The organism is Kineosporia succinea (assembly GCF_030811555.1).
Taxonomy (GTDB): domain Bacteria; phylum Actinomycetota; class Actinomycetes; order Actinomycetales; family Kineosporiaceae; genus Kineosporia; species Kineosporia succinea.
In genome coordinates this window covers 5,111,501-5,168,383 of sequence record NZ_JAUSQZ010000001.1, presented here as the reverse complement: position 1 = coordinate 5,168,383, position 56,883 = coordinate 5,111,501, and the positions used below count along the sequence as shown (strand labels likewise).

The window sequence follows — 56,883 nt, the reverse complement described above, 5'->3', positions numbered from 1 at the left end:
ACCAGGTTGGAGGTGGCGGTCGCGGCCAGCAGCAGGCGCGCCACGCTGCCGTGCGGGGCGGCGTCGACGAACTGGTGCGCGGTGAACGCGATCAGGACGTTGGACAGCGGGCCCACGACGGCCACCACCACGGCGCGCCAGGGCTGCGGCGAGGGGGTGTCGAACGCGGTGTGCCCGCCCCACAGGTCGAGGACGATCGCGGTGGCCGGGGTGCCGGTGGCCGCGGCGGCGACGGCGTGGGCGGCCTCGTGCACGAACACCGACAGCAGCAGGATCAGGGCGAAGACGAAGCTGATCAGGTAGACCCCGGCGCCGGTGACGTCGACCCAGGCGCGCACGGTGGGCGCGAACAGCAGGGTCATCGCGACGGCGATGAGGAACCACGAGGGACGCAGGTACACCGGTACCGGGCCGACGCGGCCCAGGCGGATGCCGGACTCGGTGCTCTGCTCGCCGCTCTGCTCGGTGCTCTGCTCGCCCTGGCTCATCGGGCCCGGCCGCTCGTGCGGCGGGAGATCTGTCCGCCTGGCCCGGGGTTGGTCACGTGCAGGATGTTAAGGCAGGTCGATCACCGTGTCGGGCGGACATTCCGGGCTTCCCCAGAACTGTCGGACCCCGCGTCTAGGGTTTTCGGTATGGCAGCAGCGCTCAGCCCGTCCCGGGCCTCCGACTTCATGCAGTGCCCGCTGCTGTTCCGCTTCCGCGTGATCGACCGGCTGCCCGAGGCGCCGAGCCCGGCCGCGGTGCGCGGCACGCTGGTGCACGCCGTGCTCGAGAAGCTGTTCGACCGGCCCGCCGGGGAGCGCACCCCGCAGGCGGCGCTCGAGCTGCTGCGGCCGACCTGGGAGCAGGTCAAGCAGGAGCGCGCGGAGGCGGCGGAGCTGTTCGCCTCGGGCGAGGGGCTGGAGAAGTGGCTGGTCTCGGCGGAGCGGCTGATCGAGCGCTGGTTCGCCCTCGAAGACCCGAACCGGCTCGAGCCGGCCGACCGCGAGCTGTACGTCGAGACCACGCTCGACGACGGGCTAGTGCTGCGCGGTTACGTCGACCGGCTCGACGTGGCCGCCGACGGGCGGCTCCGGGTGGTCGACTACAAGACCGGGCGGGCGCCGTCCGAGGCGTTCGAGGCCGGGGCGCTGTTCCAGATGAAGTTCTACGCGCTGGTGCTGTGGCGCTCGCGCGACGTGCTGCCCACCATGCTGCAGCTGGTCTACCTGGGCGACGGCGAGATCCTGCGCTACGAGCCCGACGCGGCCGACCTGCTCGCGGTCGAGCGCAAGGTGAAGGCGCTGTGGGAGGCCATCACCCTGGCCGCCCGCACCGGCGACTGGCGCCCGTCCCCCGGCCGCCTGTGCTCCTGGTGCGACCACCGGGCGATCTGCCCGGCCCAGGGCGGCACCGCGCCGCCGGTGCCGGCCGACGCGCTCGAGCGGTTGCTGACCCGGGCCTCACCGGGCGTGCCGCCGGCCGGGCCCGTCCTCGTGGAGCCCGCATGAGCCGTATCTGACGCCGCGTCCCGCGGCTCGTTACTCACGTGGCACTACGTGCACGCGCACGGCCCGGTCGCGGCTCGGCCGACCGCCCGGACGGCAAGATGACCAGCGGGCGGTGCACCACCCCTGGCTCCGGATCGAGCAAGATCGGGGTCAGTATCAGGGAGGCACCCGAGGTGTGGGGGCAGACACCTCGGGCGTAATGGGTCCGGACCCGGACGCGGCACCTCGGAAAGCCGTCCGGGCCGGTGCTCCGGCTCACCGTCGCGCCGGATGTTCCAGGTGATCTCAGGTGGTCTCAGGTGGGGGGACACGACCGTCCCCGCGCAGTTCCGAAGACGAAACTCAGGGGAGTTCAGGGTGGGAACCGAAGCGATCGCGAGAGCGATTGATCTGCAGAAGATCTACGGTCAGGGCGAGGCCCAGGTGGCGGCCCTGCGCGGGGTGAGCGTCGACTTCGGGCGGGGCGAGATGACCGCCATCATGGGCCCTTCCGGTTCGGGCAAGTCCACGCTCATGCACTGCATGGCCGCCCTCGACAAGCCCACCGGCGGTGACGTCGAGATCGACGGCGTGCAGGTGCGCGGGTTGAAGGACAAGGCGCTCACCCAGCTGCGGCGCGACCGCCTGGGCTTCATCTTCCAGTCGTTCAACCTGGTGCCGACGCTGACGGCCAGGGAGAACATCACGCTCCCGCTCGACATCGCGGGGCGCAAGGTCGACCAGGCCTGGTTCGACACCGTGGTCGACACCGTCGGGCTGCGCGACCGGCTCGGCCACCGGCCCACCGAGCTGTCCGGCGGTCAGCAGCAGCGCGTGGCCTGCGCCCGGGCCCTGGTCAGCCGCCCGGCCATCGTGTTCGCCGACGAGCCGACCGGCAACCTCGACTCCCGGGCCAGCGCCGAGATCCTGTCGTTCCTGCAGAACTCGGTGCGCGAGTTCGGGCAGTCCATCGTCATCGTCACGCACGACCCGGTCGCCGCCGGGTACGCCGACCGCGTGCTGTTCCTGGCCGACGGCTCGATCGTCGACGAGATGGTCGACCCGACGGCCGACAAGGTGCTCGAGCGCATGCGCGGTTTCGACGCGACCGGACGGCGCAGCTGACATGTTCAAGGTCACCGTCAAGGGAATCTTCACCCACCGGCTGCGTTTCGCGCTCACGGCACTCGCGGTCTGCCTGGGGGTGGCGCTCGTCGCCGGCACGCTGGTGCTGAGCGGCAGCATCAACCGCACGTTCGACGGCATCGTCGAGCAGACCACCGCCGGCACCGACGTTCAGGTGCGCGGGCAGCAGCTCGACACCACCTCGTTCGACGGCTCGAAACAGCGTGAGCCGCTGCCGCTCTCGCTGCGCGAGAAACTCGAGGCCGTCGACGGCGTGGCCCGGGTCGCCCCCGACATGAACGGCACGGCGATCCTGGTCGGCAGGAACGGCACCGCCGCCCGCAACGGCGGTGCGCCCAACCTCGGCTTCGGCTACTCCCCCGACGATCCGGTGGTCGACCTCACGCAGGGGCGCGCACCGCAGAAGAAGGGCGAGGTGATCGTCGAGTCGACCACGCTCGAGCTGGCCGATCTCAAGGTCGGCGACACCACCCGGGCGCTCATCCAGAACGACCCGCAGGACGTGACGATCACCGGCGCCTTCGACTTCGGCTCCGGCCTGGCCGGCGCCACCCTGGTGCTGCTCGACGAGCAGACCGCCATCGACACCTGGGCCCCCGACGGCCAGGTGCCGTCGTTCACCCTGGGCGCCGACAGCGGGGTCGGCGAGCAGGAGCTGCGCGACCGGGTGCAGGCGGTCGTGCCCTCCGGCACCGAGGTCATCACCGGAGAGCAGCTCTACGAGGAGTCGAAAGACGCTGTCGCGTCGGGCATCGGCTTCATCACCACGTTCCTGCTGATCTTCGCCTCGATCGCGGTGTTCGTCGGCGCGTTCATCATCGCCAACACGTTCTCGATGCTGGTGGCCCAGCGCACCCGGGAGCTGGCGCTGCTGCGTGCGGTGGGGGCCTCGCGCGGTCAGGTGCTGCGGGTGGTGCTCGGCGAGGCCGCGATCCTCGGCCTGGTCGGCTCGGCGATCGGTCTGGGCCTGGGGGTGCTGCTGGCGGCCGGTCTGCAGGCTCTGGTCGAGACCGTCGGCCTGGAGATCACCGGCGGCCTGCCCGTCACCCCGACCACGGTGCTGATCAGCCTGCTGGTCGGGCTCGTGGTCACGATGGCCTCGGCGGTCATGCCGGCCCTGCGGGCGGCCCGGGTCGCCCCGATCGCCGCCCTGCGCGACGACACCCAGCCCCCGCCCGGTGGGGTGCTGCGCCGCGGCATCATCGGGCTGGTCCTGGTGATCCTCGGGGCCGCCGCCATCACGCCCAGCTCGCTCGGTGACGACCCGAACTGGCCGCTCATCGGGCTGGGCGCGGCGCTGCTGCTCCTCGGCCTGCTGGTGGCCGCCCCCTGGCTGACCCGCCCGGTGGTGCGCCTGGTCGCGGCGCCCTACACCCGGATCTACGGCACCGTCGGCCGGCTGGCCCGCGAGAACGCGCTGCGCAACCCGCGGCGCACGGCCACCACGGCCAGCGCGCTGATGATCGGCCTGGCGCTGATGTCGAGCGTCGGGGTGTTCGCCTCGTCGGCCAACGCCAGCGTGTCCGAGATCGTCGACAGCGAGCTCACCGCCGACTACGTGCTGAGCACCGGTGGCGCGAGCGTCATCCCGACCACGGTCGCCGACGAGGTGGCCGGAATGCCGGGCGTCACCTCGGTGGCCCCGATCCGCTCGGCGCCGATGCGCATCGACGGGCAGGCGGCGTTCGCGCTCGCGGTGGATCCCCGGGCCATCAAGGAGAACGTCCGGGTCACGGTGAACGCCGGGTCGCTGGAGTCGATCGACTCCGGTGACGCGGTGATCAGCCAGACCGCGGCCGACGAGGAGGGCTGGAAGGTCGGGGACCGGCTGCCGCCGGCCGAGATCGGCGCCAAGAGCGGCCAGGTGCTCACGGTGGGAGGGATCTTCGAGGACTCGCAGGCGCTGAACAACCCGAAGATCATGATCCCGCTAGACCTGTACGCCGAGACCGTTCCCCCGGCCCAGCAGGGCGACTTCCTGCTCTACGTGAAGTCCGACGGCTCGGACACGGCCCAGCTGCGCTCCGCACTCGAGAAGACCGTCGAGCCGTTCCTGGTGGTCTCGGTGCAGAACGGCGAGGAGTTCGCGGAGGCCCAGGCGGCGCAGATCAACCAGCTGCTCTACCTGATCTACGCGCTGCTGGCCCTGAGCGTGCTGATCGCCGTGCTCGGCATCATCAACACGCTGGCTCTGTCGGTCTTCGAGCGCACCCGGGAGATCGGCCTGCTACGGGCGGTCGGCATGAGCCGGCGTCAGCTGCGGCGGATGATCAGCGCGGAATCGGTCAGCACGGCGGTGTTCGGGGCGGTGCTGGGCATGGCTCTGGGCCTGGTGCTCGGGCTCGTGTTGCAGCGGGCACTGGTGTCGCAGGGGCTGGAGATCCTCTCCATCCCGTGGATGACGCTGTTCATCGTGCTGGTCTCGTCGGCCGTGGCCGGGATGATCGCGGCCATCCTGCCCGCCTGGCGCGCGGTGCGCCTGGACGTGCTGAGGGCCATCACCGCCGACTGATCCTGCGGGCTGGCCGGCGGACTGGCGGGCTGGCGGGCCGAAGCTGTCGGCAGTCCGAACCTGACGGCAGTCTGGACCTATTGGCAGTCCGAAACCTCACGGCGGGCGGCGCTGGTCGGTGAGCGGCCCTGGTCGGTGAGCGGCGCTGGTCGGTGAGCGGCGCTGGTCGGTGAGCAGGGGCTTCTCCGGCGGACTGAGCCGGGGGTGGGGCGGTGCACGGCTGACCGCCCCACCTCCGGCGATCTCGTTCTCGGCACCGGATGAGGCACCTTGCGCCGGGGAGCAGCAACACCCGTTATACCTTTTCGGCATAGGGGGTGTCGCTGCTCCCACCAGAGAGAGGCGCCGCCTCCGTCATCTGCGAACAAGGCCGCCGAACTGGTCGGGCTCCACGGGTGTGAGCGCCTGGCTCGGGTCAGGGCACCACGTGGGCAGCGCGCCCGCTTCGGTCGAGGCGCGCCGGCCGGGGCGCCTTTTGAATCGCGGCACTCCTTGAATCGGGGCGCTGCTTGAATCGCGGCACCGCTCGAGGCGGGGGACTGCTTGGATCGGGGGACCGCTTGGATCGGGGCACCGCTCGAGGCGGGGGACCGCTTGGATCGGGGGACCGCTCGAGGCGGGGCACCGCTCGAGGCGGGCGCCCCTCGGTCAAGTCGGCGGCCGCCTCAATGGCCTGGGTCGGTTCCGGACGCGGTTGGGTCCGGGGCTTCGACCACCAGGGCCTGGCAGCCGGTGTCGTGGTGAAAACCGATGAGCTCCAGCGGGTTCGAGAGCCGGCCGGGTTCGGCCCGCATCGTCGTGGTGATCAGCGCGACGGCGATGGCGAACGCGACGGTGAGACGGAGGAACGGGGACGAGGATCGGCGTTGCATGAAGACGGTCTCCTGACTCAGATCATGTCGAACTGCTCGGTGTGGATCAGGTGGGCCGGCACCCGCAGACGCCGCAGCCCGGCGAGCGCGCCGCCCACCATCGGCGGGGAACCACAGATGTAGACGTCGGTCTCGGTGCGTTCACGGCGTGAGGGCAGTGCGGTGTGGAGCACGCCGGCGTCGACGCGTCCGCGCTGGCCGGTCCAGTGCTCGGGCGGCGCCGACAGCACCTCGATCACCCGCAGCGGCAGGTGCGCCGACAGTTCGCGGAGCTCGGCACGGAACAGCAGGTCGCGTTCGTGGCGGGCGGCCATGATGAGCACGGCGGGCCGGAAGTCGTCGCGGTGGGCCAGGGTTCGCAGGATGCTCATCATCGGCGTGACCCCGACGCCTCCGGCGATCAGGAGCAGCGGACGCTTCTGGCGGATGTCCACGGTGAAGTCGCCGTAGGGTCCGTCGAGACGCACCACGGCCCCTACCCGCAGCCGTCCCACGCCCCGGGTGAAGTCGCCGACGTGCCGGATCGTGAACTCGATCTCGCGCGGCCGGTCGGCACTGGAGGCGATGGTGAACGGGTGCTCCTCCCAGGGCCGGCGGAAGCTGTCGAAGCGGATCCAGGCGAACTGGCCCGGCAGGAAACGCAGTCCGGGCTGCCAGTTGTGGCGCGGCGCCAGCACCAGCGTGCTGACGACGGGCGACTCCTGAACGACCTGCTGCACCACGTAACGCCGGTCGTGGTGCAGCAGGGGCCGCACGATCCAGCGCCGGGTCAGCGTCATCAGCACCACGGCGGCGATGCCGACGAACCAGGCCCGCATCACCGGGTTCCGGATCAGGTGGTTCAGCAGGTAGACGTGGAACCCGGCGGTGACCAGGGCGAGCACCGCCAGCGTGATGTGGATCCAGCGCCAGACCTCGTACGGCCACCTGAGTTTGCGGCGGAACATCGCGAACAGGCAGATGGCCACGATCGCCAGCGTGGAGACGGTGGCGTTGCGCGCGCGGGGCGGCGCGTGCACCCAGGTGACGAGGGCGAGGTTCTCCCCCGGGTCGTCGAGGATGACCAGAGCGGTGTGCACGAGCACCATCACCATGGTCAGGATCCCGAACCAGCGGTGCGAGACGATCAGCTGCTCGATGCCGAACGCCTTGGTCAGCGAGCGGCTGCGGCTGATCGACACGGTCACGATCACCAGGAACGACGCCGCGAGAAGGCCCGTGGCCAGCGACATCTCGAGCACGAAGTCACCGGTGTAGCCGGCCGACGAGCTGAGCAGCAGCGGCAGCACGATCACCAGCGGCACGGCCGCGGCCCAGGCCAGGCGGGAGAAGCGCACCCGGGCGCGGCCACCCACGAGCGGGCGGGGCTCCGTGGTGAGACGCGACCGGCGCCGGGCCGCAGCCGGCGGGCGGGCCCGGCGCACCGTGCTGTGGGATCGGACGGAACGCCGCTGCACGAGCGGCATCTCCTGGGTGAGCACGTCGTCGGCACTGACGGGCACGGGAGCAGGAGAGGAGAGTTCACGGACGACCGGGTCGGGTGAGGACGGGGGGACCCAGACCGGCCGGGGGTGGCGTTGGGGTGTCGGCATGATGCGCCACAGATTCCTGCCCGCTCGCCTAAAGACTTCTCACGCGTCCGTCAAGGTCATAAGTCCTACGCAGGACGCATTTGTGCTGTCACAGCATGTCCCTATCAAGCGAAATGAGGCATCGCTTAGGCAAGCGAAACACGATCGCAACCTGGCCCCGGGCAACGGGCGCCCCGCTCGACAGGCGTCGATCAGGGCGGATGACCCCGAGGGACGCGCGGTGGTCACCGAGAACGTCACCCTCGTGTTCGGAGGGTGTCCGCCTGGCCGGAAAGCGCGTCAGGGCCCACGTTCCTGGGCCTTGTTGAGCTGACGTCAAATCTGTGAACACCGGCCAAAAGCGGAAAACCGGCCCGGAAGGGAACCAGGAACGGGCTCCGACCATCAGATGATCGGAGCCCGTCCCCTGAGCGGTGGGAGATCAGCGAGAGACGAGGCGCCCCAAGTCTTTCGCGGTCCAGCCCTCGAGGCTGCGCGTGACCGTGCGGGTCTCGCGCTCGGGCACCGGCACCAGGTGCTCGACGGCCAGCAGCGGCACCCCGGCGGCCTCGGCCGAGGCGACCCCGGTGAGGCTGTCTTCGATGGCGACACACTGCGCGGGCTCGAGCCCCAGCAGGGCCGCGCCCTTGAGGTACGGCTCGGCGTGCGGCTTGCCGTGCTCCACCTCGTCACCGGTGACCAGGAAGCGGAAGAACTCGCCGGGCAGCGTGCCGACGATCGCCTCGGCCATCTCACGGTAGGACATGGTGACGAGCGCGCACGGCACCCCCAGCTCGTGCAGCTCGAACAGCAGCTCACGCGCACCCGGGCGCCACGGCACCTCGACCGCGATGCGCCCGACCACCCCGGCGGTGAGCCGCGCGATGATCTCGTCGGCCGGGAGGGTGACCCCGCCGTGCTTCTGGATGTAGTGCGCCGAGTCGATCAGCGCGTTGCCGATCAGGTTGTGCGCGTGCTCGTCGTTCCACTCCCCGCCGAACTCGGAGACCAGCAGGTGCTCCTCGGCCATCCAGTACGGCTCGGTGTCGACGAGGGTGCCGTCCATGTCCCAGAGGACGGCGGCCGGCAGGCCCTCGGCGAGGAGGGTGGACGATGCAAGGGGGGCGGTCACGGACGTTTGGCCTCACGTTCGACGGCTGGACGGACTGGCGGCCGCGCGGGGCACCGTCGCCGCACGCTGCGCCCGGAGCGGTCACTCACCGTCGTCACCGGGGAAGATCCGGAATGACCCGGGCGGAAGCTCTCTTCAAGGAGTCTAGAGCGTCGGGGTCACCCGGGGCCGCCCCGCCCGTAGGCTGGGCAGCCGAGGGGCGGTGGCGACACCGCCCGACGACACCGAGGACCATGATGTGAGCGAGGAGAAGGCGTGACGGATCTGTCGGGAGTGCCGCCCCTGCGGGACCCCGTGATGGTGGCTGCCTTCGAGGGCTGGAACGATGCCGGCGAGGCCGCCAGCGGAGCCGTGGCGCACCTGGAGCGGGTCTGGGGGGCCGAGAACGTCGGTGAACTCGACCCCGAGGAGTACCACGACTTCCAGGTCAACCGGCCGAGCGTGGGCACGGACGACGACGGCCACCGCACCATCACCTGGCCCACCACCCGGGTCTACTGGGCCCGTCCCCCCGGCGGCAGCCGCGACATCGTGATCGTGCGGGGCATCGAGCCGTCGATGCGCTGGCGCCGGTTCATCGCCGAGCTCCTGCAGTACGCGGACGATCTCAAGGTCGGCACCATGATCACGCTGGGCGCATTGCTCGCCGACGTGCCGCACACCCGCCCGATCCCGGTGACCACCACCAGTGACGACGAGCGGCTGCTCGACAAGCTGTCGGTGGAGCCGTCGCGCTACGAGGGCCCGACCGGGATCGTCGGGGTGCTGCAGGACGCGGCGACCAAGGCCGGGCTGCCCAGCCTGTCGCTGTGGGCGGCCGTCCCGCACTACGTGGGCCAGTCGCCGTCGCCCAAGGCCACCCTGGCGCTGCTGCGCCGCATCGAAGACGTTCTCGACGTCACGGTGCCGCTGGGTGAGCTGCCGGAGGACGCGCGGGCCTGGGAACGCGGTGTGGACGAGCTGGCCGAGGAGGACACCGAGATCGGCGAGTACGTGCGCCAGCTCGAGCAGGCCAAGGACACGGCCGACCTGCCCGAGGCCAGCGGTGAGGCCATCGCCAAGGAGTTCGAGCGGTACCTGCGGCGACGGGGCAAGGACGACGACGGCGGTAAACCCGGAATGCTGTGAGACGGACGGACGCCTCCACTCAGGTGAGTGGAGGCGTCCGCCCGTTCGCGCGTCCTCTTCTCAGAAACGGACGCCCAGCAGCGCATCGATGGTGCGGGCCACCACACCCGGCGCCCCCTCGACCGGACCGCCCGAGGTGAGCACCGCGTCCACCCAGGCATCGACCGCGGCCAGAGCGGCCGGCGCGTCGAGATCGGTACCGACGGCGGCGCGCACGGCGGCCAGCACCGGCTCCGGGTCGGGCCCCTCCTGACGGGACAGAGCGTCTTTCCAGCGGTCGAGACGCGTCTGCGCCGCCGCCAGGTTCTCGTCGGTCCAGTCCCAGCTGGTGCGGTAGTGGTGCGCCAGGATGGCCAGGCGGATCACCTGCGGGTCGACGCCCGAGGCGCGCAACTTCGAGACGAACACCAGGTTGCCGCGCGACTTGCTCATCTTCTCGCCGTCGAGCCGCACCATGCCGGCGTGGGCGTAGTGCTGCGCGAACGGCTTGTCGCCGGTGATGACCTGGCCGTGCGAGGCACTCATCTCGTGGTGCGGGAACAGCAGGTCGTCACCACCGCCCTGCACGTCGAAGCCCATGCCGAGGTGCTCCAGCGCGATCGAGGCGCACTCGATGTGCCAGCCCGGACGACCCGCGCCCAGGCTCTCGCCCTCCCACGACGGCTCACCCTCGCGGGCCACGCGCCACAGCAGGGGGTCGAGCTCGTTGCGCTTGCCCGGACGGTCGGGGTCTCCCCCGCGCTCGGCGAAGACCCCCCGCGCCTCGTCGGGCGACAGCTGCGCCACGCGGCCGAAGTCCGGGTCGCTGCTCACGTCGAAGTACACGTCCTGCGCACCGGCGCTGCGCGCGTCGGGCGTGGGCACCAGGTAGGCCTTGCCCGCCTTGACCAGGTTCTGCACCGCCTCGACGACCAGCGGCACCGACTCCACGGCGGTCATGAACACGCGCGGGGCGATCACGCCGAGCGCGATCATGTCGTCCTTGAAGCGCTCGGTCTCGCGGTCGGCCAGCGCCCGCCAGTCGTCACCCGTGGCGTTCGCCCGCTCGAGCAGCGGGTCGTCGACGTCGGTGACGTTCTGCACGTAGAAGACCTCGTGGCCGGCGTCGAGCCAGGCCCGGTGCAGCAGGTCGAAGGCGACGTAGGTGGACGCGTGGCCGATGTGCGTGGCGTCGTACGGGGTGATCCCGCAGACGTACATGCGGGCCTCGCCGTCCGGCCGGGTGGTCACCAGGGCGCGCTCGGCGGAGTCGAAGAGGCGGACCGGGGCACCAGTACCGGGCAGCCGGGGAACAGCAGGAGAAGGCCAGGGGATCACGCCCGGAGCCTAACCGACGTCCCGGAGTGATGTCCGTGCAGGTGCCGGGCGGGTTTTGGGAATAATCAGGGACGCCTCAGAAGGGCGGCCAGGGAATGGCGTGCCAGTCCCCGGGCGGCTTGGGGAAACGGCGACGACGCAGCAGCTGGGCGGCCCGGCGGGCCGTGCGGTCGATCTCGTCGTCGTCGAGCAGATCGGCCAGGACACCTCGCAGCTCACCGCCGGTCAGCTCCTCGACGAGCCGCTCCAGGAGCCCGGTCTCGGCCTCGGTGAGGCGTTCGCCGGCCCAGCCCCACAGCACCGTGCGGAGCTTGTCGTCGAGGTTGAAGGTGAGACCGTGGTCGACGCCGAAGATGCGCCCGTTCGCCGCCCGCAGGATGTGCCCGCCCTTGCGGTCGGTGTTGTTGGCCACGGCGTCGAACAGGGCGATGCGGCGCAGGCCCTCGTCGTCGGCGTGCGCGAGCACGATCGGGTCGCCGTAGGAGTCCTCGGCCTCCAGGACGCGCAGCCATCCGGGCCGCAGAGCCCCGGGGGCGACCACGTCGACCACTCCGGCGCCGGGCTCGCCCAGGACCGGCTCGGCGGCGAGCGGCATGCCTCCCAGACCGATGCCGGGCTCCGGGGCGTCTTCCGTGGGCGCGTTGAGCCACAACTGCACGCTGCCCGGCCCGAAGGGCCCCTCCCGCAGCACGGTGGGCGGCACCACGTTCAGGCCGCTGTGCGCCGAGAGCTCGTAGCTGGCGGTCTCCCGCAGGCCGAGGGTGGCGGTCGGGAAGTCCCAGAGCGGCTTCTCGCCCGAGATCGGCTTGTAGACGGCGCCGGTGGCGACACCCTCGAGCGTCACCGAGACGTAGAGCGTGGCATTGCTCGCACCCGTGATCCGGCCCTGGACGTCGAGTTCGCCCTCGGCCAGGAGTTCGAGCAGCTCGGGCTCTTCCAGTGAGGCGGTCAGCGCCGGTACCCGTTCGCCCGCGGGCAGATGTGCCCGTCCGGATCCAGCGGGAACGTGCAGAACGGGCAGGGCGGGCGACCGGCCCCGACCACCGCGAGCGCCCGCTTGGCGAAGGCCCGGGCGGCGGCTCCGGCCAGGGAGACCCGCAGCACGGCTCCCTCGGCCTCCTCGTCGGTGTCGGGCAGCTCGTCCTCGTCCTCGACCGCGTTCTCGCCCTGCTCGAAGCACTCGATGACGACCCGCTCGAGCTCGCCGTCCCAGGCGAGACTCATGGTGCCGACGCGGAACTCCTCCTCGATGGGAGTGTCGAGGGGCGCTGTGTCCTCGGTGCGGCTGGGCGCGAGCGCGGGCACGGTGGCGCTGCCCTGGGTGCGTCGCAGCACCTCGTCGAGCAGCTCGTCGACCCGTTCGGCCAGCACCGAGACCTGCTGCTTCTCGAGCTGCACGGTGGTCAGCCGGTTACCGGCCCGGACCTGGAGGAAGAAGGTGCGTGATCCGGGCTGGCCCGTCGTCCCCGCGACGAACCGGTCCGGTGACTCGTACTCGTACACCTGGCGCGGCATGACGTGGAGCCTATGACGTTCCGGACGTGGCTGCCGCACCGCCCGTGCTTCCGCCGACCACCGCGTCGGAGGAGTTCACCGGCTCGTCGCCCTTGGCGGGGGGAACCGGCACCAGCGCCGACAGGTCGGTGCCCGAGTCGTTGACCCGCACCGCGAACGGCCGCAACGTGGTGAAACGCACCACCGAGACCGAGCAGGGGTCGACGACCAGGCGCTGGAACTGGTCGAGGTGCATGCCCAGGGCGTCGGCCAGGATGGCCTTGATCACGTCGCCGTGCGAGACGGCCATCCAGACCGCGTGGTCGCCGAACTCGGCGGCGACCCGGGCGTCGTACTCGCGGACGGCGGCGACGGCCCGGTGCTGCATGTCGGGCATCGACTCGCCGCCGGGGAAGGTGACGGCCGAGGGGTGCGCCTGCACCACCGGCCAGAGCTTCTCCTTGGCCAGTTCCTTGAGCGGACGACCGGTCCAGTCGCCGTAGTGGCACTCGCCGAGGCGGTCGTCGGTGGTGAGCTGCTCGTCGCGGCCGGCGAGGAGCGCCGTGGCGGTCTCCTGGCAGCGCTGCAGCGGGCTGGCGACGGCGAACCGGACCGGGACCTTCTCGAGCCGGGCGGCCAGGGTCTTCGCCTGGCTCTGCCCGGTCTCGTCGAGGCCGACGCCGGGGGTCCAGCCGGCCAGCACCCCGCTCGCGTTGGCGGCGGTGCGGCCGTGACGGACCAGGAGGACTGTGGGCACGGGGTAGAGCCTACGTGGCCGACAGCACGCCGGTTCCCAGCAGGCCCATGATCGCCAGGCCGACCACGATCCGGTACGGGTTGAACACCGCGATCGAGTGCGCGGCCACCAGTTTCAGCAGCCAGGCGATGGCGGCGTAGGCCACCAGGAACGACACGAACGTGCCGACCGCCATCGGGCCCCAGCCCACGACCTCGGTGTTCACGTCCTTCAGCGAGTAGACGCCGGCACCGGTCAGGGCGGGCACGGCCAGGAAGAACGACAGGCGGGTCGCGGCGACGCGGGTGGCGCCGACCATCAGGCCGGCCGAGATCGTGGCGCCGGAGCGGGAGACGCCGGGCACCAGGGCGACGCACTGCATCAGGCCGATGATCAGCACCTCCTTGACCCCGAGCTCGGTCTCACCGTATTTCTGCCGGGGGTTGCGCTCGGCCCACCAGATCACCGCGCTCCAGGCCACCAGCGACCCGGCGACCACCCAGAGGTTGCGCAGCGGGCCGTCGACCAGGTCCTTCGCGGCCAGGGCGACCAGCACGATCGGGGTCGAGCCGAGGATGACCAGCCAGGCGAAGCGGTAGTCGGGGTCGGGCGCGTGGTGCCGGCCGACGCTCGGGCCGATCCCCCGGATCCAGGCCAGGGCCAGGCGCAGGAAGTCGGCGCGGAAGTACAGGAAGGTCGCCACGATGGCGCCGAACTGGATGATCGCCGTGAACGACGTGACCGCCGGGTCGTCGATCTTCAGGCCGAGCAGACCCTCGGCCACGGTCAAGTGGCCGGTGCTGGACACCGGGAGGAACTCGGTGAGGCCTTCGACCACGCCCAGGATGATGGCATCGAGATATCCGACGGAGCTCATGGAGCGTACTTTGTCAGGCCGCGCGCGCTAGGTTGACACGCTATGGAGTACCGATACGTGGGCCACACCGGTCTGCGTGTCTCCCGGCTGGGACTGGGCACGATGACCTGGGGCCGGGAGACCGACCAGGACGAGGCCGCCAGCCAGCTCAAAGCCTTCGTCGACACCGGTGGAACGCTCGTCGACGCCGGCAGCCGGTACGGCGCCGGGGCCTGCGAGGAGACGCTCGGCAAACTGCTCGAGACCCTGGGCGTCCGTGACCAACTCGTGATCTCGGCCAAGGCCGTGGTGCCGCTGCACCGGCAGGGGCCCGACCTGTCGCGGCGCTCGCTGCTGGCCGCGCTCGACGCCTCGCTGGCCCGGCTGGGCACCGACCACGTCGACCTGTGGACCGCTCCGGGCTGGAGCTCGGCGGTGCCGCTGGAGGAGACGCTCTCGGCGCTGGAGATGGCGGTGCGGTCGGGGCGGGCCCGGTACGTGGGTATCGCCAACGTGGCGGCGTGGCAGGCGGCGCTGTTCTCGACCAGCGCCTCGTTCTCCCGGCCCGCCGCGGTGCACACCGAGTACTCGCTGGTGCAGCGCCAGGCCGAGAACGAACTGGTGCCCGCCGCCGAGCATCTCGGCCTGGGGGTGATCGGCTGGTCGCCGCTGGGCCGGGGTGTGCTCACCGGCAAGTACCGGCACGGCACCCCGGCCGACTCCCGGGCCGCGTCGGTGCACCTGGCCCAGTTCGTGGAGCCCTACCTGGACCGCCCCTCGCGCCGCATCACCGACGCCGTGATCGCCGCCGCCGACGGGCTGGGGTTCAACCCGATGGAGGTCGCGCTGGCCTGGGTGCGGGACCGGCCGGGCCTGAGCTCGGTGCTGCTCGGGGCCCGCACGGTGGGGCAGCTTCGCCAGGCGCTCGGCAGTGAGGACGTCGAGCTGCCGGCCGAGATCCACGGGGTGCTCGAAGAGGTCTCACTGGCCGCGCTGTAGCGGCTTCTCGTTGCTGTCAGCGGGCTTCCGGCGGCCCGCAGCCGGCTTTCACCGCTTGAGGACGACCCGGTCGCCGATCGCGGCCGGGTCGCCTCAGGCAGTGGATCAGACCCCGGCGGGCAGGCTGAACTCCCCACTCTCGGGCTGCAGCACGCGCACCCGCGCGTCACCGATGTCGAAGACCATCCCGACCAGCTCGAGTGCCCCCTCGTCGACGCGCGCCCGCACCAAGGGGTGCTCCATCAGGTGGGCGAGCTGGGTGACGACGTTGACCTCGGCGAGCCGGTCGGCGTCGTCGGGCCCACCCTGCGCCCGGAAGCGGTGCAGCGAGTCCTCGGCGTTGCTCAGCCAGCCCGGAAGAGCGCCCCGGGCATCCTGATTCGGCTCGAGCAGCGCCCGCATCGCCCCGCAGCCGGAATGGCCGCAGACCGCGATCGTGGTCACGCCCAGCACCCCCACCGCGTACTCGACGGCGGCCAGCGTGGAGTCGCCCGGGTCGGACGGCCGCACCGGCACCAGGTTGCCGACGTTGCGCACGGTGAAGAGGTCGCCGGGCCCGGAGTCGGTGATCAGGTTCGGCACCACCCGGGAGTCGGCGCAGGTGATGAAAAGCGTGCAGGGTGCCTGCTTCTCACGCAGGGCACTCAGCACCCCCCGCATCTTCGGGGCCAGCCGGTCGTGGAACGTGCCCACCCCGTCGAGCACCCGCATCCGGTGACCGCGGTGACCACGGTTCGCCGGGCCGTGCGCCAGGCCCTTCACCGTGCCGTTCGACGAGATCTCCACCATGCCGTGGTCCCACGGCGCCGCCGAGGCGGGCAGGGAGTCGTCGATCCGGCGGCCCCGGGACGGTTTTCCGCCCGCGGCCAGTTCGCTCAGCACCGGCGCGCCCTGCTCGCGCACGTTGACCGTGCCCTCGCCCCGGCGGTGTTCCTCGACCCAGTCGAGCAGGTGCTCGCTCGCGGCCTGGTCGAGGTAGTCGGCCTCCAGGTCGAGGTTGACCGCGGCCCCCTCGGGCACGGCCCCCAGCTTGCGGGCCAGCGACGGCACCGACATGAAGGTCACGGTGCCGGCCAGCACGACCCGCCAGGGCCCGGAGCCGGGCCCGTCGGCGGGCGGGATGACCTGCACCTTGGCCAGGATCGTGCGGCGGGCGGCGAACCCGAGGGCCACCACCAGCCCGAGCACCACGCCCTCGAGCAGGTTCAGCAGCAGCACGCCGGCGAGCGTGGCCACCCAGACGGCGGCCTCGCCGTGCCGGTGGGCACTGCGCAGGTGCCCCAGGTTGACCAGACCGACACCGATCGTGACGAGCAGGCCGGCCAGCACCGACAGCGGGATCTGCATGACCACCGAGACCAGCGCGACGGAGAAGACCGCGACCCAGACCGCGTGCAGCACCGCCGACCACTTCGTCTTCGCCCCGGCGCGCACGTTGGTGGCGCTGCGGACGATCACCCCGGTCACCGGCAGGCCACCGGCCAGGCCGGACAGGATGTTCGCCGAGCCCTGACCGATGAGCTCACGGTCGAGGTCGGCGCGTCTGCCGCCGTGCATCTTGTCCACGGCGACCGACGAGAGCAGGGTCTCGACGCTGGCCACGAGCGCCACGGTGAGCACCCCGACCAGGACCGAGCCCCACGCCGCCTGAGGGAGTTCCGGCAGATGCACCGCCGAGAGCAGGTTGCCCGGCAGGTCGACCCGCTCGACGGTGAACGTCAGCGAGGCGAGCGTCATCAGGGTGACGGAGGCCAGCGGCGCCGGAACCGTGCGCAGGGGGCCGAGATACGGCGTGACCCGGGGCCAGAGCAGGGTCAGGGCGATCGTGCCCAGACCCAGCAGGGCGCTGACCGTGTGCAGCTCGAGAACCTGCCCGGGCAGCTGGGTCATGCTCTCCAGCGCCGAGCTCGGCGAGTCGGCGCCGAGCAGCACGTGCAGCTGGCCGACGACGATGGTCAGGCCGATGCCGGCGAGCATGCCGTGCACGACCGCGGGTGAGATGGCCAGCGCGGCCCGGGCCACCCGGGTCAGGCCGAAGCCGATCTGCACGACCCCGGCCATCACGGTGATCAGGCAGGTGACCCGCCAGCCGTGCTCGGCCACCAGACCGGCCACGACCGCGGTGAGACCGGCCGCGGGGCCGGTGACCTGCAGAGGGGCGCCACCGATGAGACCGGTGACGATGCCACCGACGACGGCGGCGATGATGCCGGCCACCACGGGAGCTCCCGAGGCGACGGCGATACCCAGGCTCAGCGGGAGCGCGACCAGGAAGACGACCAGGGACGCCTCGATGTCGGCCCGCCAATGGGGCTGTGCGGCAGTGCTTTTACGGTCTCCGTCACGCTGTTGCGGAATGACGGGGGACGTGGACTCCTCGCTCATGGATCTCTCCTGGCGTCGTTCGGCGGCGTCGGGGAGGTGCATGGGTGTTCGGGCGTCCGTGCCCGGGTGTCCAGCCGGCGGTCTTCAGCGGAACGACAACGTAGTCGGAACGGTGATGACCCAGAGAAGCCGGGTGGGACTGACAGTGAACAGAGTGCGGGCGATCCACCCGAAGGTCAATCCGGAAAGTCCGCGAATGCCGCCGGACACCGGGCCGCCCGATCGAATTGATCACCAAAGACGCTGCCGGGGAATGTTTTAGAGATTACCCAGAAAGTTTTGCCGGGGGCGACCGGAGGGCCGCTCATTCCCCCGGATGCCAGAAGAACGGGAACCCGGGCGAATATTCACACGTTGAAAAGTGACCACAACGAACTACTGTTTAGTAATTGAAGTCTTGTGTTTTTTGTTCTCTCGAAAAGACCCACCGAAAAGGCGAGGGAACCACCCGGGCACCGCGACGTCCGCCATCGGCCCCGGAATCCGGGCAGCACGAAGTGCCGGCCCGGCGTGAGCCCGACCGGCACCGCGAACGGGAGCCTTCAGGGGCGGCGGGCCGGTTCCGGGGCGCCGTCGTCCTCTTCCGCCTCGTCCTCTTCTTCGTCGTCGTCCTCGTCGTCCTCGTCGTCGAAGTCCTCGAGGTCGTCGTCGTCGAGGTCGTCGTCGTCCTCACCGGCGAGGGCGTCCTCCGCGTCGTCGTAGAGAACGAACGGAGTCACCTCGTCGAACGCGTCGTAGAGCGACTCGTCGTAGGACTCGAAGGCGTCGGCCAGGGTCTGGTAGGCCGCCACCACCGATGGGTCGGCCTCGCCCGATCGCGCGGACGCTGCTTCGAGATGTGCCTCGAGAGCAGCAATCAGGCGGTCAAGAGCAGCTCGGGGCTCCGTCGTCATGGCATGACCGTATCGGTTCGTGATGACATGGAGGGACGTGGCACCGGCAGGGAACTGCGAGCCGACCCGAAGGAATACCGACGAAGAGAGCTGCCTTGAGCGACAACGTGCGTGATCTCGCCCCCAGGGTACGGCCGACCAAGGCCGAAGCGACCCCGTTCTCCGCCGACTACGAATACCGGATCATCACCCTGCCCCGAGGAACCAGCAGGTCAGAGGCCCGGCAGCAGCTGACCGAGCAGGCCGAGTACGGCCGCTGGGAACTGGCGCGGGTGCAGATCTCGTTCGGTGGTGCCCGGAGGGTCTGGCTGCGGCGCCGGATCATGCGGGTCGAGCGGACGTTCTAGAACTGTTAACCGGGTGGGGCCCTCGGGAGGGCCCCACCCCGATCACACCAGCTGCAGGAACCGGTCGAACGTCTTCACGCCGAAACGCAGCGACTCCAGCGGCACCCGCTCGTCGACGCTGTGGAACATCCCGGCGAAGTCCAGGTCGGCGGGCAGCTTGAGCGGCGCGAAGCCGTAGCCCCGGATGCCCAGCCGGCTGAACGCCTTGTTGTCGGTGCCGCCCGAGAGGCAGTACGGCAGCACCGCGGCGCCCGGGTCGAGCTCCAGCAGCGACTGGCGCATGGCCGACACCAGGCCGCCCTCGAAGCCGGCCTCCAGCGCGACGTCACCGTGCAGCACCTCGACCGTGACGTGCTCCCCCGCCAGCTCGGCCAGGGTGCGCATCAGCTCGTCCTTCTGGCCCGGAAGGTAGCGGCAGTCGATCAGCGCCGACGCCGAGCCGGGGATGACGTTGTGCTTGTACCCGGCCTCGAGCACGGTCGGGTTGGCGGTGTTCTGCACGGTCGCCTCGAGCCAGCGGGCGGTGGTGCCGAACAGCTCCCGCAGCTGCTCGACGTCGACGCTCTCACCGGACTCGCCGTTGAGCAGCTCGATGCCGGTCTGCTCACGCACCCCCTCGAAGAACGCCCGCACGGTCGCCGGGATCACCGTCGGCCACCGGTAGGCGCCGATCCGGGCCACCGCCTCGGCCAGGTGGGTCACCGCGTTGTCGCCGTTGACCTGGGAACCGTGCCCGGCGCGGCCCTTCGCGGTCAGGCGCACCCAGGCGATGCCCTTCTCGGCGCTCTGCAGCAGGTAGGTGCGCCGGCCCTGGAGCTCCACGGAGAACCCGCCGACCTCGCTGACCGCCTCGTCCACGCCCTCGAACAGACCCGGGTGGTTGTCGACGAGCCAGCTCGAGCCCTTGACGCCGCCGGCCTCCTCGTCGGCCATGAACGCCAGCACGATGTCGCGCGGCGGCGTGCGGCCCTCGCGGCGCATCTGGCGGACCGTCGCCAGGATCATCGCGTCCATGTCCTTCATGTCGACCGCGCCCCGGCCCCAGAGGCAGTCGTCGGCGATCTCGCCGGAGAACGGGTCGATGCGCCAGTCGTCTTTCTGCGCGGGCACCACGTCGAGGTGACCGTGCACCAGCAGAGCGGGACGGCTCGGGTCGGACCCCGGGAAACGGGCGACCACGCTGGTGCGGCCCGGCTCGCTCTCGAACACCTGCGGCTCGAGCTGCACCTCGGCCAGCAGGCCGGCCACGTACTCGGCGGCCTTGCGCTCGCCCGGGCCGCTGTTGTCGCCGTAGTTGCTGGTGTCCATCCGCAGCAGGTCCCGGCAGATCGTCACGACCTCCTCGGCGGCCGGAGGGTGGTCCCCGGCGAGCTGCGGATCCGCGCCCGCGGGAACGGGTGCCGATGGCCTTCTCATGACGTTGGACCTCCCGAGTCGTGTGGTCCGGCCACGGTACACACGAAAGTTCTCGAACTGTCATCGAGGACGGGTGGAGTCGGGTGCCTGCCCTCACCGCCCGGGGCCACCGGGGTGAACCCGTTCAAGTGCCCGGCTCCACGTCCGATCCCTTTCCGTAGGGGATGCACGACGGGGAGTCAGTGTGCCGATTTTGCCGATGACGTCGCCCGGCCCGGACGGCGGGGACGACGAGCGCACCGCGGGACCGCCGTTCGCCCGGGCCGTCGTGCTCGTCGTCGCCGCCTTCGCGTTCGGCCTGGGGGTCTCGGAGCTGGGCCTGCGCCTGCTGCGCGACCCCGCCCTGCCCGTCTCGGTCTGGTGGCCGCTCACCGGTTTCGCGGTCGCGGTGCTGGCCCGGCTGCGGCCCTCGTCCTGGCCGCCGGTGCTGCTCGGGATGGGCACCGGGCAGTTCCTGGCCAACCTCAGCACCTACTACGCCGAACCGGCGAACGCGCTCGGGGTGCTGAGCGCCGCCCTGTCCGAGGTCGTCGTCATCAGTGCCCTGCTGCGCCGTTCCTTCCCGCGCGGGGTGCTGCTCGACTCCCCGGTCGCGGCGCTGCGCTTCGCGTTCGGCGGGGCGGGCGGCGTGGTGACCGGGGCGAGCGTGTTCACCCTGGTCCAGGCGGGCGGGTTCGAGCTCTGGAACGGGTTCGTGCGCAGCCACTTCCTGGGTCTGCTGATGGTCTCGCCGCTGTTCCTGGTCTCCCCGGGCGCCCGCAGCCTGCTCACCGAGGTGCGCCGGCACCGGCTGAACCTGGAGTGGGCGGCCCAGTTCACGGTGCTCACGCTGCTGACGTCGGGGGTGTTCCTGACCGACCAGCGGGTGGTGCCGACGTTCATCTGCGCGGTGCCGCTGATCTGGGGCGGGCTGCGGCTGGGGCCGTTGCGGGCGATGGTCTCGCTGCTGGCGATGGCGCTGGTCACCACGGTCGGCACGCTGCGCGGGATCGGGCCGGTGGTGCAGGAGCCGCCCGCCGCGCAGACCCTGGCGGTGCAGGTGGTGCTGCTCTCGGCGACGCTCTGCACGCTGTTCGTGGTGCTCGCCGCCGACGAGAAGACCCGGCTGCTGCGGCTGTCCCGGGCGGGTAGCGCCGACCTGGTCGAGGCCGAGCGGATCGCCGGGATGGGCTCGTCGGCCTGGGATCTCACGACTGGCGAGATCCGCTGGACCGACGGGCTCTACGAGCACCTGGGTCGTAGCCGCGAGGACATGCCGCCGAACGCCGAGGCCTACGTCGGGACCATCCACCCGGACGACCGGGGTGTGGTGGTCTCCGCGCTGTCGAAGGTGCCGGACGGCGCCGACGTGCCGAACATGCAGTTCCGGCTGCAGCGCCCGGACGGCGGCGAGCGGATCGTGATGGTGCGCAACCGGGTCGACCGGGACAGCGCCGGGCGGGCCGTGGGCCTGCGCTCGACCGTGCTCGACGTGACCGCGATGCGCGACGCCGAGAACGCCCTGCACCGGGCCCACCAGCATCTGGAGGGGGTGCTGGACGCGGTGGAGGACGTGGCCATCTTCGGCGTCAGCGCGCAGACCGGGCTCGTGGACTCGTTCAGCCGGGGCGCCGAGACGATCCTGGGCTGGCGGGCCGACGAGGTGGTCGGTGTGCACCGGCCCACGATCTTCCACTCCCGGGCCGACCAGGAACGGTCGATGGCCGAGACCGGTATCCAGGACCCGTTGTTCGCGATCGGCGCGGCGCTGCAGCAGGGCTCCGGCTCGCACCGCTGGACCTGTGTGCGCAAGGACGGGTCGGAGTTCACGGCGCGGGTGAGCCTGAGCGCCGTCCTGGCCCCGGACGGGACCCCGCAGACCTACGTGTCGGCGGTGGTCGACCTGACCCGGGTGCTGCGGGCCGAGTCCGACCTCAAGGAGAGCGAGGACCGGTTCCGGCTGTCGTTCGACTTCGCCCCGATGGCGATGGCGATCGTGGCGCTGGACGACGGCGACCCGGGCCGGATCATGCGGGTCAACCCGGCGTTGTGCCGGTTCACCGCCCGCAACGGCCCGGACCTGCTGGGGCGTCGGCTGGCCGACCTGATGACGCCCGCGCACGCCGCCCGGGCCGCGACCGACCTGCGGGAACTGCTGGCCACCGGCGGGGACTCGACCACCACGGAGCGGGCCTTCCACCGCGGTGACGGCGGCGAGCTGTGGGGCCTGCTGTCGACGTCGGTGGTGCGCCCCGCCGACGGCCGCCCGCCCTACCTGATCACGATGATCGAGGACATCACGGCCCGCATGCAGCTCACCGAGCGGCTGCGGCACGAGGCCTCGCACGACCCGCTCACCGGTCTGCCCAACCGCCAGGTGCTGAACCGGCGGCTCGGGGACGCGCTGGGTGCGCCGGGCACGGTGGCGGTGCTCTACGTCGACCTGGACGGGTTCAAGGCCGTCAACGACCGGCTCGGTCACGCCGCCGGCGACGACCTGCTGGTGCAGGTGGCCGAGCGGATCGCGGGCTGCGTGCGCGGCAGTGACGTGGTGGCCCGGCTCGGCGGTGACGAGTTCGCGGTGCTGCTGCCCCGGGTCGGCTACCTGGAGACGGCCCGGGCCATCGGCGAGCGCATCGTGCACACCCTGGCCGAGCCGTTCACGGTCGAGGGTTCGTCGTGCCGGATCGGGGCCAGCATCGGGATCGCGTTGTCGGGCCCGCAGGACACCCCGGACGCGGTGCCGCACCTGCTGAACGCGGCCGACGAGGCGATGTACGAGGCGAAGCGGGCGGGCCGCGGCCGGGTCGAGGTGAGCGGGCGGTGAACCGGTCCGGGATGCTGCGGTTCGCCGCCTGTTTCACGATGGCGGTGGCACTCACCGAGCTCGGCCTCCATCTGTTGCGGGACACCACGCTGCACACGTCGGTCTGGTGGCCGATGGCCGGCGTCGGGCCGGTCGTGCTGGTGCGCTCGTCACCCCGGTCGTGGCCACCCACGCTGGCCGGGTTCCTCGCCGCGGGCCTGCTCGCCGGCCTCACCTCCGGCTACTCCGCCCCGGTCGCGGGCGGCATCGCCGTCGCCGGGGTGGGCGAGATGCTGGCCATGGGTCTGCTGTTGCGCCGGGCCTTCCCGGCCGGGGTCCGCCTCGACTCCCCCGGCCACGCGTTCCGGTTCGCTGTGTGCGTGGGCGGCAGCGTCGTCCTCGGTTCGACGATTTTCGCCGCCGCGCAGGCGGTCTGGGCCGACGGCCCGTTCGGGTCCCTGTGGTCCGGCTACGTCCGCACGCACGCCCTCGGCCTGCTGCTGGTGTCGCCGCTGTTCCTGGTCTCGACCCGGGAACAGGTGCGGGCCACCCTGCGCGACACCCGCGCCAACCTGGAGTGGCTGGCCCAGTTCGCCACCGTGGCCCTGGCCTCGGCGCTGGTCTTCGCGACCGGCCAGCGGCTCGTGGCCTCGGTGGTCTGCGCGTTGCCCCTGCTGTGGGGCGGGCTGCGGCTCGGGCCGTTGCGCTCGATGGTGTCGCTGCAGCTGCTCGGCCTGACCGCCACCGTCGGAACCCTGCACGGGCGGGGGCCGTTCGGGAACCTGGACGGCGCCTCGCGCACCTACGCGATCCAGATCGTGCTGATCTCGCTCAGCCTGCTGGTGCTCTTCACCGTGCTGGCCGCCCGGGCCCGGGCGCACGCGCTGCGCCTCAGCGAGGACCGGTCCTGGGCCCTGGTGAAGGCCGAGGAGATCACCGGCACCGGCTCGGCCGTGATGAACGTGCGCACCGGGGAGGTCACCTGGACGCTCGGGCTCTACCGCTGCCTCGGCCTGGACCCGGCGCGGGTGACGGCGTCGGCGGAGCGCTACCTCGAGGCCATCCACCCCGACGACCGGGCCGAGCTCGCCGACGCCGTCGTGCAGTTGACCCGCACCGGCGCCCCCGAACCGCAGCGGGAGTACCGGCTGGTGCGGCCCGACGGCTCGGTGCGCCTGGTGCTGGGCCGCACGGAGGCCGAGACGGACGCGACCGGTCAGGTGGTGCGACTGCACTCGACCGTGCACGACATCACCGAGCTGCGGGCCGGGGAGCTGGAACGGGCGCGGGCCACGAGCGAGCTGAGCACGATCCTGGACGCGCTGACCGAGACCGGCATCGTGGTCAGCTCCCGGGAGACCGGTGCCATCACCCGCTTCAACGCGGCGGCGGAGCGCCTGCTCGGATATCGGGCTGAGGAGGTGGTGGGCCGGCTCGACCCCTCGGCGTTCGAGACGCCCGAGGCCCTGCAGGAGGCGATGCGTCACACCGGGCTCAGCGATCCGTTCGCGGCCCTGACCACGGTGATGGGCGAGGAACCCGCCACCGTGCAGACCGTCTGCGTGCGCAAGGACGGCTCCCGCTTCCCCGCGCAGCTGAACCTGACGCCGTACACCTCACCGGACGGCGTCGAGGAGTTCATCGTGGTGCTCACCGACGTGAGCGAGGTGCTGACCACCCGGGCCGAGCTGGCCGAGAGCGAGGACCGGTTCCGCCTGGCCTTCGACGGCGCTCCGCTGGCCATGGTCATCACCACCATGGACCCGGCCGCCCCGGCGACGATCCTGCGGGTGAACGCGGCGATGTGCGCGTTCGCGGGCCGCAGCGAGGAGGACCTGCTGGGCACCAGTTACATCGACCTGCTCGAGGAGCCCGACGCCAGCCGGGCCGTGCACAACCTGGGCCGGCTGGCCGCCGGCGAGATCGAGTCGGTGCAGGGCGACCGCCGGTTCCGGTGCCTGAACGAGGCCGAGCTGTGGGGGCGCATGTCCACCGCCGCGGTGCGGCCCGCCGACGGCCGGGCGCCCTACCTGATCATCATGGTCGAGGACATCACCGCCCGCCGGGAGCTCACCGAGCGGCTGCGGCACGAGGCCTCGCACGACTCGCTGACCGGTCTGCCCAACCGCTCGGCGCTGCGCCGGCAGCTCGACCGGGCGCTGGGTGAGCGACGCCGGGTGGGGAACGTCGCCGTGCTCTACATCGACCTGGACGGGTTCAAGGCCGTCAACGACAACCAGGGGCACGGCGCCGGTGACGAGCTGCTCGTGCAGGTGGCCGAGCGGATCGCGGCCTGTGTGCGGGCCAGCGACGTGGTGGCGCGGATCGGCGGCGACGAGTTCGCGGTGCTCTGCCCCGGGGTGGCCGACGTGGAGACCGCCATCACGATCGGTCACGCGATCATCGCCACGCTGGCCGAGGAGTTCGAGCTCACGGACGCGCGGGCGCGGATCGGGGCGAGCGTCGGGGTCGCGGTGTCCGGGGACGGCGACGCCGCCTCCGACGGGCCGGCCCTGCTCGGGGCGGCCGACGCCGCGATGTACCGGGCCAAGCGGGACGGCAAGGGACGCGTGCGGGTGAGCCTGCGCTGAGAGCGGCCGGGGCCCGGTGAGCACGTAACGTTCTGATACGGCAGGCTTGGACGCTGTGTACTACGTCGGAGTGGACCTCGCCTGGGGCGACCGCAAGCCCACCGGACTCGCCGTGCTCGACGACGAGGGCGGGCTGGTGCACGTCAGCGCCGCCCAGAGCGACGAGGAGATCCTCGCCGCGCTCGCGCCCTACACCGCCGGTGACTGCCTGGTCGCGATCGACGCCCCGCTGATCGTCCGCAACGAGACCGGCAACCGGCCCGCCGAGGCCGCCCTCAACAAGGACTTCGCCCGGTTCCACGCCGGGGCGCACCCGGTGAACACCACCAAGCCGGAGTTCTCCGGCACCCCGCGCGGCGCCCGCATCGCGCACGCACTGAAGCTCGACCTGAACCCGCGCTCGGGCCGCGGCCGGCGCGCGATGGAGGTCTACCCGCACGCCGCCTGCATCTCGCTGTTCCGGCTCGGCCGCACGCTGAAGTACAAGGCCAAGCCCGGGCGCACCCGCGACCTGCTGCAGTCCGAGCTGCTGCGCCTGATGGGCCTGGTCGGCGGCCTGGCCGGGGCCGAGCCGCCCCTGCACCTCGACCGTCCGGGCTCACGCTGGCCCGAGCTGATCGAGGCGGCCGGCGGGGCCGTGCGCAAGAGCGAGCTGCGCGTGGTCGAAGACCAGGTCGACGCCGTGATCTGCGCCTACACCGCTCTTTTCGGGGCCCGCCACCCACAGATGATGACGACCTACGGCGATGTCGAGAACGGCTACATCGTCACCCCGACGCTGCCCGAGGGCCTGGAGCCGAGCAGCGCCGACGACCCGACCGCCGAGGACCCGGTGTCGGTGGCCGTGCGCGACTACGCGCTGCGTCAGCCCGCGCTGGTGGACGCGGCGGACACCTTCGTCGCGCTGGTCACCTCGATCCTCGACGAGGCGGGCATCAACTACCTGAGCGTCAACGGCCGGGCCAAGGCGGTGGCCTCGTTCGCCGGCAAGGCCTCCCGCCGCGGCCCGAACGGCGAGCTCGTCTACACCGACCCGCTGCGCGAGATCAACGACCAGATCGGTGTGCGGGTCATCACCTACGTGCAGGACGACGTGGCCACCGTGGCCGACGTCATCCACGACCAGCTCCTGGTCAAGAAAGACCGGGACATGGGCGAGATGGTCGCCCGGCAGGGCCGTTTCGGCTACCGCAGCCGGCACATGCTGATCGCCCTGGACGCCGCCCGCGAGGGCCACTCCGGCTACGAGCAGCTGCGCGGCCAGCACGCGTCGCTGCAGGTGCGCACCGTGCTGCAGCACGCCTGGGCCGAGTTCGAGCACGACATCCGTTACAAGGGAACAGTTCCCGCCGACCAGGCGCCCGAGCTCGACCGGCGCTTCACGCTCGCGGCCGGGCTGCTGGAGCTGGCCGACCAGGAGTTCTCGATCATCCGCGACCGGCTGCTCGAGCACAGCACGCCGGCGGTGGGCGACAACACCACCGACGACGACACCAGCGGGCGCGACACCGCCGACGACGACTCCCGCATCGGCGCCCGGGAACTGGCGGCCTTCCTGGCCGGGCAGTACCCCGGCTCGGGCTGGTCGCGCACCGAGCACTACACCTGGATCACCGGGCTGCTGGCCGAGCTCGCGATCACCTCGCTGCCCGAGCTCACCGAGGTGCTGCTGCCGGTCAACGAGCTGGACCTGAACGCCCGGATGGCCTACAAGTACCCGCCCGGTGCCGTGCGCCGCCTCGACGACGCGCTGCTGGCCGCGTTCGGCGAGAAGTACGTCGGGCTGCCCGGCAACGCCGACCGCCGTCCCCTGCTGAAGTCCCGCCTGGAGAAACTGCACCCGGACGAGACCGGCGAACCCGAGGAGTGAGATGCGCACCCCTGTCGCGATCATCGGCGCCGGCCCGGCCGGCCTCCTGCTGTCGCACCTGCTCGCCGGGCGGGGTGTGGAGTCGGTCGTGCTGGAGACCCGCACCCGCGACTACGTCGAGGCCCGCATCCGGGCCGGCATCCTCGAGCAGTCCAGCGTCGACCTGCTCACCGCGGCCGGGCTCGGCGAGCGCCTGCGGGCCGAGGGCGACCGGCACCGCGGCATCCACCTGCAGTGGCCGGGTGAGCGGCACCACCTGGACTTCGTCGACCTGATCGGGCGCACGGTCACCGTGTACGGGCAGACCGAGGTGCAGAAAGACCTGGGCCGGGCCCGGGACGAGGCCGGGCAGCCCATCCTCTACGGGGTGAGGGACGTCGCCCTGCACGACCTCGGGACCGACCGACCGTACGTCACCTTCGTGGACGCCGACGGGCACGAAGGACGCGTGGACGCGGACGTGGTGGCCGGCTGCGACGGCTCGTTCGGCCCGAGCCGGGCGGCGGTGCCGGACGCCGCGAGACAGACCTGGGAGCGCACCTACCCGTACTCCTGGCTCGGCGTGCTGGCCGACGTGGCGCCCTCGACCGACGACCTGATCTACGCCTGGCACCCCGACGGTTTCGCCCTGCACTCGATGCGCTCGGCCCGGGTCAGCCGGTTCTACCTCCAGGTCCCGGCGGGCACCGACGTCGCGGCCTGGCCGGACGACCGGATCTGGCAGGCCCTGGACGACCGGCTGGGCCTTTCCGGATGGACGCTCGGGACCGGGCCGGTGACCGAGAAGTCGGTGCTGCCGATGCGCAGCTTCGTGCAGCAGCCGATGCGGCACGGGCGGCTGTTCCTGGCCGGCGACGCCGCCCACATCGTGCCGCCGACCGGCGCCAAGGGGCTGAACCTGGCGCTGGCCGACGTGGCGCTGCTCGCCCCCGCCCTGGCCGGGCTGCTGCGGGGCGAGAACCGGCTCGCGGACACCTACTCGGACACCGCGCTGCGCCGGGTCTGGCGGTGCACGCACTTCTCCTGGTGGATGACCACGATGCTGCACACGGGTGACGACCCGTTCGACGCGCAGCTGCAGCTGTCGCAGCTGCGGTGGGTGACGGGCAGCGAGGCCGGGGCCCGGGGCCTGGCCGAGAACTACGCCGGTCTGCCCATCGACTTCGCAGAGTGACCACCGGCCCCCGCCGGGGTGACGCGTCCGGGGGCCGCTTCACCGGGCGCCCGCACGGGCCGAACGCTCGTCCATGCGCCTCGACGCCGGACGGCGTTATCTCCTGGTCGCTGCCGTGCTGCTCGGCAGCTACTGGCTGGCGCCCTCCGGGGCGCTCCGCGGCTGGCTGCAGGTGTCGATCAGCCTGAGCAGTGCCGTCGCCGTGCTGGTGGCCGCCCGTCTCGACCGGCCCCGGCGCGGGGCCTGGATCGTCTTCTCCTTCGCCTCGCTGCTGAGCGCGGCCGCCGACGGGCACACCGTCTGGCTGATCGCCCACGGGCAGACCCCCGCGTACCCGAGCTGGAGCGACGCCGGCTGGCTGAGCGGCAACCTGGTCGCGACGGCCGGGCTCCTGCTGCTGCAGCGCGGGCGCAGGATCGACGCGGCCGGGCTGCTCGACACCGGCGTGGTCACCGGCGCCGGCGGCCTGGTGCTGTGGGTGGCCCTGTTCCGGCCGCTGCAGGGCGGTCTCGACCTGACCGAGCTGGTCGGCATCCTCTACCCGGTCACCACGATCGGGATGCTGGGGGCCGCGGTCTGGCTGGTGACGAGTGTGCCGGCACCGGTCGAGGCATGGGCCACCACGGCGTTGACCGGGGCCGTGCTGACCGGTCTGGCCGGCAACGTGCTGTACGGCATGAGCGGGGGCACGCTGAACCCGGAGCACCGCTGGTTCGAGACGTTCTACCTGCTCATGTACATCGGCTGGGGTTACGGGGCGCTGCGCTCGTCGAGCCACCCGGCGCGCGGCGGCTCGACCGCGACCTGGATCGTGTCGCCGGTGCGCCTGGTCACCATGTACGGCGCGCTGCTCGTCGTGCCCGGCGTGCTCATGATCGACTACTTCTACGACCTGAACCTCAACCACCTGCCGATCGCCACCGCGTCCACCGTTCTGTCGCTGCTCGTGCCCGCCCGGCTCTGGCTGTCGATGCGCGACGTGCGGGCCTCCACCAACGAACGCGACGCCTACCGCACCGATCTGGAGCACCAGGCCGCCCACGACCCGCTCACCGACCTGCCCAACCGCACCTACGTGCGCGAGCTGCTCGCCTCCCTGATGCACCGGGCCGCCCGGGCCGGTGACGAGGTGGCCGTGGTCGTCGTCGACCTGGACTTCTTCAAGAAGGTCAACGAGCAGCTGGGCCAGGCCGCGGGCGACGAGGTGCTGCGCGTGGTCGCCGAGCGGATGAAGGGCGTCCTGCGTGGCGGCGACATCGTGGGCCGGCAGGGCGGTGACGAGTTCGTCGTGCTGATCGACCCGGTGCCGCCGCCGGCCGAGCTGATGGAGATCGCCGAGCGGCTCGTGACCGGGGTGAGCGTCCCGATCATGACCGCCGCGGGCCGGGCCTCGGTCGGGGCCAGCGTCGGGGTCGCGCTCGCCCGCGACGGGGAGACGGACGCCGAGAAGCTGCTGCAGGACGCCGATCTGGCCGCCCACCGGGCCAAGGCCAACGGCCGCGGCCGGGTCGAGATGTTCGACGCGGCGCTGCGGGCCGAGCTCGAGGCCCGGGCCCGGGTGGAGGCCGACATCCGCGCCGGACTGGCCCGGGGCGAGTTCGAGCTGCACTTCCAGCCGGTGATGACCGTGGCCGGCGGGCAGCTGCACTCCTACGAGGCCCTGATCCGCTGGCAGCACCCCGAACGCGGCCTGGTCCCGCCCAACGAGTTCATCCCGCTCGCCGAGGAGAGCCTGCTGATCTGCGAGATCGGGCGGTGGGTGCTGAACTCCGCGACGAAGCAGCTGGCGGCCTGGACCCACGCCGACCCGCGCAGCCACGGCGGGGTGACGATGGCCGTGAACATCTCGGCCCGGCACCTGGCCTCGCGCACGCTGCTCGACGAGGTGCGGCACGCGCTGGGCGAGAGCGGACTGGAACCCACCCGGCTGGTGCTCGAGATCACCGAGACCGTGGTGCTCGACGAGCCGACCGCCGACGCGCACCTGCGGGAGCTGCGGGCGCTCGGCGTGGCCGTGAGCCTCGACGACTTCGGCACCGGCTACACGAGCATCGGCCAGTTGCAGAACCTCCAGGTCGACACCCTGAAGATCGACCAGAGCTTCCTGCGCTCGAACGACGAGGCCACCCAGGCGCTGGTGCAGCTGATGGTCACGGCCGCGCACGCGTTCCGCATGGACGTGGTGGCCGAGGGCGTGGAGACGCAGGCGCAGCTCGACCGGCTCGGCGAGATCGGCTGCGAACTGGCCCAGGGCTACTTCCTGGGCCGGCCCCGCCCGGCGCGGGACATCGTGGTCGGTGGCCTCAGCGCAGCGAGCGGGTGATGCCCTCGGCCGCCACCCGCAGCGCCGTCACCAGCCGGGGCCGGTCCCGCTCGAGCGAGGGCACCACCAGCCCGATCGAGGCCACCACGTCGGCCTCCCGCCGCACCGGCACCGCCACCGAGCACCCGCCCAGGCTCATCTCCTCCACGGTCTGCGCGTAGCCCTCGCGCCGCACCCGTTCCAGCTGCGCCGCGAGCCGCCCGGGCTGGGTGATCGTGTACGGCGTGATCCGCGGCGGCCCGGCCAGCACCTGGCGCTGCACCTCGGCCGGGGCGTACGCGAGCAGCACCTTGCCCACCCCGGTCGAGTGCAGCGGCAGCCGGGAGCCGATCTCGCTGACCACCGGCACCGAGGCGTGCCCGGAGAGCCGGTCGACGTAGAGCACCTCGAGCCCGTCGCGCACGGCCAGGTGCACGGTGGCCAGCGTGGCCGCGTAGACGTCTTGCAGGAACGGCGAGGCGACCTGCCGCAGCCCGGTCTGCACCGGGGCGAGCAGCCCGAGATCCCAGATCCGGCGCCCGATCACGTAACGGCCGGAGCCGGGCAGCCGCTCCAGCGCCCGCCACCGCACCAGCTCGCCGACCAGCCGGTGCGCCGTGGGCACCGGGAGCCCGGCCCGCGACGCCAGCTCGGTCAGCGTGAGCTGCCGGTGCCGGTCGTCGAAGGCGCTCAGCAACGCCAGCGCCCGGGAGGTGACGCTCGCCGCCATGGTGCACCCCCGCGTCGTCGCATCCACCCACCGGAAGTGTGACCTGTCCGGCCCCGGAAGTGAACACCTGCCGTCGGGGGATGCCGACGGCAGCACCATCGAGAAGGCCCACCACCGGGCGGGTCTCACGCGCACCGCCCCGCCTGGACGACGCGCCGTACCACAGCGGCCTCCGGCACCACCGGTGAACGAGGTGACCGGCCGGGGACTCGCCGCCACCGACGGCACCGGTCACCACGCCCTCACCCACCGAGGGCCAGGCGGAGACCGAGCAGCCCCATCACCACCGCGATCACCCCGTCCAGCACCCGCCACGCCACCGGCCGGGCGAACACCGGCCGCAGCATCCGCGCCCCGAAACCCAGGGCGCTGAACCACAGCACGCTCGCCAGCACGGCCCCGGTCACCCACCAGGCGCGCCCCTCGTCCTGCCCGTTCGCGATCGAGCCGAGCATGACCACGGTGTCGAGGTAGACGTGCGGGTTGAGCCAGGTCAGCGCCAGCATCGTCAGCACCACGCCGCGGACCCCGGCCCCCGGCGCCAGTTCCCGCGCCGCCAGCACCTCACCGCCCGGCCGCAGCGCCCGCCGCGCGGCCATCAGCCCGTACGTCAGCAGGAACGCCGCGCCCAGCACCCGCACCACCGTCAGTGCGACCGGCGCACTCTGCACCAGCGCCCCCACCCCGAGCACACCGGCCAGGATCAGCACCGCGTCGGACGCGGCGCACACCACCACGGCGGGCAGCACCACCCGGGCGCGCTCGGCGATCCCGAGTCGCAGCAGGTACGCGTTCTGAGCGCCGATCGCGATGATCAGACTGAGGCCGGTGAGCAGGCCGAGCATGAGGTGCATGTGGGTGACGCTATGAGCTCCTCCGAGATTCAGTACAGCTCATGTTTCTGATGGTGCATAAGCTCGGCTCATGCAGTTCCAGCGCGATCACCTCGAGACGCTGCTCGCGGCCGTCGACGAGGGCACGTTCGACGCCGCCGCGGCGCGGCTCCACGTCACCGCGAGCGCCGTGAGCCAGCGGATCAAGGCGATGGAGCAGGCCGCGGGCCGGATCCTGGTGCAGCGCACCACCCCGGTGCGGCCGACCGCCGACGGTGAGGTGGTGGTGCGGCACGCCCGGCAGGCGCGACTGCTGGAGCAGGAGACCGCTCGGGCCCTGAGCGGGCCGGGCGGCACCGGAGTGCCCTCGCTGCCCCTGGCGGTGAACGCGGACTCGCTGTCGACCTGGTTCCTGGGCGCCCTGGCCGGGGTGCTCGAGCACACTGCGGTGGTGTTCGACCTGCACCGGGAGGACCAGGAGCGCACGTCCGGCCTGCTGCGCTCGGGCACGGTGATGGCGGCGGTGACGGCGGAATCAGTTCCGGTGCAGGGATGTTCGTCGGCGCGGCTGGGCACGATGCGCTATCACGCGGTGGCCTCACCGGGTTTCGCCGAGCGTCACCTCCGGGGCACGGCGAGCCTCGACACGGTTCCCCGGGTGGATTTCGACCGGCAGGACGGTCTGCAGCACGCCTTCCTCCCGTCGGGTCACGGCGCGCCGCGCCACTACGTGCCTACCTCCGACGACTTCGCGCGGGCGGTGCGGGCCGGGTTCGGCTGGGGAATGCTGCCCGAGCAGCAGTGTCTGGAAGACCTGGACGCGGGACGCCTGGTGGAACTGGCGCCCGGGCGGCCGGTCGGGGTCGAACTCTACTGGCAGCGCTGGAAACTGACCTCACCCCTGCTCGACGAGGTCACCCGGGCGGTGACGGCCGCGGCGGGGCGTGCACTGCATCAGGAGGAGAGGGCCTGATCCAGGGTTGCCACCATGCTCTGCGGCGGTATGTCGCTGACCAGGGCCCAGACCAGCTTGCGCCCTCGCTCCAGGCACCAGCCGACCTCGACGGACATCGACAGCACCAGGCGCAGGCCCAGTCCGCCGACCGCGGTGAGGTCAGGCCCGGGAGCGGTGGGAGTCCGGCCCGGAGCGGCGTCGGACACCACGAGCAGCCAGCCGCGGCTGCCGCGCGAGAGCGAGGCCGTCACCGGTGGATCACCGTGGCGCAGCCCGTTCACGGTCAGTTCACCCATGGTCATGGCCACCCGTTCACTGGCCGACGAGAACACGTGCCCCGAGGGATGAATCGTCTCCCCGGCGGCGACCGCCTCGCGGGCCTCGTCGCGGGCCTGCACCGATCCCTCGACGGAGGTGATGTCCCAGTCGATGCGCTGGGCCCAGAAGCCCACCGGCGGGCGGCCCGGCATCAGCACGGCCGCGCTCACGACTGTTCCACCTGGGCGCTGAGAAGGGCCTCGTCGGGCAGCCAGCGGGTCAGCTCGGTGGCACCCACCAGGCTGATCAGCTCGGAGACCCGGCGCGAGGGGCCCTGCAGCAGCAGTTCGGTGCCGGCGCTGCGCAGCCCGGCGGCCATGCGCACGACGAACGAGACGCCGACGGAATCCATCATCGTCACGTGGCGCACGTCCAGCACGGTGAGCCGCCCGGCGTCGATCGAGAACCGGCCCGCGTACTCCAGCTCGTCGCTGACCCGTACGTCGACGTCGCCGTACAGAATGACCAGCGTGTGGTCGTCCTGCGACAGAACGACCACGTCACCCGGAGCGCCGTCGTGCGGCGCCGAGGCCTGGGGGTCCTTCGACACCATTGCCTCCTGTCCTCCCGGCAGCGGGCGGTGAGACTCCCCGATGGTCTTCCCGTCTGCCTGCCCTCCCGCCCCCGCTCGACAATGATCACCGTGTCTTGATGGCCACAGGCCGGGGCAGCTTGCCTCGATATGCTAGCCCACCAGGGATTTCCTGCCCGGCGTGAGCACCGGGCAGGCCCGGAACACGCTGGCTGGAGGGGTTACGGTGGCCGACACGCCCGGAGATCACGGGGTCGCCGCCCTGCGCGCCGCGACCCGTCCCACGCACGAGCGCCTCGACGCCCTCGTCGACCTGAGGGCCTGGAACCACGAGACCCACCGCTGGTGGCTCGAGCGCATGCTGGGGCTGCACGAACCACTCGAGCGGGGCCTGGGCGCCTGGCGGGAGGTGTGGCCGGAGTCACGGCCTGCGCCCGACGTCGCCCGGCGGCGGCGTTCCGGGGCCATCGCGGCCGACCTGCGGCACCTCGGGCTCAGCCCGCAGGAGGTCCGGGCACTCCCACGCAGCCCTCTCCCACCTGCGGTGACCGGCCTGGGCCGGGCCCTCGGCCAGCTCTACGTGCTCGACGGCTCGGCGCTCGGCGGGGCGGTCATCGCCACCCACGCGATCGCGAGCGGGATCCCGGCCGGCGCGTGCGGCAGCCTGGCCCACTCCCGCGAGCGCGTCACCGTCTGGCACGAAACGAAGCGCCTGCTCGACGATCTCGCCCCGGCCGAGCTCGACGAGGCGGTGCGGGCCGCGGTGGAGCTGTTCGCGGTGTTCGAGGCGTGGCTGCACACGCCGACCCCTGGCAGGGTGGGTGGGTGACCTTCCCGGAAGCCGACCTCGACCAGTGCGCCCGTGAGCCGATCCAGTACCCGGGCTCGGTGCAGCCGCACGGTGTGATGATGGTCGTGCACCCCACGCGGCACACGGTGCTCACCGCGTCCGAGAACCTGCGCACCTTCCTGCCCGGAGCCCAGGGGCCGCACGCGCGGGATCTGCTGGGCCACGAGCTGTGGGCCGGGATCGAGGAGCGGGTGGCCGACGACGACCTGCTCGAACCGGTGCGCTGGCAGGGTCCTGAGGGCGGTCCGTGGGCCGGGCGGGCGGTCGACGTGCTGGTGCACCGCTCCGGGCCCGACCGGCTGGTCATCGAGCTGGAGGCGGTGAGCGACGCGTCGCTGGGCCGTTCGGTGTCCCTGTCGGCCACCCGCACCCAGATCAACCGGCTGCGCGGCGCGACCGACGTGTTCCAGCAGCTGGTGAGCGCCGTGCAGCGGGTCACCGGGTTCGACCGGGTGATGGTCTACCGCTTCGACCGCGAGTGGAACGGTGAGGTCATCGCCGAGCACCGCCGCGACTACCTGGAGCCGTTCCTGGGGCTGCGCTACCCGGAGTCCGACATCCCGGCCCAGGCCCGTCAGCTCTACACGCTCAACCGGCTGCGCTTCATCGTGGACTCGCACGCGGGCGCCGCCCGGCTGGTGCCGCAGCTGCCGGCCGACGGCCTCGGCGAGCTCGACCTGTCGTTCGCCCCGCTGCGCAGTGTCTCCCCGGTGCACCTGGAGTACCTGCGGGGCATGGGGGTGCGGGCGTCGATGTCGGTGTCGATGATGCGCGGCGGGGTGCTGTGGGGGCTGGTCGCGTGCCACCACTACGCGGGTCCGCTGCAGCCCTCGCACGACGAGCGGGCGGCGGCCGACTTCCTCACCCAGGCCGCGATGGAGATCGTCACGACCCGCGAGACCAGTGACGACGCGGCCCGTCTGGCGTCCGGGCGGCGTCAGGTCGAGGCGCTGCTGCCGTTGCTGGCGCAGCCGCAGGTCTCACCGGTGCGGGCGCTGGCGGGGGCCGACCTGGCCCGGGTCGCCGGGCTCGCCGACGCGGCCGGGGTGGTGGTGCGTACGGACGACGTGCGCACCTCGTGGGGGTCGGTGCCGGAACCGTCGGTGGCCGACGAGATCGTGAGGACGCTGGCGCGCACCGAGGGCGTCCCCGCCTTCACCGACCATCTCGCCCCCGGGCTGGGCAGTGACGCGGTGGCCGGGGCGCTGGTGCTGCCGCTGGCACCACGCACCTGGATCCTGTGGCTCAACCCCGCGGTCGACCGCACGGTGCGCTGGGCCGGTGACCCGCACGACAAGACCATCACGATCCGCACCGACGGCACGGCCCGCATCGGGCCCCGGAAGTCGTTCGCGGCGGCCGAGGAGAAGCTGCGCGGCCGCAGCGCGCCGTGGGACTCCTGGCAGGTGCAGTCGGTGCTGGCTCTGGGCACGGCGGCGATCGGGGCGCTGCGGCGCTACGAGCGCGACGCGGTGAACATCGTCGAGGACCTGCACGACTCCCTGCAGCCGGCGAGCCTGCCGCGGGTCGCGGACGTCGACCTGGAGGTGCGGTACGTGCCCGCGCCCGACGGCCGTTTCGCCGGCGACTGGTGGGACTGCTTCGAGCTGCCCGGCGGCCGGCTCGCCCTGGTCGTCGGTGACGTCACCGGCCACGGCAGCACGGTCACCGCCACGATGACCCAGCTCCGCACGGCGCTGCGGGCGTACCTGCTCGAGGGCGCTCCCCCGGCCGAGACCCTGGCCCGGCTGGACTCGCTGGCCCACCTGGTGTTCCGGCCGATCCTGGCCACGGTGGTGCTGGCGCTGTACGACCCGGCGACCGGCGCGGTCGAGGTGGCCCGGGCGGGACATCCGCACCCGGTGTCGTCGGTGCGCGGCCCGGTCGTGGTGCCGGCCCGGCCGCCGGTGGGGCTCGGCGTCGAGGTGCCCGCCGGGTCGTGGTCGGGTGAGCTGCAGCCGGGCGAGACCCTGGTGCTGTACTCCGACGGGCTGAGCGAAGACCGCCGGTCGTCGCCGGAGGAGGGCATCGCCCGCATCGCCGCCCGGGTGGCGGAAGCCGCCGCCGACCCGCCGGCGACGATGGCCGACCGGCTCGTCGCCGACGCCCCCGAACCCCGCACCGACGACCTCACCCTGCTCCTGGCCCGCCGTCGTCGGTGAACCGGGCCCGGCCACCCAGGTGAGCGACGAGCCTCAGGCGACCGCCGCGTCCACTGTCATCGTCGTCCGAGCCTCACAGCCACACGCACCACAGCGCCGCCAGCACCAGCAGCAGGGTCAGCCCGGTGGCCACCCCCACCGCGCGGAAACCGTGCACCGGGTCGGAGTGGTTGAAGTCCGTGACCCGCCCCCGGTGCCGGGCCCGCTGCACCAGGCTCAGCCCGATGCTCGCCGCCAGCCCGGTCAGCGTGAGCACCATCGCCACCACGATCGTCTCGGGCCGGCCGGTGCGGATGAGCAGCAGCGACACCACGGCGAAGGCCATCGAGGTGCGGATCCAGGCCAGGGTGGTGCGCTCGACCTGCAGGCCCGGGTCGTCGGAACGCACCATCAGCGCAGCAGCACGGTCCCGATGAGCACGAGCGCGGCCAGGCCCACCCCGTAGCCGATCAGCCCGACCAGGCCGAGCAGGGGCAGCGGCTGGTTCGAGCGCATCGCGCGCTCACCGGCCCACCAGCGGCGGTACGCGGCGACGGCCAGCACACCACCCATCAGGAGCAGCAGGGAGCTGAGCAGTTCCCGTTCGAGGTCGGGGACGTCGGTGAGGAAGGCGTCCGCACCGATGCCGCCGGCGACCAGGCCGAGCGACGTGCGGATCCAGGCCAGGAACGTGCGCTCGTTGGCCAGGGTGAACCGCGGGTCCGGAGCCTCCCCCTCGGACAGCAGTTTTCGCTCCCAGGAAGGCACCATGCCTCCAGGCTCGACCATTCACAGTCCGTTCACAAGCGTTCTGTCAATAGTGAGATGTATCCAATTTCAGACTGTTTCGAGGTTCCCACCAGAGCTGGTGGAGAAGGTCGGCTACAGGACGCCGCCGGGCATCTGCCAAGGTGGGGATCATGCGTCTGGTCATTTTCACCGAGCCCCAGCAGGGGGCGACCTACTCCGATCTGCTCAAGGTCGCCCAGACCGCGGAGGCGGCCGGTTACGACGGCTTCTTCCGTTCCGACCACTACCTCACGATGGGCGGCGACGGGCTGCCCGGCCCCACCGACGCCTGGGTGACGCTGGCCGGTCTGGCCGTCCAGACGTCCACCATCCGCCTCGGCACCCTGGTGACCTCGGGCACCTTCCGCCACCCGGGCCCGCTCGCCGTGAGCGTGGCCCAGGTCGACGAGATGAGCGGCGGCCGGGTCGAGTTCGGCCTCGGCGCGGGCTGGTTCGACGCCGAGCACTCGGCCTACGGCATCCCGTTCCCGCCCGTCGGCGAGCGCTTCGACCGTCTGGCCGAGCAGCTCGAGATCATCGAGGGCCTGTTCACCACCCCGGTCGGGCAGACCTACGACTTCCAGGGCAAGCACTACCGGTTCAGCGACTCCCCCGCGCTGCCCAAGCCGAAGCAGGAACGGCTGCCGTTCATCGTCGGTGGCAAGGGCGCCAGGCGGACCCCCGCCCTGGCCGCGCGGTTCGCCGCCGAGTTCAACACCCCGTTCGTCAAGCAGGACGAGGTGGGCCCGCTGTTCGAGCGGGTGCGCCAGGCCTGCGCCGAGGCCGGCCGCGCGGACCTGCCCACCTTCTCGTCCGCCGCCGTGGTCTGCGTGGGCCGTGACGACGCCGAGGTCAAGCGCCGGGCCGCCGCGATCGGGCGCGACGTCGAGGAGATGCGCGAGAACGGCGGCATCGTGGGCACCGTCGACCAGGCTGTCGAGGCCGTCGGCAAGTACCGCGAGCAGGGGGCCGCGCGGCTCTTCCTGCAGGTCCTCGACCTGGCCGACCTCGACCACGTCGAGCTGGTGGCCTCGCAGGTCGCGCCTCAGCTGGGCTGAGCCCCCGGCACCGCCGGATTCGAGGGGCGGATCGGGCATGATCACGGCAAGGTACTGCGTGATCACGCCCGATCCGTCTCCCCGAGGGAGTTGTGACGATGAAGTCGGTCCGGCTGGAGAAGGACGGCCCGGTGCGCCACATCGTGCTGGCCGCCCCGAAACGGCGCAACGCGCTGTCCGCCGCCATGCTGGACGAGCTCGCCGAGGCCGTGGCCCGGGTCGCCACCGACGACGACGCCCGGGCCCTGGTGGTGCGGGCCGAGGGCAAGGCGTTCTGCGCCGGGGCCGACATCCCCGGCCTCTTCGGTGACCTGAAACGGCCGACCCACCAGATCCGCGAAGACCTGAAACACGTCTACGGCAGCTTCCTGGGCGTGGCCGACCTGCCCGTCCCGACCATCGCCGCGGTGCAGGGCGTGGCCGTCGGCGCGGGCATCAACATCGCTCTGGCCTGTGACATCGTGATCGCCGGGCGGGGTGCCCAGTTCGCCGTCACGTTCGCCGACATCGGCCTGCACCCGGGCGGCGGGGCCAGCTGGTTCCTGACCCGGCGGATGGGGGCCGACCGGGCGCTGGCCGCGATCATCGCCGCCGAGACCATCTCGGCCGAAGACGGCCTGCAGCACGGCCTGGTCACCCGGATCGCCGACGACCCGGTCAAGGTCGCCACCACGCTCGCGCACCAGGCCGCCTCCCGGGATCCGGGCCTGATCCGCGACGCCAAGCGCGCCGTGCAGATCGCCGAGACCTCCGAGCTGCCCGAGGTTCTCGAGTTCGAGTCGTGGGCGCAGGCGGCCACCGTGGGCCGGCCCGACTTCGCCGAGTTCGTCGAGCGGTTCACCAAGCGGTAGGCACGCTCCACCCAGCGGCCGGCGATCGCTTCACCAGGCGATCGCTGCCTTCAGCCAAGCTTCATCGCTCACCGGCAACCTCTTTCTCGTCAGCCACTCCCGTGGTCCGCAGAAGGAGGTTCCACCGTGATGACCACCACCGGTACCGCTCACGGTGACCTCACGCCGCACCTGGTCGCCACCTCGATCTGGTCGGACGACCTGCTGCTGGCGGCCGGTCTCCCCCTCGTCGACGTCCCGCTCGTCAGCGTCGGCGGCGGTCCCGGCTCGCTCGCCCTGGTCGATCAGCTGCGCCGCCGCGCCGTGCCCCCGCACTCGCTGCGGGTGCTGTCCAACCTCGAGGTGCCCTGGCAGACCTTCGAGCACCTGGCCCGGGTGTCCCAGGCCACGGTGAACGACCCGATGGTGGACGACGTGGTCACCGGCCTGCGCCGCGACCACGATCGCGTCGGGTACCCGGCGATGCTGACCCGGGGCACCGTGCGGATGACGCGCCGGCGCGCGGGCGGCGGCTACTTCACCGTGCTCACGCCGGGGCCGGGGCCGTCCCCGCGGTCGGGCGCACCGCGCCGGGTAGTCTTCCGCAGCCGGTTCGTGCACCTGTCGCTCGGCCACCCGGGCCTGCGGATGCAGCCCGACCTGGTGCGCTACCGGGCCGACACCGGCGACCAGCACCGCGTCGTGCACTCCCTCGAGGGCCACGAACACGTCTACCGCGAGGTCGCCGCCCGCCGCTGCACCGTCGTGGTGCGCGGCGACGGGCCGGACGCCGCGCGGGTGCTGCGGCGCCTGGCCGCCGACCGCGCGGCCCGGCACACCGAGGTCCGCATCGTGCACCTCGCCGGCCCCGACAGGCCCGGCGACGACCTGCCCCGCGGCCGGAAAGAGGGCTGGTACCGGGCGATCCGGGGTGACGCCCAGCTGGTGCGGGCCCGGGGCACGCGTCTCACCCTGCTGCTGCGGCCGCCCACCGGGGGCAGCCCGCTCGAGATCACCGGCGACTTCCTCGTCGACTGCGCCGGGCCCGACCCCGACGTCAGCGGCCACCGCGTCGTCGCCGACCTGCTGGAACACTCCGGCGCGCGGCGCAACTCACTGAACCACCTGGCCGTGGAACCGACCGGCGAGGTCAGCGGCACCCGCACCTACGGCGGGCGCCTCTACGCCGGCGGGGCCGCCACCCGGAGCGAGCGCACCCCTGACGCGGACACCTTCGACGGCCTGCGCCGGGCCGCCCGCCACATCGCCGACGACCTGGCCCAGCAGGGATTCTGCGCGCGCCGCACGCCGTTCCGGCTGCGCCGGAGGCGGTCATGAGCATCGAGACGAGCCGCACCACGATCCGGCCCGGCACCGGGATCGTGCACCGCGGCCCGGGCCTGGCCCTGCTGATCGCCGACCCGGCCCACCCGGGGGCCCGCGCGCTGCTCGACGCCTGCACGGCCACGGCCGGCCGGGCCACGCTGCCCGCGCTCGCGGCCCGCGTCGGCGGCACCGACCTGCCCCCGTTCGCCCTGGCCCTCGAACCGCCGTCCGGCCCCGCCGGGTCCGACGACGGCGGGCTGGTGCTGCTGCTGCACAACGCCGTCGAGGCCGAGGTGCACGTGAGCGGCCGGGCCCCCGAGATCCTGCGCGGCAACGACTCCCTGGCCTGGGTCGAGCGGCGCTTCCCGTCCGGCGTGGAAGGTTTCCACCTCCGGACGGCCCACACGTACCCCGGGACGGGATCAGCGACAGCGGAGGGGATCTCGCTGAACCTGTCCCGGGGTACCCTCCTCGGCTCCGGCCTCGTCGTGGGGCGCGGCGACGGGAGCCCGGCCTCGGCGAGGGACGAGGTCACCGCGGAACGCCCCCTGGTCGTGCCCCGGTCCGCCCTCACCACCGAGGAGAACCTCGCCCGCACCGCACCCACCGTGAAGGCCCCGCTCGTGCGGCCGCCGGCTCACGACCGCAGCTACGGCTCGTCGCTGCCGCCCACCCCGCACCTCGGGCAGGAACGGCTCGAGCCCACGCCCCTGCGTACCCCCGGCGGCGGCCTGTCCGTACCCCGGCCCAACGTCGCGCCGATCGAGGGAGTGCTCTGCGCCCGGGCACACTTCACCGATCCCCAGGCGAGTTTCTGCTCCCTCTGCGGCATCTCGATGCACCAGGTCTCCCGCACGATCGTCCACCGGCCCCGCCCGGCCCTGGGTGTGCTGGTGCTCGACGACGGCACCTCGGTCACGGTCGACAGCGACCTGATCATCGGCCGCGACCCGGGTTCGCACCCCGCGGTGCGCGCGGGCGACGCCCGGCCGATGGTGCTCAACGACGACATCGACGGGGTCTCCCGGGTGCACGCCCGCGTCACGCTCGTCGACTGGACGGCCTGCCTCACCGACGAGGACTCCTCGAACGGCACCTTCCTGCTCGGCCCCCAGGGGGCCCGGCCGGTGCGGGGCGAGGTGCCGGTCGAGCTGACGGGCGGCACGACGATCCGGATGGGACGGCGCACCATGACCTACGACGCCTACCACAGCGGTGGCCGGTAGCCCGCGACCGACGGGGGTATGTCGGTCATGTCCCGACAGCCGATACTGTCCGGAAAGGAAGGAGGAGGCCGGGATGACCGTGACCAGCGGCGGGGGGCCGCACTCAGCCAGACTTCTGGCGACAGTTGTCGCTCTGATGCTGTCCTCGGTGGTCGGCGCCCTGCCGGCCCAGGCCTCCACGCCCGACGGCCACCACCACCAGGGCACGGCCGGCACGCCGTCCCCCAGCGCCACCGCCCACACCGAGCACGACGCCGACAGCCATGTCGACCTCCCCCGGGGCGGGCAGGAGTGGACCACCCCCGACCTCGTCGCCCAGGGCGCGCTGGTCCAGGTCGAGACCGTCGCCGAGGTGTACGTCGCACTGCACCACTACCACGTGGAGAAATACCGCTACCGCAAGGTCGAGGACCCGCAGGCGGTCTCCTCCGGCACCTTCGTGAACTCCCGCGGCCTGGTCATCACCGGCAAGGGCGCGCTCGCCGACGACGCGGCGCAGGAGAAGCGGTTCGGCACCTGGGGCGTCAACCAGGCCTTCGTGGACGCGAAGTTCATGAAGGAGATGCCCGCCGACCCGTTCGCCCGCACCACCATCACCGAGAAGAACAAGGGAACACTCGCCGACAGCCCGCCGACGAACCCGGAGATCAACGACCGGCTCCAGAGCTGCTACGCCTGGGAGACCTCGCACCACTGCGCCGTTTTCGTGGTCATGCGCCACCGGGTCCTGCCGAGCGTCACCGAGGGCGAGAACTCCGAGCTCGAGGGTCTGCCGCAGTCCGACGCCCGGGTGGCGGTGCTGTCCACGCAGCCGCGCGGCATCGCCCCGCTCACCCTGCAGCTGGCCAACCCCGAGCCGGGCGCGAAGTACTGGGTGATCGCCTCGCGCGGCGTCAACGAAGAGCCCGCCGTCGGCACCGGCACGCTCACCGACTCCGAGCGCTCGCCGATCTCCGCGGCCGACCTGGAGAAGTGGTCGAAGGAGTTCGGGCCGCTGGCCGAGGGCGCACCCGTGGTCTCGGAGCGCGGTGACCTGGTGGCGTTCCTGGGTACCCCGGAGGGCAGCGACGAGCTGGGGTCGGTGTCGTCGTCACACATGTCCAACGACCTGCGCACGTTCGGCCTGGCCCGCGACTCCAGCCCGGTCGACGCCCAGTTCCACGACGGGCTCGAGCTTTTCGAGGCGTCCCAGTTCGCCGCCGCGGTGCCCAAGCTGAAGGCCGCGGCCGAGGCGACGGGCGGGCAGCGGGTGGCCGTGGACCTGCTGGCCCGGGCCGAGGAGAGGTCCGGCACCGCCGAGGACCTCTCCGACGAGGCCGACGTGCTCACCCCCACCGGTGACGACGTCGCCGGGTGGAGCGGCCGCGCGATCGCGGTGTTCTCCGCCCTGGTGCTGGCCGTGCTGATCGCGGCCATGGTCGCGCTCGCGCTCACGCGGCGCCGTCACGGGGCCGGCGGCGAGGAGCCGGCAGAAGACGGGGCGGAGACCGTCCCTCCCACCTCGCCTCCCCCGGGAGGCGGGACGCGAGACCGGGCGAGTGCGTCGTCCTCGGACCAGCACCCGACCACCGTGTTCGCCGCGGGCACCACCGACCCGCAGGACCCGGGCGAGGAGCCCACCGTGAAACGGCCCGCACCACCGGCGAATCCGCACGCCCCGGCCCACCCTTCGGGCAGCTTCTGCCCACAGTGCGGATCCCAGCTGTCCCCCGGCGACCGGTTCTGCTTCTCGTGCGGCACCCCGGCGGGCCGCGCGGGCGCCGGCGTGAGCAGGGGCTGACATGACCGAGCCCCGGGGCACCCACGGCCGGACGATGCTGTCGCCCGGCGACGTGCTGGCCGGGTACGAGATCGAGGGCTACATCGCGCGCGGCGGCATGGCCGTGGTCCACCGGGCCCGTGACCTCTCGCTCGGGCGGCGGGTGGCGCTCAAGCTGATCGCCCCGGAACTGGCCGGCAACGACAAGTTCCGGCAGCGGTTCATCCGGGAGTCGGAACTGGCCGCGAGCATCGACCACCCGAACGTGCTGCCGATCTACGGCGCCGGTGAGGCCGACGGCGTGCTGTTCATCGCCATGCGTTTCGTCGACGGGCCCGATCTGGGGCGGGTGCTCGCGGAGGCCGGCCCGCTCGGCCCGGAGCGCGTGCTGCCGCTGTTCACCCAGGTCGCGGCGGCGCTCGACACCGCGCACGCGCACGGCCTGGTGCACCGCGACGTGAAGCCGGGCAACATCCTCCTCGCCCGCACCGACGGCGAGGACCACGTCTACCTCACCGACTTCGGCCTGACGAAGCGCTCCACCAGTCTGTCCGGCTACACCACGGCCGGGCACTTCATCGGCACGATCGCCTATGTCGCCCCCGAGCAGATCGCCGGCGAGGAGGTGACCTCGGCGGCCGACGTGTACGCGATGGGATGCGTTCTGTACGAGACGCTCTCGGGGCTGCCGCCGTTCCGGCGCGACGACGACGCAGCCCTGCTGTGGGCGCACATGCAGGCCACCCCCGACCCGCTGCCCGGGGTACCGGCGGCCGTGAACGAGGTGATCGCGCGGGCGATGGCCAAGGACCCGGCCGAGCGCACCACCTCGTGCCGGGCCGTGGTCGCCGAACTGCGCGAGGCGTTCCGCGTGAATGCCCCCGGCGCACAACGCCGTCCGTCCCCCGACTCGATGGACGACCAGCCGAGCCTGAACGTCCCCCTCCCCCAGCCACCCGCACCGGGGGCGGTGACCACCGGGGCGACCACCACGTCCACCATCGGCCCGAAAACCCGTAAGGCGCCCTGGATCGCCGCCGTGCTGGCCGTGACCGCCCTGCTGGCCGCGGCCTTCGTGGTGCTGCCGCGCTGGCTGCAGCCGGAGTTCGTGAGCTACACGGGCACCGAGAAGGCCACTTCATGGTTGGCTTTCGACCGGCCCACCGACTGGTCACCGCACTCGAACCTGAGCAAGACCTGCTTCTGCACGAACCAGTACGGCGGGGTGCTCGAGACCGGCGACTGGGCCAACGTGATCGCCGCGATCAAGGGCGGCACCACCGTGGAGGGGCTGTACGCGGAACAGACGCGCCGCCTCGACCTGGACGACTCGGTCGCGGTGAGCCAGCACCTCGAGACCTTCCTGGCCGAGAACAGGAAGGAGCTCGGCGCGCCGGTGCGCACCACCATCGACAACCGCTCGGCCTGGGTGGTCGAGGGCACGCTGACCGCCAGCAAGGATCCGACCCTGAAGCTGAGAATCCGCTACCTGATGGTGATGTCGGAGTCCGGGCGGGACACCGACCACATCGTGCTGTTCACCCGCGACTCCGACCACGACCGGCTCGCCGAACGCCTCGACCGGGTGGAGAAGTCCATCCGGTTCCTCGAGAACGGTTAGAGCTCACTCCGTCTGGCGGTGACCGTGTGCTGCGGCGAACCGGTGCGCCGCGAGGGCGCCCGCAGGAACAGCACGGTGTCGCCGATCTGCAGCGTGCCCCCGAGTTTCAGCAGCGCCCGGTCGTGCACCTCGACACCGTCGACCACCACGCCGTTGGTCGAGCCCAGGTCGTTCACCGCGAAACCCTCGGGTGTGCGGGCGATCGTGGCGTGGCGGCGGGAGACCAGCGGATCCCAGTCGAGGCGGATGCCGCAGTCGGCGGAGCGGCCGATCACCAGCGGGGTGGCCTCGAGCAGGGGCCGGGCCTGCAGCGTGCCCGAGGCGTCGAGCCAGACCAGGGTGGGCGCGGTGCTGGCCGGGAGCACCGGCGCGATGCTGTCGACCGAGTCGGCCTGGCGCAGGATCATCGCCTCCAGCTCGCGCAGCGCCGGGCCCGGATCGAGCCCGCCCTCGTCGGCCAGCACGGTGCGCGCGCGACGGTAGGCGGCCAGGGCCTCGCTCTGCCGCCCGGCCACGTTCAGCGCGAGCATCAGCTGACCCCAGAGCCTCTCGCGCAGCGGCGCCCCGGCGAGCAGGTGCTCGATGCGCTCGGGCAGCTCGGGCGAGCCGCCGCCGGCGAGCTCGGCGTCGAACAGCACCTCGCAGGCACTCAGGCGCAGGTCGGAGTGGAAGGCCCGGCGGCCCTCGAGGGCCGGGACCGGCACGTCCGCGCAGAAGTCGCCGCGCCAGGCGTCTACCGCGGACCGCAACTGCCGAAGACTCTCGGGGGTCGGCCGCCGGCGCACCGACTGCAGCGCCCGGTCGAGACCGGAGGCGTCGGTGGAGACGACCGCGTCGTCGAGGCGGTAGCCGCCGCCCTGCCGTTCGAGGGCCGCGCCGTAGGGCGCGAGCAGCGAGCGCAGCTGGGAGACGTGCACGTGCAGCGTGTTCGGGGCCGGGTCGTCGACGTCGTAGAACGCCTCGTCGAGCAGGGCGCCGACGGTGACGGTGCGGCCGGCCCCGGCGGCCAGGAGAGCGAGGATGGCCTTGCGGCGCTTGCCCTGCACCGAGACGGGACGGCCGTCGACGTGCAGCTGCAGCGGGCCGAGCAGGCCGATGTGGACGCGGTCTTCCATGACGGTCCTCCCCTCAGCCCAGGTGCGGCGCGAGCTCCTCCAGTATGAGCTCGCGGGGTCTGACGCCCTGGACGCGGGCGACCTCCTGCCCACCCCGGAAGAGCACCAGGGTGGGCATCCGGGAGACCTGGTAGAGGTCGGCGACCACCGGGTTCTCGTCGACGTCGACCGTGACCACCCGCAGGCGCCGCGTCTCGTCGGCGGCGATCTGCTCGAGCACCGGGGCGATCGTCTGGCAGGGCGGGCACCACGGTGCGGAGAAGTCGACGAGCACCGGCCGGGGGCTCGCCAGGACGTCGGCGGCGAAGGAGGCCTCGGAGACGGTGGTCAGGGGCATCCGCCCAGGTTATCGGGCGGGCTGCAGTTCTCTCGCCCCGACCGGGACCACGGCCTTGCGCGGGGTGCCGTTGACCAGGTACGACCCGGTGAGCACGAGCACGAACCCGAGCAGGGTGAAGACCGTGACGCGCTCGTCGAGGAAGAGCGCACCGGCCGCCACGGCGACCACCGGGTTCAGGTAGACGATGGTGGTGGCGCGCACCGGGCCGAGCTCGCCGATCAGGGCGAAGAGCAGCAGGAAGGCGGTGGCGGTGCAGATCGCGGCGAGAACGACGACGGCCACGAGCACGTCGGCCGAGGGCAGCGTCGCGGGCACGCCGGGGCCGAGCAGCACCACCGGCACGTAGACCAGGGCGGCCGCGGTGATGCTGACGGCCACCACCGGCAGGCCGGGCAGGTCACCGAGCCAGCGCGAGAGGATCACCGGGCCGAGCGCGTAACCGGCCACCACGACGCCCATCTCGGCGACCGCGCCGAGGTCGGAGACGTTCACGTCGAGGCCGACGAGGGTGGCCACCCCCACCGTTCCGAGCAGCAGGCCGAGTGCACCACGGGTGCCGAAGCGCTCGGTGCTGCCGGTGAGCAGCGCGATCACCACGCCGACCACGGGCACGGCCGAGATCAGGATCGCGGCGGTCGAGCTGGTCAGGGTCTGCTCGGCGTGGTTGAGGGCGACCCAGGGCAGGGCCACCTCGACCACCGTGTAGGCGAGCAGGGGCTTCCAGTGCCTGAGGACGTCGGGGAGACTCGAGCGGTGACGGCGGCTCGCGAGAGTGAGCGGCAGCAGGATCAGGGCGGCCAGGCCGGTGCGGGCCAGGACCAGCACCGAGGGGGCCAGTTCGGCGCCCGCGACCTTGATGAACATGTACGGGATGCCCCAGGCCAGGCCCAGGCTGAGGAACAGGACGACGGCTCGCCGATTCATGACTCTCAGCATGCTCTGGTGCTGAACGTTAAGTCCATCTAGATTTTCTTCATGTCAATCGACAGCCCGGACTTCACAATCGATCTGCGCAAGCTGCGGCTGCTGCGGGAGGTCGAGCAGCGCGGCACGGTCGCCGCGGCGGCGGCCGCCCTGCACCTGACGCCCTCCGCGGTGAGCCAGCAGCTGGCCGGGCTGGCCCGCGAGCTCGACGTGCCGCTGCTCGAGAAGCAGGGACGCGGCGTGCGGCTGACCGGTCACGCGCGGGTGCTGCTGGGGCACGCGATCGCGATCGAGGCCCAGCTCGAGCGAGCCCGGGCCGACCTCGCCGCGTTCGACGACGGACTGGTCGGCGAGGTGCGCGTGGCCACGCTGCCGAGCGCGGTGGCGGCGGTGCTCGGCCCGGCCATGAGCCAGCTGCGCACCGAGCGGCCCGGTCTGCAGATCCACGCGCGGGACATGGACATCCGCGGGGCGATCCGGGCGCTGGACGCCGGTGAGGTCGACATCGCGATCACGGTCGACCATCCCGGCGGGCCGCGGCACGACGACCCCCGCTACGCCCGGTTCGACCTGATCAGCGACATCCTCGACGTGGTGCTGCCCGACGACCACCCGCAGGCCGGCTGCGCCGAGATCGACCTGGCGCTGCTCGCGCACGACGAGTGGATCTCCTCGAACCCGAACGACGCCTGCTCGGCGATCGCCGACAATGCCTGCGCGACCGCCGGTTTCCGGCCCGACGTGCGGCACTGGACGATGGAGTACGACGCGCTCGCGGCCCTGGTGGCGGCCGGGGCCGGGGTGGGCCTGCTGCCCCGGCTGGCCCAGCCGCTGCGGTTCCCGAACGTGCGCACGATCCCGGTGGCGGGCCCTTCACCCGCCCGGCTGGTCTACGCGATCACCCGGGCGGGCCGGTCGGCCGACGCACCGACCTCGGTGGTGCTGGACAAGCTGCGCGAGGTGGCCTCGGCCCGGCACGACGCGACGTCAGCCGCGGTGAAAACCCTCTGACCGGCTGCCGTTCAGCTCACGCCACTCGCTGTCCAGGGCCTTCGTGCGGCGCCGGTCGAGCCAGAACCGCGACCCGCGGTACCAGAACACCCCCACCAGCACGGCGGCCCCGGTCAGGCCGAGGCCGAACCCGAGGGTGTCGAGCCAGACGTTGAGCGTGCTGGTGGGGGCCGGGGTCATGGCGCCCCGGTCGTCGACCCACACCGGCACGCTGTCGCCGGCCACCGTGGCGGAGGTGACGGTGATGTGCCCGGTGTGCTCCACGCGGTCGGGGTAGACCCACGACAGCGTGGCGAGATGGCTTCGGGCCAGCTGGGTCTCGGGGTCGGCCTCGACCACCGTGGCGGGCACCAGGTGACGTTCCGACCGCTCCTGGGCGGACACCTGGGAGTAGTGCTGCCAGGTTCTCAGGCTGCCGACCAGGGCGACGGGCAGCACCGCCAGCACGAGCAGCACCGCACCGAGCGCGCAGAACGCCTGCAACCGGTCGCTGCGGCGGCGTAACGGGTTGTGGGCCCGGCCGAAACCGGGCCGGGCGGCCGCCGCGCAACGCCGGAACCAGACCCGAACAGGAGACCTCATCGTCCGCCTCTCATCCCCGGAACATCCGGAACGCCGTGTCTCCCCTCTATTCAGTCCCTCCTGCGCGCAAAACGCCACCCGGCGCGAGCACGGGTGCGCACTCAGGGGACGAACGGCGAGGGAAAGGGGACGAAGGGCCGGGGACCTGTTCTGTACGTCACTGCCGTCCCGGGTGCCCCGCAGTAGGCATGGACGTACAGAACAGGGCCTAGGAGTCCTTCACGTTCGTGGCCAGAGCGTAGGCCTGTACCGGGGACATCGAGACCCCGTTGTAGGTCACGGTGTTCTGGGTACTGACGGGCACGCAGCCCGACTCCTTGGCGGTGGAGGCGTGCGAGTCGGTGAGGGCTTCCTCACGCTGCTCGTTGGTGATCTTCGGGTAGGTGGCGCCGGTGGTCCAGTCCTGCCCGACCACCAGGGTGACGACCTTGACGTCCTCGTCCCGGGTCAGCAGGGAGGTCGGCACGTTCAGGTCGTCGGCGAGCTGCTGGGCCTGCTCGAGTTGGTGCTTGTCACGGTAGAGGATCGCCGTGCGCGCCTCGTTCTCGCCGGTGACGGTGTCGGTCGCCGCGATGTAGCCCTCGGTCCTCAGGCTCTGGGTGATCTTCTTGGCCCGGCCGTTCACGCCGCTGCGGTTGCGCACCTGCACCGAGAAGTAGCTGCCGGAGCTCTCACTCGGGCTGGGACCGGCGCTGCTGGTGGCGTTCTTGTCCTTGCTCAGTGACCGGTCGTCGACGATCGTGTCGAACAGTTTCTGGGCGGTGGTGGCGGGCACGACCCGGTTGGAGTTGTTCGGGTCGGGCTCGGTCTGCATCGTGGTGAAGGTGATGCGGTCGGTGTCGACCTTGTTGAACTCGGTGGCCAGGTCGATCAGCTTGGGGATGCTGTCGAGCCCGTCGTCCACGGTCAGCGCCTTGGTGGCGGCGTCGGCCACACCGTAGAGCCTGGTCGGGTTCAGCAGCGTGCCCTTGTCCTTCAGCGAGCGGATGGCCGCCGAGAGAAAGGCGTGCTGCCCGTACGTGCGTCCCAGATCGCTGCCGTCACCGAAACCGTGGCGTGTGCGCACGAACTGGAGCGCGGCCTCCCCCTTCAGGGTGTGCCTGCCCTTCGCGAGCTTCAGGTGCGAGTAGGTGTCGTAGACGTTGTTGTCGACGCACACCTCCACGCCCCCGGTGGCGTCGGACATGGCGATGACGCCGGAGAAGTCGACGAGCACGAAGTGGTCGATCGTGATGCCGGTGAGCTCGTGGATCGCGGCGACGGTGCAGCCCGGGCCGTAGTTCAGGCTGGTGTTGATCTGCCCGTAGCGCGCCTGGACGCTGGTGCCCGTCGTGGTGTCCTGGCAGCCCGGCAGGTCGGTCATGGTGTCGCGCGGGATGCTCATCGCGGTGATGTTGCTGCGGTCGGCCGAGACGTGCACGAGCAGCTCGACGTCGGCGTTGGAGTGCTCCTCGTCGCAGGCGCCGCCGAGCTTGCAGTTCTCCTTCGACGAGCGCGAGTCGGTGCCGATCACCAGCACGTTGATCGGGAACCGGCCCTGCTCGTCCGCCTTGCGCACGCCGGCGCTGCCGGTGGTGCCGCTGAACAGGGCGGACGAGGAGATGTTGCCGTTGAGGTGCTGGTAGACCAGGAAGCCGCCGCCGGTGCCGAGCAGCAGCACCACGACCAGGCCGTACAGGGTGAAGCGGATCCACCGCCGTCGGCGGGCCTGCTGGTGGTGGGCGTGACGCACGGGTCTGCCGTCGTCCTTGCCACTCCCCGCCGGGGGGCCGGCGCTCACGAGGTGGTTCTCCGACGGGTCACGAAGGGGCACACTAACCCGGCCTCTTGTGCCACCGGGTTCGCTGTGCCGCACGTCATACTCACCAGCACCATGTCGGCAGGTTCGGAGCCGGGTATTAGGCCGGACGGGTTCTCCTAAACTCGGGCGTGTGCGCTGGACGACCTTGTTCCTCGACTTCCCGTCGGCCGGGTTCGCCGAGGGGGTGGACTTCTGGCGCCGGGTCACGGGCACCTCGCTGTCCGGTCCCCGCGGCGAGTTCGTGACGCTGGTACCTCCCGAGGGCGACGCGTACCTCCGCGCGCAGCGCCTGGGTTCCGGGCCGGCCCGGTGTCACCTCGACCTGCACGTCGACGACGTGTTCGCGGCGGCCTCCCGCGCGGCGGAGCTCGGGGCCGTGGTCGATCTGCGGGGCGACGAGCACGTGGCTCTCACGAGCCCGGGTGGTCAGGCGTTCTGCTTCGTGCCGGAGGAGGGCGAGAGCACGGTGCCCGGCCCGTTCGAGGACGCGCGGCTCGACCAGGTGTGCATCGACATCCCGCCGCGGCTGTGGGATGCGGAGTGCGCGTTCTGGCGGGACGTGACCGGGCTGCCGCTCGACCACGTGGGCAACTCGGAGTTCGCCCGGCTGCGCGTGCCCTCGTCGCTGCCGCTCAAGGTGCTGCTTCAGCGGCTCGACGACGACGCCCCGGCGGTGCGGTCGCATCCGGACTTTGCGACGCTGCGGCGGTCGGTGCTCGCGCCGGCCCACGCCGCCGCGGGAGCGCACGTGGGGCCGGCGAACGAGCAGTGGACCGTGATGAGCGATCCGCAGGGCCGGGTCTACTGCCTCACCGGGCGTCGGCCGGGCTGACCGGGGCTGCCGGCCGCGACCGGGACCTCGCCGCGCTGATGCGCCGGGGCTGTCGGCCGCGCCGACGCGCCGGCCTTCGACGGCCCCGCCTCACCGGCCTTCGGCTGCGCTCACCAGGTCGGCGATCACCAGGCGCTTCATCCGGAGCATGGCCTGGACGGCCCGGCTGCTGCGGTCTCGGTCGGGATCGGCGATCAGCTCGTTCAGGATCTCGGGCACGACCTGCCAAGAGACCCCGAAACGGTCTTTCAGCCAGCCACATTCGGACTCCTGGCCGCCGTCGGCGATGAGGGCGAACCAGTAGTGGTCGACCTCGGCCTGGTCGGTGCACGGGATGGTGAACGAGACGGCCTCGGTGAACGGGAACTGAGGACCACCGTTGATGGCGACGAAAGGGCGCCCGTCGAGAACGAAGTCGATCGCCATCACGCCGCCCTCCGGGCCCGGGCTGTCCGGCCCGAAGCGCGACGTGCGCACGGTCGAGGAGTTGGGGAACACCGTCGACCAGAAGGCCACGGCCTCCTCGGCGTTGCCGTCGAACCACAGACTGGGCTGGATGGTGGGCATGTGCGTGCCTTCCGGCTCGGGTTGGTCACCTACGAGCTCTTGGACGCCCCGGGGCCCCGGAACTCATCGCTCCCCTCGGGTGCGGGCGGGCCGCTCAGCCGATCGAGAGCTCGCCCCGAACCCCGATCACCGGGTCATCTGCCACCTCGCCGGGCGCACAACCCGCCGAAAGCACTCACAGACCGGCGATTTCGGGTGGGAGGGGCCGGCCCGTCCGTTCGCAAGAAGGGTCACCCGGGCAGCGGAACCTGCGCTCAAGCGGGCGCGGTGGGTGCCGACATAGCGGCTACCGCCGGTGGCATCGGGGTCTCCGGCGAACCGCCCCGTTCCGGAGGCTCCCATGTCGGTCGCGGACATCATCCAGGCGTTCGGCTGGATACCGGTGGCCTGGCTGCTCACCGTCCACGTCCTGATCCGCGCCGGGCGTCTGCCCCGGCACGGGTACCACGTCCGGATCGCCGGCTGGGTCGCGGCCCTGACCATCGTCGTCGCCGCCCTAGACCGGCGCATGTGGCCGATCGCGGCGCTCGGTCTGCTGTTCATGCGCACCGAGCTGCTCGGCCACCGGCACTCCGACGAGCGCGAGGCACACCGTCTCCAGGCGCTGCTCGAGCGGTTCCGGCGCCACGAGGACGGCACGCCGGGCGTGCCCGGGGCCCGGGTCCCGCTGCACGACCAGGGCGAGGAGGTGCTGCCCGACGTCCGCATCCACCACGGTCGCGAGGCCGTCTCCCCCACCGACGGCTCCCACCCCGAGTACACCGTGCCCGGCATGACCGCGGCCACGGCCGCCGTGCTGCACGCCCGCCACGACAAGTCCGATCCGGAGTTCGTGCCCGCCCCCGTCGCCCTGCGCGAGGCCCACCACCCGCACCGGCCGGCCGAGCAGCACGAGACCACCCGTCCGCTGCGGGCCCTCAGCTCGGCCAAGCGGTTCACCGACCTGCTGCTGAAGCTCGAGATCATCGCGGTCGTGGTGGTCGCCCTGGTGCTGTTCGGCATCTGGGCCGAGGGGCAGCGCGAGGAGTTCACCCGCAACTCCGACAACACCGTCTGCAACCTCAGCTACAGCTGCTGAACCAGGGAGCTGCCTCAGGCGGGCTGAACCAGGTCGGCTGGACGAGGCGGGCTGAACCAGGTCCGCTGAACCAGCGCGACCGAACCAGCGCGACGGGGCCGGGTCGCCCGGAGCCTCAGTCCGCGGCGTCCAGGTACGCGAACGTCGGGTGCGGGTGCATCAGGAAGTCGTGGTGCGAGATGTTCCAGGCGTAGGCCCCGGCCATCCGGAACACCAGCACGTCGCCGATACGCAGGTCGCGCACGGGCACCCCGGTCGCGAGCTGGTCTTTCGGGGTGCAGAGCTGGCCGACCACGGTGAGCTCGTCGTTGTCCAGGGGCTCGCCCGTGCGGCCCGGCCCGGCCAGCGCGACGAAGGGCTGGCTGTGCCCCTTGGTGGCGGGCGTGCGCAGGTGGTGCGTGCCGCCCCGGGCGATCGCGTAGGCCTGGCCGCGGGTGTGCTTGAGGTCGAGCACGTCGCTGACGTAGTACCCGGCGTGCACGCTCACCGACCGGCCCGGTTCCACGCGCAGCACGCAGGAACCGTCACTCAGTTCGGCCAGGCCCTTGGCGTACGACTCCCAGTCGAAGTGGTGCCCGGGCTCGGCGTAGTCGACGGTCATGCCCCCACCCAGGTTGACCTCGGGACTCTCCAGGCCGGGAAGGTGCTCACCCATCCACCACAGTGCCCAGGCCAGCACCCGGCGGTCGAGCGTCAGCTTCTGCTCGGCGTCGAGCCCGGACGCCAGGTGCACGTGCACGCCCCGCACCCGCACCCCGCTGCCGGCGGCCGCCGCGTCCCGGGCGGTGCGGGCGGCGACGGCGAGCGCCTCCTCGTCCATACCGAACGGGCCGCTCATGTTCAGCGCCGCGCCGGTGACCCCGAACGGCAGATTGGCCCGCAGCAGCACGTCGACCGGACGGCGCCCGGCCAGCGCGATCACCCGGTTCAGCTCCCGCAGGCTCTCGACGTGCAGACGCCAGACCCCTCGGCGGATCGCGGTCATCAGCTCGCGGTCGGTCTTGCCCGGCCCGCCGAACGCCACCCGGGCACCGGGCAGCGCGTCGGTCACGTGCTCCAGCTCGCCGCCGGACGCCACCTCGATGCCGTCGGTGAGGGGTGCGATGACGCGCAGCAGCTCCGGATCGGGGTTGGCCTTCGCGGCGTAGAGGAACTCCACCCCGGCTCCGGCCAGCGCGTCACGGATCTGCGTCGCCTGCGCCCGCAGCGCGGGCAGATCGTAGAGGTAGGCCGGGAGCTGGTTCTCCGCGGCCAGCGCCAGCGCACGGGTCTGCACGGCCACCGGGAGCACGTCGTCTCGCATGGGCCGATTGTCGCCGAAAAGCGGCGTGGATTCGGCGTTCTTCACCGGGTGCGCCGTCAAGGTGACGAGGGCGACAAGGACGATTCACGGCAGAACGGGCCGAGTGTGAGAACTCGGGCACGAGGCGTGCGCCGCCCGGGACGCAGAGCCAGGAAAGGAGATATCTTCGGAGATTGAGTGCCCGTTGATATCAGCGAAAAGAATTACCACTCAATAGAGCACAGGGTAATTCGCGAAGGAGGCAGTGTCAATGGGAGGAGCGGAAGCCGATGGATGACCTGGCCCTCGAGCAGGAATACGTCACCATGCTCTACGACCACGTCGACGAGCTCCGCGAACGGCTCGCCGCCCGTCAGGCCCGCGCCCTCGCCCGGGTCGCCGGTGAGGCCGCCGGCACCCGCCAGGCCCTGGTCGAACGGGACGCCGCCGTGCACCTGTACGCCGGGCGCCTGACCCAGCTGAACGCCGCCGAGAACGCGCTCTGCTTCGGCCGTCTCGACCTCGAGACCGGCACCCGGCCGCGTTACGTCGGCCGCATCGGCCTGCACCGCGACGACACCCACGACCAGGGGCAGGGCGACGCTCCGGCCGACGACGAACCCCTCCTCATCGACTGGCGGGCCCCCGTCGCCCGGCCGTTCTACCTGGCCACCGCGATGCAGCGCGACGGCGTGATCCGGCGCCGCCACATCCGCACCGTCGGTCGCCGCGTGGTGCAGCTGAACGACGAGAATCTCACCGGCGGCCATTCCTCCGAACCTGGTTCCATCACCAGCGAATCGGCTCTCCTGACGGCCCTGGACGCGGCCCGCACCGGCCGGATGACCGACATCGTCGAGACGGTCCAGGCCGAGCAGGACCGCATCATCCGTTCCGGTCTCGCGGGGATCCTGGTGGTGCAGGGCGGTCCGGGCACCGGCAAGACCGCCGTGGCGCTGCACCGGGCCGCCTACCTGCTCTACCACCACCGCGAGCAGCTCGAACGTCGCGGTGTGCTGATCATCGGCCCGAACACCACGTTCCTGCGGTACATCGCCGAGGTCCTGCCCGCCCTCGGCGAGACCGGCGTCATGCTCGCGACCACCGGCGACCTCTTCCCGGGCGTCTCCCCCACGCTCACCGAGCCCGGCGCGGTCACGGCGCTCAAGGGCCAACTGCTCATGAAGGACGTGGTGGCCGGCGCGGTCACGGACCGCCAGTGGGTGCCGGAGGACGACGACGAGGTGGTCGCGGTGCGCCACGACGGCCAGTTGCTGCGTCTGGACCGGCAGGCCTGTCTGGACCTGCGGGAACGGGTGCGCGGCGCCCGGCTGCTGCACAACGAGGCCCGCCCGCTCGTGCACCGGCTCGTGGTCGAGGCCCTC

At 72.1% G+C, this 56,883-nt stretch carries 49 protein-coding genes and 1 pseudogene (2 of these 50 only partly in view); 25 read left to right on the top strand and 25 right to left on the bottom strand.

The window, feature by feature from the left end; genetic code table 11:
* Positions 1 to 488, bottom strand: partial view of a site-2 protease family protein gene (locus J2S57_RS22435; RefSeq protein ID WP_307246202.1) — the 5' end (the start) only. 655 nt of this gene lie to the left of the window's left edge; the window shows 488 of its 1,143 coding nt (coding positions 1–488); its start codon is at positions 486 to 488; its stop codon lies off the left edge, out of view.
* A 147-nt stretch (positions 489 to 635) separates the two neighbouring features.
* Between J2S57_RS22435 and J2S57_RS22430 the strand changes: the two genes are divergently transcribed.
* The 3 genes from J2S57_RS22430 (at position 636) to J2S57_RS22420 (ending at position 5,130) form a co-directional block, all read left to right on the top strand.
* Entirely contained in the window at positions 636 to 1,493 is an 858-nt protein-coding gene (locus tag J2S57_RS22430; protein ID WP_307246199.1) for a RecB family exonuclease, read from the top strand.
* 357 nt (positions 1,494 to 1,850) lie between these two features.
* Positions 1,851 to 2,597: an ABC transporter ATP-binding protein gene (locus J2S57_RS22425; RefSeq protein ID WP_307246197.1), complete on the top strand. Its 747-nt coding sequence runs from the start codon at positions 1,851 to 1,853 to the stop codon at positions 2,595 to 2,597.
* A 1-nt stretch (position 2,598) separates the two neighbouring features.
* The gene (locus J2S57_RS22420; protein ID WP_307246195.1) at positions 2,599 to 5,130 is read left to right on the top strand and encodes an ABC transporter permease; all 2,532 of its coding nucleotides are present in this window, start codon (positions 2,599 to 2,601) and stop codon (positions 5,128 to 5,130) included.
* A gap of 665 nt (positions 5,131 to 5,795) precedes the next feature.
* Here the strand turns inward: J2S57_RS22420 and J2S57_RS22415 are convergent.
* From J2S57_RS22415 to J2S57_RS22405, 3 genes are all read right to left on the bottom strand, one after another.
* Positions 5,796 to 6,002, bottom strand: a complete 207-nt coding sequence (locus J2S57_RS22415; protein ID WP_307246193.1) for a hypothetical protein — start codon at positions 6,000 to 6,002, stop codon at positions 5,796 to 5,798.
* A 17-nt stretch (positions 6,003 to 6,019) separates the two neighbouring features.
* A complete protein-coding gene (locus J2S57_RS22410) occupies positions 6,020 to 7,504 on the bottom strand; it encodes a ferredoxin reductase family protein (protein ID WP_307246191.1) in 1,485 nt (494 codons plus the stop codon).
* Between the two features lie 511 nt (positions 7,505 to 8,015).
* Positions 8,016 to 8,705 carry an HAD family hydrolase gene (locus J2S57_RS22405; protein ID WP_307246189.1) on the bottom strand — a complete coding sequence of 230 codons (690 nt, stop codon included), beginning with the start codon at positions 8,703 to 8,705 and terminating at the stop codon, positions 8,016 to 8,018.
* Between the two features lie 255 nt (positions 8,706 to 8,960).
* Here J2S57_RS22405 and J2S57_RS22400 point away from each other — a divergent pair, with 255 nt between their 5' ends.
* Positions 8,961 to 9,833, top strand: a complete 873-nt coding sequence (locus J2S57_RS22400; RefSeq protein WP_307246187.1) for a PAC2 family protein — start codon at positions 8,961 to 8,963, stop codon at positions 9,831 to 9,833.
* Positions 9,834 to 9,893: 60 nt separating this feature from the next.
* Here the strand turns inward: J2S57_RS22400 and mshC are convergent, their stop codons facing one another.
* The 5 genes from mshC to J2S57_RS22375 form a co-directional block, all read right to left on the bottom strand.
* Complete coding sequence (gene mshC / locus J2S57_RS22395; protein ID WP_307246185.1) at positions 9,894 to 11,150, bottom strand: cysteine--1-D-myo-inosityl 2-amino-2-deoxy-alpha-D-glucopyranoside ligase; 1,257 nt, start codon at positions 11,148 to 11,150, stop codon at positions 9,894 to 9,896.
* Positions 11,151 to 11,226: 76 nt separating this feature from the next.
* Positions 11,227 to 12,063 carry an SCO1664 family protein gene (locus J2S57_RS22390; RefSeq protein ID WP_307251097.1) on the bottom strand — a complete coding sequence of 279 codons (837 nt, stop codon included), beginning with the start codon at positions 12,061 to 12,063 and terminating at the stop codon, positions 11,227 to 11,229.
* Between the two features lie 35 nt (positions 12,064 to 12,098).
* Positions 12,099 to 12,665, bottom strand: a complete 567-nt coding sequence (locus J2S57_RS22385) for a DUF3090 family protein (protein ID WP_307246183.1) — start codon at positions 12,663 to 12,665, stop codon at positions 12,099 to 12,101.
* Positions 12,666 to 12,675: 10 nt separating this feature from the next.
* Positions 12,676 to 13,401: a histidine phosphatase family protein gene (locus J2S57_RS22380; protein ID WP_307246181.1), complete on the bottom strand. Its 726-nt coding sequence runs from the start codon at positions 13,399 to 13,401 to the stop codon at positions 12,676 to 12,678.
* A 10-nt stretch (positions 13,402 to 13,411) separates the two neighbouring features.
* Positions 13,412 to 14,257: an undecaprenyl-diphosphate phosphatase gene (locus J2S57_RS22375; RefSeq protein WP_307246179.1), complete on the bottom strand. Its 846-nt coding sequence runs from the start codon at positions 14,255 to 14,257 to the stop codon at positions 13,412 to 13,414.
* A 42-nt stretch (positions 14,258 to 14,299) separates the two neighbouring features.
* Between J2S57_RS22375 and J2S57_RS22370 the strand changes: the two genes are divergently transcribed.
* A complete protein-coding gene (locus J2S57_RS22370) occupies positions 14,300 to 15,235 on the top strand; it encodes an aldo/keto reductase (protein ID WP_307246177.1) in 936 nt (311 codons plus the stop codon).
* Between the two features lie 105 nt (positions 15,236 to 15,340).
* On the opposite strand, the gene J2S57_RS22365 is transcribed toward J2S57_RS22370, so the two are convergent.
* Positions 15,341 to 17,620 (bottom strand): SulP family inorganic anion transporter, encoded by a 2,280-nt coding sequence (locus tag J2S57_RS22365; protein WP_307246175.1) that lies wholly within the window; start codon positions 17,618 to 17,620, stop codon positions 15,341 to 15,343.
* A gap of 542 nt (positions 17,621 to 18,162) precedes the next feature.
* On the bottom strand, positions 18,163 to 18,513 hold the full coding sequence (locus J2S57_RS22360) for a primosomal protein (protein WP_307246173.1): 351 nt from the start codon (positions 18,511 to 18,513) through the stop codon (positions 18,163 to 18,165).
* Between the two features lie 95 nt (positions 18,514 to 18,608).
* On the opposite strand from J2S57_RS22360, the gene J2S57_RS22355 reads away from it, so the two are divergent.
* Complete coding sequence (locus J2S57_RS22355) at positions 18,609 to 18,860, top strand: DUF5703 family protein (protein ID WP_307246171.1); 252 nt, start codon at positions 18,609 to 18,611, stop codon at positions 18,858 to 18,860.
* Between the two features lie 42 nt (positions 18,861 to 18,902).
* Here J2S57_RS22355 and J2S57_RS22350 read toward each other — a convergent pair whose 3' ends face one another.
* Positions 18,903 to 20,276, bottom strand: a complete 1,374-nt coding sequence (locus J2S57_RS22350) for a M20/M25/M40 family metallo-hydrolase (RefSeq protein WP_307246169.1) — start codon at positions 20,274 to 20,276, stop codon at positions 18,903 to 18,905.
* Between the two features lie 199 nt (positions 20,277 to 20,475).
* On the opposite strand from J2S57_RS22350, the gene J2S57_RS22345 reads away from it, so the two are divergent.
* The 5 genes from J2S57_RS22345 to J2S57_RS22325 all read left to right on the top strand — a co-directional run bounded on the left by J2S57_RS22345 (position 20,476) and on the right by J2S57_RS22325 (position 31,019).
* A complete protein-coding gene (locus tag J2S57_RS22345; protein ID WP_307246167.1) occupies positions 20,476 to 23,082 on the top strand; it encodes a diguanylate cyclase domain-containing protein in 2,607 nt (868 codons plus the stop codon).
* A complete protein-coding gene (locus J2S57_RS22340) occupies positions 23,079 to 25,652 on the top strand; it encodes a diguanylate cyclase domain-containing protein (RefSeq protein WP_307246164.1) in 2,574 nt (857 codons plus the stop codon). Before J2S57_RS22345 ends, J2S57_RS22340 begins: the two co-directional genes overlap by 4 nt.
* 55 nt (positions 25,653 to 25,707) lie before the next feature.
* Positions 25,708 to 27,522, top strand: a complete 1,815-nt coding sequence (locus J2S57_RS22335) for a DUF429 domain-containing protein (RefSeq protein WP_307246163.1) — start codon at positions 25,708 to 25,710, stop codon at positions 27,520 to 27,522.
* Position 27,523: 1 nt separating this feature from the next.
* Positions 27,524 to 28,696: a 4-hydroxybenzoate 3-monooxygenase gene (locus J2S57_RS22330; protein WP_307246161.1), complete on the top strand. Its 1,173-nt coding sequence runs from the start codon at positions 27,524 to 27,526 to the stop codon at positions 28,694 to 28,696.
* A 73-nt stretch (positions 28,697 to 28,769) separates the two neighbouring features.
* Positions 28,770 to 31,019, top strand: a complete 2,250-nt coding sequence (locus J2S57_RS22325) for a putative bifunctional diguanylate cyclase/phosphodiesterase (RefSeq protein WP_307246159.1) — start codon at positions 28,770 to 28,772, stop codon at positions 31,017 to 31,019.
* Here the strand turns inward: J2S57_RS22325 and J2S57_RS22320 are convergent.
* Both J2S57_RS22320 and J2S57_RS22315 read right to left on the bottom strand, forming a co-directional pair.
* A complete protein-coding gene (locus tag J2S57_RS22320; RefSeq protein ID WP_370882697.1) occupies positions 31,000 to 31,728 on the bottom strand; it encodes an IclR family transcriptional regulator in 729 nt (242 codons plus the stop codon). The two genes, J2S57_RS22325 and J2S57_RS22320, sit on opposite strands and share 20 nt — an antisense overlap.
* A 242-nt stretch (positions 31,729 to 31,970) precedes the next feature.
* Positions 31,971 to 32,573: a LysE/ArgO family amino acid transporter gene (locus J2S57_RS22315; protein ID WP_370882696.1), complete on the bottom strand. Its 603-nt coding sequence runs from the start codon at positions 32,571 to 32,573 to the stop codon at positions 31,971 to 31,973.
* A gap of 79 nt (positions 32,574 to 32,652) precedes the next feature.
* On the opposite strand from J2S57_RS22315, the gene J2S57_RS22310 reads away from it, so the two are divergent.
* Entirely contained in the window at positions 32,653 to 33,534 is an 882-nt protein-coding gene (locus J2S57_RS22310) for a LysR family transcriptional regulator ArgP (protein ID WP_307246153.1), read from the top strand.
* Here J2S57_RS22310 and J2S57_RS22305 read toward each other — a convergent pair.
* Together J2S57_RS22305 and J2S57_RS22300 are read right to left on the bottom strand one after the other, a co-directional pair.
* The gene (locus tag J2S57_RS22305; protein ID WP_307246151.1) at positions 33,516 to 34,004 is read right to left on the bottom strand and encodes an ATP-binding protein; all 489 of its coding nucleotides are present in this window, start codon (positions 34,002 to 34,004) and stop codon (positions 33,516 to 33,518) included. The two genes, J2S57_RS22310 and J2S57_RS22305, sit on opposite strands and share 19 nt — an antisense overlap.
* A complete protein-coding gene (locus tag J2S57_RS22300) occupies positions 34,001 to 34,387 on the bottom strand; it encodes an STAS domain-containing protein (RefSeq protein ID WP_307246149.1) in 387 nt (128 codons plus the stop codon). Before J2S57_RS22300 ends, J2S57_RS22305 begins: the two co-directional genes overlap by 4 nt.
* Before the next feature lie 205 nt (positions 34,388 to 34,592).
* Between J2S57_RS22300 and J2S57_RS22295 the strand changes: the two genes are divergently transcribed.
* Positions 34,593 to 35,195 carry a biliverdin-producing heme oxygenase gene (locus tag J2S57_RS22295; RefSeq protein WP_307246147.1) on the top strand — a complete coding sequence of 201 codons (603 nt, stop codon included), beginning with the start codon at positions 34,593 to 34,595 and terminating at the stop codon, positions 35,193 to 35,195.
* The gene (locus J2S57_RS22290; protein ID WP_307246146.1) at positions 35,192 to 37,378 is read left to right on the top strand and encodes a SpoIIE family protein phosphatase; all 2,187 of its coding nucleotides are present in this window, start codon (positions 35,192 to 35,194) and stop codon (positions 37,376 to 37,378) included. The genes J2S57_RS22295 and J2S57_RS22290 overlap by 4 nt, the downstream gene beginning before the upstream one ends.
* A gap of 73 nt (positions 37,379 to 37,451) precedes the next feature.
* Here J2S57_RS22290 and J2S57_RS22285 read toward each other — a convergent pair whose 3' ends face one another.
* Entirely contained in the window at positions 37,452 to 37,769 is a 318-nt protein-coding gene (locus J2S57_RS22285; RefSeq protein WP_307246144.1) for a DUF202 domain-containing protein, read from the bottom strand.
* A complete protein-coding gene (locus J2S57_RS22280; RefSeq protein WP_307246142.1) occupies positions 37,769 to 38,128 on the bottom strand; it encodes a YidH family protein in 360 nt (119 codons plus the stop codon). Before J2S57_RS22280 ends, J2S57_RS22285 begins: the two co-directional genes overlap by 1 nt.
* A 149-nt stretch (positions 38,129 to 38,277) precedes the next feature.
* Between J2S57_RS22280 and J2S57_RS22275 the strand changes: the two genes are divergently transcribed.
* From J2S57_RS22275 to J2S57_RS22250, 6 genes are all read left to right on the top strand, one after another.
* Positions 38,278 to 39,204 carry a TIGR03560 family F420-dependent LLM class oxidoreductase gene (locus J2S57_RS22275; protein WP_307246140.1) on the top strand — a complete coding sequence of 309 codons (927 nt, stop codon included), beginning with the start codon at positions 38,278 to 38,280 and terminating at the stop codon, positions 39,202 to 39,204.
* Between the two features lie 98 nt (positions 39,205 to 39,302).
* Positions 39,303 to 40,055, top strand: coding sequence for an enoyl-CoA hydratase (locus J2S57_RS22270; RefSeq protein ID WP_307246138.1), 753 nt, complete (start codon positions 39,303 to 39,305; stop codon positions 40,053 to 40,055).
* Between the two features lie 129 nt (positions 40,056 to 40,184).
* Positions 40,185 to 41,372: an FAD/NAD(P)-binding protein gene (locus J2S57_RS22265; protein ID WP_307246136.1), complete on the top strand. Its 1,188-nt coding sequence runs from the start codon at positions 40,185 to 40,187 to the stop codon at positions 41,370 to 41,372.
* Positions 41,369 to 42,586 carry an FHA domain-containing protein gene (locus tag J2S57_RS22260; protein ID WP_307246134.1) on the top strand — a complete coding sequence of 406 codons (1,218 nt, stop codon included), beginning with the start codon at positions 41,369 to 41,371 and terminating at the stop codon, positions 42,584 to 42,586. Before J2S57_RS22265 ends, J2S57_RS22260 begins: the two co-directional genes overlap by 4 nt.
* Positions 42,587 to 42,659: 73 nt before the next feature.
* Positions 42,660 to 44,366, top strand: a complete 1,707-nt coding sequence (locus J2S57_RS22255) for a zinc ribbon domain-containing protein (protein WP_307246131.1) — start codon at positions 42,660 to 42,662, stop codon at positions 44,364 to 44,366.
* Between the two features lies 1 nt (position 44,367).
* Positions 44,368 to 45,966, top strand: a complete 1,599-nt coding sequence (locus tag J2S57_RS22250) for a serine/threonine-protein kinase (protein WP_307246129.1) — start codon at positions 44,368 to 44,370, stop codon at positions 45,964 to 45,966.
* Here the strand turns inward: J2S57_RS22250 and J2S57_RS22245 are convergent.
* From J2S57_RS22245 to J2S57_RS22235, 3 genes are read right to left on the bottom strand one after another with little or no spacing between them, the layout of a single operon-like run.
* Positions 45,963 to 47,081, bottom strand: coding sequence for a BTAD domain-containing putative transcriptional regulator (locus J2S57_RS22245; RefSeq protein WP_307246127.1), 1,119 nt, complete (start codon positions 47,079 to 47,081; stop codon positions 45,963 to 45,965). The two genes, J2S57_RS22250 and J2S57_RS22245, sit on opposite strands and share 4 nt — an antisense overlap.
* A 13-nt stretch (positions 47,082 to 47,094) precedes the next feature.
* Entirely contained in the window at positions 47,095 to 47,418 is a 324-nt protein-coding gene (gene trxA, locus J2S57_RS22240) for a thioredoxin (protein ID WP_307246125.1), read from the bottom strand.
* A 9-nt stretch (positions 47,419 to 47,427) separates the two neighbouring features.
* Complete coding sequence (locus tag J2S57_RS22235) at positions 47,428 to 48,345, bottom strand: DMT family transporter (RefSeq protein ID WP_307246123.1); 918 nt, start codon at positions 48,343 to 48,345, stop codon at positions 47,428 to 47,430.
* A gap of 51 nt (positions 48,346 to 48,396) precedes the next feature.
* Here J2S57_RS22235 and J2S57_RS22230 point away from each other — a divergent pair, with 51 nt between their 5' ends.
* A complete protein-coding gene (locus J2S57_RS22230) occupies positions 48,397 to 49,356 on the top strand; it encodes a LysR substrate-binding domain-containing protein (RefSeq protein ID WP_307246121.1) in 960 nt (319 codons plus the stop codon).
* On the opposite strand, the gene J2S57_RS22225 is transcribed toward J2S57_RS22230, so the two are convergent.
* Complete coding sequence (locus tag J2S57_RS22225; RefSeq protein WP_307246118.1) at positions 49,333 to 49,938, bottom strand: Rv1733c family protein; 606 nt, start codon at positions 49,936 to 49,938, stop codon at positions 49,333 to 49,335. The two genes, J2S57_RS22230 and J2S57_RS22225, sit on opposite strands and share 24 nt — an antisense overlap.
* Positions 49,939 to 50,146: 208 nt before the next feature.
* Positions 50,147 to 51,718, bottom strand: coding sequence for an LCP family protein (locus tag J2S57_RS22220; RefSeq protein ID WP_307246116.1), 1,572 nt, complete (start codon positions 51,716 to 51,718; stop codon positions 50,147 to 50,149).
* A gap of 151 nt (positions 51,719 to 51,869) precedes the next feature.
* Here J2S57_RS22220 and J2S57_RS22215 point away from each other — a divergent pair, with 151 nt between their 5' ends.
* Positions 51,870 to 52,571 (top strand): VOC family protein, encoded by a 702-nt coding sequence (locus tag J2S57_RS22215; protein WP_307246113.1) that lies wholly within the window; start codon positions 51,870 to 51,872, stop codon positions 52,569 to 52,571.
* 90 nt (positions 52,572 to 52,661) lie between these two features.
* On the opposite strand, the gene J2S57_RS22210 is transcribed toward J2S57_RS22215, so the two are convergent.
* A complete protein-coding gene (locus tag J2S57_RS22210; RefSeq protein WP_307246111.1) occupies positions 52,662 to 53,138 on the bottom strand; it encodes a VOC family protein in 477 nt (158 codons plus the stop codon).
* Positions 53,139 to 53,478: 340 nt separating this feature from the next.
* Between J2S57_RS22210 and J2S57_RS22205 the strand changes: the two genes are divergently transcribed.
* Positions 53,479 to 54,216, top strand: a complete 738-nt coding sequence (locus J2S57_RS22205; protein ID WP_307246110.1) for a hypothetical protein — start codon at positions 53,479 to 53,481, stop codon at positions 54,214 to 54,216.
* Between the two features lie 115 nt (positions 54,217 to 54,331).
* Here the strand turns inward: J2S57_RS22205 and J2S57_RS22200 are convergent, their stop codons facing one another.
* On the bottom strand, positions 54,332 to 55,519 hold the full coding sequence (locus J2S57_RS22200) for a type III PLP-dependent enzyme domain-containing protein (protein WP_307246108.1): 1,188 nt from the start codon (positions 55,517 to 55,519) through the stop codon (positions 54,332 to 54,334).
* Between the two features lie 269 nt (positions 55,520 to 55,788).
* Here J2S57_RS22200 and J2S57_RS35555 point away from each other — a divergent pair.
* Both J2S57_RS35555 and J2S57_RS22195 read left to right on the top strand, forming a co-directional pair.
* Positions 55,789 to 56,247 (top strand): annotated as a pseudogene (locus J2S57_RS35555) (helicase); the annotation flags it as partial.
* A gap of 93 nt (positions 56,248 to 56,340) precedes the next feature.
* On the top strand, positions 56,341 to 56,883 hold the 5' end (the start) of the coding sequence (locus J2S57_RS22195) for a HelD family protein (RefSeq protein ID WP_503129172.1). It continues 1,254 nt past the right edge of the window; 543 of the gene's 1,797 nt are visible here — the first part of the coding sequence; its start codon is at positions 56,341 to 56,343; the stop codon falls past the right edge of the window.

Excerpts from the sequence above, each read along its gene's own strand:
- J2S57_RS22430 (WP_307246199.1), top strand. The coding sequence starts at position 636 with ATGGCAGCAGCGCTCAGCCCGTCCCGGGCCTCCGACTTCATGCAGTGC.
- J2S57_RS22420 (WP_307246195.1), top strand. The coding sequence starts at position 2,599 with ATGTTCAAGGTCACCGTCAAGGGAATCTTCACCCACCGGCTGCGTTTC.
- J2S57_RS22415 (WP_307246193.1), bottom strand. The coding sequence starts at position 6,002 with ATGCAACGCCGATCCTCGTCCCCGTTCCTCCGTCTCACCGTCGCGTTC.
- J2S57_RS22385 (WP_307246183.1), bottom strand. The coding sequence starts at position 12,665 with ATGCCGCGCCAGGTGTACGAGTACGAGTCACCGGACCGGTTCGTCGCG.
- J2S57_RS22375 (WP_307246179.1), bottom strand. The coding sequence starts at position 14,257 with ATGAGCTCCGTCGGATATCTCGATGCCATCATCCTGGGCGTGGTCGAA.
- J2S57_RS22370 (WP_307246177.1), top strand. The coding sequence starts at position 14,300 with ATGGAGTACCGATACGTGGGCCACACCGGTCTGCGTGTCTCCCGGCTG.
- J2S57_RS22365 (WP_307246175.1), bottom strand. The coding sequence starts at position 17,620 with ATGAGCGAGGAGTCCACGTCCCCCGTCATTCCGCAACAGCGTGACGGA.
- J2S57_RS22360 (WP_307246173.1), bottom strand. The coding sequence starts at position 18,513 with ATGACGACGGAGCCCCGAGCTGCTCTTGACCGCCTGATTGCTGCTCTC.
- J2S57_RS22350 (WP_307246169.1), bottom strand. The coding sequence starts at position 20,276 with ATGAGAAGGCCATCGGCACCCGTTCCCGCGGGCGCGGATCCGCAGCTC.
- J2S57_RS22345 (WP_307246167.1), top strand. The coding sequence starts at position 20,476 with ATGACGTCGCCCGGCCCGGACGGCGGGGACGACGAGCGCACCGCGGGA.
- J2S57_RS22330 (WP_307246161.1), top strand. The coding sequence starts at position 27,524 with ATGCGCACCCCTGTCGCGATCATCGGCGCCGGCCCGGCCGGCCTCCTG.
- J2S57_RS22325 (WP_307246159.1), top strand. The coding sequence starts at position 28,770 with ATGCGCCTCGACGCCGGACGGCGTTATCTCCTGGTCGCTGCCGTGCTG.
- J2S57_RS22320 (WP_370882697.1), bottom strand. The coding sequence starts at position 31,728 with ATGGCGGCGAGCGTCACCTCCCGGGCGCTGGCGTTGCTGAGCGCCTTC.
- J2S57_RS22315 (WP_370882696.1), bottom strand. The coding sequence starts at position 32,573 with ATGCTCGGCCTGCTCACCGGCCTCAGTCTGATCATCGCGATCGGCGCT.
- J2S57_RS22310 (WP_307246153.1), top strand. The coding sequence starts at position 32,653 with ATGCAGTTCCAGCGCGATCACCTCGAGACGCTGCTCGCGGCCGTCGAC.
- J2S57_RS22300 (WP_307246149.1), bottom strand. The coding sequence starts at position 34,387 with ATGGTGTCGAAGGACCCCCAGGCCTCGGCGCCGCACGACGGCGCTCCG.
- J2S57_RS22285 (WP_307246144.1), bottom strand. The coding sequence starts at position 37,769 with ATGGTGCGTTCCGACGACCCGGGCCTGCAGGTCGAGCGCACCACCCTG.
- J2S57_RS22280 (WP_307246142.1), bottom strand. The coding sequence starts at position 38,128 with ATGGTGCCTTCCTGGGAGCGAAAACTGCTGTCCGAGGGGGAGGCTCCG.
- J2S57_RS22275 (WP_307246140.1), top strand. The coding sequence starts at position 38,278 with ATGCGTCTGGTCATTTTCACCGAGCCCCAGCAGGGGGCGACCTACTCC.
- J2S57_RS22270 (WP_307246138.1), top strand. The coding sequence starts at position 39,303 with ATGAAGTCGGTCCGGCTGGAGAAGGACGGCCCGGTGCGCCACATCGTG.
- J2S57_RS22265 (WP_307246136.1), top strand. The coding sequence starts at position 40,185 with ATGACCACCACCGGTACCGCTCACGGTGACCTCACGCCGCACCTGGTC.
- J2S57_RS22260 (WP_307246134.1), top strand. The coding sequence starts at position 41,369 with ATGAGCATCGAGACGAGCCGCACCACGATCCGGCCCGGCACCGGGATC.
- J2S57_RS22255 (WP_307246131.1), top strand. The coding sequence starts at position 42,660 with ATGACCGTGACCAGCGGCGGGGGGCCGCACTCAGCCAGACTTCTGGCG.
- J2S57_RS22250 (WP_307246129.1), top strand. The coding sequence starts at position 44,368 with ATGACCGAGCCCCGGGGCACCCACGGCCGGACGATGCTGTCGCCCGGC.
- J2S57_RS22245 (WP_307246127.1), bottom strand. The coding sequence starts at position 47,081 with ATGGAAGACCGCGTCCACATCGGCCTGCTCGGCCCGCTGCAGCTGCAC.
- trxA (WP_307246125.1), bottom strand. The coding sequence starts at position 47,418 with ATGCCCCTGACCACCGTCTCCGAGGCCTCCTTCGCCGCCGACGTCCTG.
- J2S57_RS22235 (WP_307246123.1), bottom strand. The coding sequence starts at position 48,345 with ATGAATCGGCGAGCCGTCGTCCTGTTCCTCAGCCTGGGCCTGGCCTGG.
- J2S57_RS22230 (WP_307246121.1), top strand. The coding sequence starts at position 48,397 with ATGTCAATCGACAGCCCGGACTTCACAATCGATCTGCGCAAGCTGCGG.
- J2S57_RS22225 (WP_307246118.1), bottom strand. The coding sequence starts at position 49,938 with ATGAGGTCTCCTGTTCGGGTCTGGTTCCGGCGTTGCGCGGCGGCCGCC.
- J2S57_RS22210 (WP_307246111.1), bottom strand. The coding sequence starts at position 53,138 with ATGCCCACCATCCAGCCCAGTCTGTGGTTCGACGGCAACGCCGAGGAG.
- J2S57_RS22205 (WP_307246110.1), top strand. The coding sequence starts at position 53,479 with ATGTCGGTCGCGGACATCATCCAGGCGTTCGGCTGGATACCGGTGGCC.
- J2S57_RS22200 (WP_307246108.1), bottom strand. The coding sequence starts at position 55,519 with ATGCGAGACGACGTGCTCCCGGTGGCCGTGCAGACCCGTGCGCTGGCG.